This window comes from Sphingopyxis sp. 2PD, assembly GCF_005503695.1.
Taxonomy (GTDB): Bacteria; Pseudomonadota; Alphaproteobacteria; order Sphingomonadales; family Sphingomonadaceae; genus Sphingopyxis.
Genome location: NZ_SCMU01000002.1, coordinates 222625 through 277659, shown reverse-complemented (window position 1 = coordinate 277659; position 55035 = coordinate 222625). Strand labels below are relative to the sequence as shown.

Genomic DNA, 55035 nt, shown 5'->3' with positions numbered 1-55035 from the left:
CAGGTCGCGTTCAACTCGCCGTTCCAGGCGGGGACGACGGCAGCACCGTTCGTCGACCCGCAATATCCGGGCGGCCGCCAGATCTTCTCGCAGTTCCTGGCCGAACCGCGGACCTATGGCGTGACGCTGCGCGGCAAGTTCTGACCGCACATCGTCCTTGACGACAGCGAGGGCGGGACCATCGGTCCCGCCCTCTTTTTTTGCCCCGAAACGCCGCCGCGCCCGTCAAGCTGTTACCTCTGACAGCTGTGACCGAAAAGCCGCGCTCGGCGCGCAATGACGTTACGGCGCGGGCTGGTACTGGCCAGCCACCGCGATGTCATGATAGGCTCCGCCACAAACAAGAAATCGTGCCGCTCTCCCGCAAAATTTGACCGATTGAGGAGGGCCAGATCCATGACCAATATTTCCAGCCGTACCGCCGGTTTGCTGCGCGCCAGCGCGGTCGGCGTGTCGCTGTCGTTTGCCCTGCTGGCGACGCCCGCCACGGCGCAGGACGCCGGGGCCGAAACGAGCGACGAGACGATCATCGTCACCGCCACCCGGCGCAGCGAGGCGCTGTCCGACGTGCCGATCGCCGTGTCCGCAGTCACCGGCGAGACGCTGGAAAAGACCGGCGCAACCGACGTGCGCGCGCTGGGTCAAGTGGCGCCGTCGCTGCTGGTGTCGGGGGCGACCAGCGAGGTCAATTTCTCGGCGCGCATCCGCGGCATCGGCACGGTGGGTGAAAACCCCGGCCTCGAAAGCTCGGTCGGGCTGTTCATCGACGGCGTCTATCGCAGCCGCACCGGGGTCGGCCTGTCCGAACTCGGCGACATCGAACGCGTCGAAGTGCTGCGCGGTCCGCAGGGGACCTTGTTCGGCCGCAACTCGACCGCCGGGCTGATCAACATTGTCACCAAGGGTCCGGACCTTGGGGCGTTCGGCGCCAAGGGGTCGGTCAGTTTCGGCAATTACGACTATTGGCGCGTCGACGGCATGGTCAATGCGCCGCTGGGCGAAAAGGCCGCGGTGCGCGTCGACGGGGTGTGGCAACGTCGCGACGGCTTTATCGAAAATGCGACCGCGGGCGAGCCCGACATCAACGACCGCGACCGCTGGCTGGCGCGCGGCCAGTTGCTGCTCGAACCGAGCGAAACGGTGAAGCTGCGCCTGATTGCCGATTACAGCGAGCGCAGCGAGAATTGCTGCGGCGGCGTGCTGCTCAATCCGGTGCGCAACCTGACGCGCGGCGCCGACGGTTTCCCCATCGCATCGGCGAACACGTTGCTGCCGGTGCTGCAAGCGCTCGGCGCCAACCATCAGGTGCCGCCCACCGGCACCAGCTTCATCCGGACCCAGGCGACGACCCCCGGCGTGACCTATCGTTCGGATACGAAGGATTGGGGGCTGTCGGGCGAGCTCAGCTGGGATCTGGGCGGCGCATCGCTGACCTCGATCACCGCCTATCGCGATTACAAGAATGCGCAGGGCCAGGACGCCGATTTCAGCGCCCTCGACATCTTGCGCCGCACCGACCTCGACCGCCGTTTCCGCCTGTTCACGCAGGAATTGCGGTTGCAGGGCGAGGCGTTCGACGGGCGGCTCGACTGGCTGGTCGGCGGCTATTACGCCAATGAGAAACTCGATGTCGATGACGACATTGTTTATGGCAATAATTACGAACAGTTCGCCAACTGCCTGCTGTTCGCCAGTGCGCTGCCGACCGCGGTGCTGCCGACCAACCCGCAATGCGTGAATGTGCCGGTGGTGCAGGGGACGATCACCGCGCTGTCGGCGCTGCCGGTCGGCGACCCACGCCGCGCGTCGATCCCGCTGCTGTCGGCGCTGATCGCGAACCCGGCGCGCCCCGGTTTCGGCTCGCTCGCCGCGGCGCTCGGCCAGCCGACGTTGGCGATCAACGGCACTGGCGACCAGGGATCGACCTTTGCCCAGAAAAGCCGCAACTTCGCGGTCTTCACCCACAACAGCTTCGACATCGTCGAAGATATGCTGACGCTGACGATCGGCGCGCGCTATACCAGCGAGCGCAAGACGCTGGATGCCGACGCCAATTTCAACAACGGCATCTGTCCGCTGGTGGTCAATTCGCCGTTCCAGTCGCTCGCGACCCTGCCCTGCGTGATCAACGGCACCGCGCCCGATCTGCCGCGCGGCACCGCCGGAACGAAGTTCAAGGACAATGAATGGACCGGCACCGCGGTGCTCAGCTGGAAACCGACCCCCGAGCTGCTTGTCTATGGCTCGGTGTCCAAGGGGTATAAGGCGGGCGGGTTCAACCTCGACTTTTCGGCGCTCGACCGCACCTGCAACGTCACGTTTGACACCGCCTGCGCGGCGCGGCTGGCGCTGCCCGCCAACACCAGCGGCAACGGACGCCCCGAAGCGAGCGACCTGCAGTTCGCCAGCGAAAAGGTCGATGCCTATGAAATCGGGGTCAAATTTGACGGGCCGGGCTTTGACCTCAACGTCGCGGCCTTCTTTCAGGAATATAGCAATTACCAGCTCAACACCTTCAACGGGGTGAATTTCGAGGTCACCAATATCCAGGCGTGCAAGGATGATCTGGGCGGCGCCGACGCCGACGGATCGGCGACCACCGGCGGCTGCGCCGCCAACCGGCTGAAACCCGGGGTACGGTCGAAAGGGGTCGAGATCGAGGCGTTCATTCGCCCCGCGCGTTATCTGTCGGTGAACATGGGGCTGACCTATGTCGACACCCTCTATCGCCGCAACCTGGTGGGCACGGGCGGGCGGCCACTGTCGCCAGTGCTGTTCCAGCTGCCCGGCCGCGGGGTGTCGAACGCGCCGCGCTATGTCGCGACCGCGGGGATCAGCTGGACACCGCCGATCGGCAGTTCGGGGATGAGCGGCCTCGTCTATTTCGACACCCGCCTGCAAAGCGACACCAACACCGGTTCCGACCTCGACGTCGAAAAGGTGCAGGACGGCTTTGCGATCTTCAACGGGCGGATCGGCCTTTATGGCTCCGATCGGCGTTGGGGGGTCGAGCTGTGGGGGCAGAATCTGTTCAACAAGCGTTATTATCAGATCGGCGCCGATATGCCGCTGCAGGGCGGCGGCACTTTCCGTGCCGTCGCGGCGCCCGCATCGAGCGGGCTCAGCGGTACCGCCAACCAGCTGTTCGTCGGTTTCCCCGGCGAACCGCGCACCTATGGCGTGACGCTGCGCGGCCAGTTCTGATCCGGCCTCTCCCCCTCCCCGGTCGGGGAGGGCGTAGGGAGGGTCTGTCGCAGCCGGGCACTGTTGCGTCAGACCCTTTCCTTTGGGCGCCGGCCACTATCACCGTAGCCATGAGCCTGTCGAAGGGCGCTTATGCCGATAAGCGCCCTTCGACAGGCTCATGGCTAGGGTTCGAATTTTGCAGGACCGGTTGAGTTATTACCGCGCGCGCGCCGCCTGGTGCGTGATGTCGGTCATCAGCTTGCGGAACAGTACTCCGCCGGGCGTTCCCGATGATTTGAGCGCGCGTTCGCATTCGATCAGGCGGCTCATCAACCGGGCGACGCGCACCGAATCCCAGATGCGCAGCTGCGCCGTAACCGCGTCGCGTTCCTTCCAGAAAATACCACTGGTGCGCGCCGCGACGACGGTGGCGGGATGCGCCCCGGCATCAACCTCGGCGCGCAGTCGCGCCAGCGCCAGCGCGCGGATCGCCAGCGCGCGGATGATGCGGATTTCGGCGACGCCCACCGCCGCGGCCTTCGCCAGCATGTCGGGCAGGTCGCGCACCTTGCCGCCCAGCGCGACATTGATGCATTCGCTGACGTCTTCCTCATGCGTCGCGGCGCCGAGCGCGGCGATGTCGGCGGGAGTGACCTGGCGCTGGCGATCGGCGGCGGCGTCGAGATACAGCGCCATCTTCTCGATCTCGCGCCGCATCAGCGCCTGATCGCCCGACACCAGATCGACCAGCAATTGCGCTTCGGCGTTGGCGAGCCGCAATCCCTGCTCCTCGGCGGCGCTAATCGCGATGCCGACCAGCGCGCGGCGGTCGGGCTGATAACAGATCGCGGCGACGGCGTGATCGGACGTTTCGACCAGCTTGACCAGTTTCGACTTGGCGGTGACCGATGCGCCGGTCGCGATCACCGGGTTGATGACGGTGTCAGCAGCCAGCAGCGCCTCGACTGCGGGGACGCTGTCGTCGCCGCTGCCGGTGAGTTCGAGGCGGATGATCCGCGCCGACGAAAACAGCGACATCGACGCGGCTTCGGCGGCGAGCAGCGAAGGATCCTGCGCCAGCTGCGATCCCGACAGGTCGACCCGTTCGGCGTCCTTGCCCGCCAGTCCGACTAGGTGGCTGGCGACCGCGGCCATCGTCGCTTCGTCGGGACCGGTCAGCAGGGTGAAACGGAGCGCGGGGTCGAGGCGCGACTGGCGTTCGAGATCGGCGGGCTTGACCGTCTTCATCGCCGGCTACGGGGTCGGCGCGGAGGTCGCCGTCCGGCCGCCGCCACGATTGGCATAGACCGCGAGCCGCGTGACGATCTGATCCGAAATCCCCGAAGCGAGCCGTTCGAGCGCCGACGATTCGGCGGCGATCGTCGCATATTCGCTGCCCACGACGTCGATCCCGGCATCTTGGGCGGCGGTCGCGTCGAGCAGCACTTCACCGCTCGCGGCATCGACGAGCTGGTAACGGGCGCGCAGCGTGCGACGCTCGCGCGTCACCGCATCGTCGGCGCGGACGCCAAAGCCGGTGATCGAATCCTCGAGCCGCACGTCGAGCCGCAGCCGCTTGCCCGCGCCCTGTCCGCCCTGCGTCGCCTGCAACCGGTCGCGCAGCGCGTTGCGGACGAGCCAGCCCGAGTGCCCCTCAATCGGCGCGACATCGACATCGGCGAGCACCGTCGCCACCGCGCCGCGGCTGCCGTTCGCGTAGAGCGGCCGCAGACCGCAGCCGCCAAGGGTCAGCGAGGCGGCGATGAGCGACGAGATGAGAAGGTTACGCATGGTCGGACGATGCCCCCAAATCCCGTTCGTGTCGAGCGAAGTCGAGACACGCTGATGCTGTGCCAGACGCATCTCGACTTCGCTCGATGCGAACGGAAGTGGGGGCGATAGATTCCAAGACCCGCGTGTCAAACAACAATGTTCACGAGCCGGTCGGGGACCACGATCACCTTCTTCGGCGCCGCACCGCCGAGCAGTTCGACGATGCGGGCGCGCGCGAGCGCGGCCGTTTCGGTGGCATCCTTGTCGAGCCCCTTGGCCACCGTCATCGTATCGCGCAGCTTGCCCGCGATCTGGATCGCGATGGTGACCTCATCGTCGACCAGCAGCGCCGGATCGGCGGTCGGCCAGGCGGCATCGGCGATCAGCGTCGTGGTGCGCCGACCTTCGGGCAGCGCCGCCCAGGCTTCCTCGGCTAGGTGCGGCAGCATCGGCGCGACGAGGCGGATCAGCGTCAGGCACGCCTCCGCGCGCGTCGCCGAAGGTTTCGCCTTTTCGATGTCGTTCGCCAGCGCGTGGATTTTGGCGACCGCCTTGTTGAAGCCCAGCGCCTCGATGTCGGCGGCGACCCCGGCGATCGCCTGGTGCAGCTTGCGCGCGAGGCCCGAGTCCTCACCGCCATCACCGACATTTTCGGTCTCGCCGAACAGGCGCCACAGACGCTGAACGAAGCGCCACGCCCCCTCGATCCCCGCCTCGCTCCACGGCAGGTCGCGTTCGGGCGGGCTGTCGGACAGCATGAACCAGCGCGTGGCGTCGGCGCCATATTGGTCGAGGATCGCGTCGGGATCGACGACATTCTTCTTCGACTTCGACATCTTGATAACGCGGCCGACGTCGACCGGCGCGCCATCAGCTTCGAGCGTTGCGCCATCGGCGCTGCGGCGAACCTCGTCGGGCGTGAAAAAGATCGGCGGCAGGCCTTCGCCCTGCGACCGGCTGTACGTCTCGTGCGTCACCATCCCCTGCGTGAACAGGCTGGCGAAGGGTTCGACGATGTCGATCATCCCCATCTTGTGTAGCGCGCGCGTCCAGAAGCGTGCGTACAGCAGGTGAAGGATCGCATGTTCGACGCCGCCGATATATTGGTCGATCGGCAGCCAGCGGCGGATCACCGCCGGGTCGAAGGGCCGGTCGCTCGGCGAGCTCGCAAAGCGCAGGAAATACCAGGACGAATCGACAAAGGTGTCGAGCGTATCGGTCTCGCGCACCGCCGCACCGCCGCAGGTCGGGCAAGCGACATATTTCCACGTCGGATGGCGGTCGAGCGGGTTGCCGGGGACCGAAAAATCGACATCCTCGGGCAGCACGACGGGCAATTGGCCCTTGGGGACCGGCACCGTCCCGCACGCGTCGCAATGGATGAACGGGATCGGCGTCCCCCAATAACGCTGGCGCGACACGCCCCAGTCGCGCAGGCGCCACACAGTCGTGCCCTTGCCCCAGCCTTCATGCTCGGCGCGCGCGATGACCGCCGCCTTGGCTTCGTCGATGCTCATGCCGTCGAGGAAGTGGCTGTTCACGAGGCGGCCCGGGCCGGTATAGGCCTCATCGCTGGTGAAATGCTGGGCGGTTTCGTCGCCATCGGCGATCACGCGGTGAACGGGCAGGCCATATTTGCGCGAGAAATCGAGGTCGCGCTGGTCGTGGGCCGGACAGCCAAAGATCGCGCCGGTACCATAGTCCATCAGCACATAGTTCACGACCCAGACCGGCAGATGCCAATTGGGATCGAGCGGATGTTCGACCGCAATGCCGGTGTCGAAGCCCATTTTCTCGGCGGTATCGAGCTGCTCGGCGGCGGTGCCCTGACGGCGGCATTCGGCGATGAACGCCGCCAGCTCGGGCGAATCCTTCGCGAGTTTCTCGGCAAGCGGATGGTCAGGCGAGATCGCCGCGAAGCTGGCACCAAACAACGTGTCGGGGCGCGTCGTGAAGACGTCGAAACCCGGCGCGCCGCCCGCCAGTTTAAAGCTGAATTCCAGCCCCTGCGACTTGCCGATCCAGTTTTCCTGCATCAGCCGCACCTTGTCGGGCCATTTGTCGAGGCTGCCGAGCCCTTCGAGCAGATCGTCGGCAAAGTCGGTGATCTTCAGGAACCACTGCGACAGCTTTTTCTTTTCGACCAGCGCGCCGGAGCGCCAGCCGCGACCATCGATGACCTGCTCGTTGGCGAGCACGGTCATGTCGACCGGATCCCAGTTGACGTAGCTTTCCTTGCGCGTCACCAGCCCCGCCGCGAACAGGTCGAGGAACAGCGCCTGTTCCTGGCCGTAATAATCGGGCTCGCACGTCGCGAGCTCGCGGCTCCAGTCGATCGCGAGGCCGAGGCGTTTCAGCTGCGCGCGCATCGCAGCAATATTGTCGCGCGTCCAGCCGCCCGGATGGACGCCCTTTTCCATCGCGGCATTTTCGGCCGGCATCCCGAACGCGTCCCAGCCCATCGGGTGGAGCACGTCATGCCCGGTCATTTTCTTGAACCGCGCCAGCACGTCGCCCATCGTGTAATTGCGGACATGGCCCACGTGGATGCGTCCCGAGGGGTAAGGGAACATCTCGAGGATATAGGCCTTGGGCCTGTCGCTGCTGTCGGTGGTGGCAAAGCTGTTCGCCGCCTCCCACGCCTTTTGCCAGCGGGCGTCGGCGGCGAGGGCGCCAAAGCGCGGTTCGCGGGTCATTTGTCGGTTACCCCGTTTGTCTGGTGGTCGGCGCGAAGCCGCGCCGCCCGATTAGTCCTTGAAGGCGCTGCGGCGCAGGTCGCGGGCGCGGGTGAGGATGATTTCCTCAAGCTTCTGAACGGTCGCTGCCTGGACCGGCGCGTCGACCCATGCGGTGCCCTGCGCCACCTGGCGCGAGGCGGCAACGCGCAGCGCATCGGCGCGCAGGTCGCGGTCGAGGATCGACACCGTCACCTTCATCCGCTCGCCGGGATTGCCCGGGTTCGCGTACCAGTCGGTTATGATGACGCCGCCCGACGAATCGGCCTGGAGCAGCGGCATGAACGACAGCGCGTCGAGCGATGCGCGCCACAAATAGCTGTTGACGCCAATCGTCGTGACCTGGCTGGCGGCGAGGTCGGCGCGCGGCCGATCCTTGTTGGCGCATGCCGAAAGCCCAAGCGCGGCAAGCCCGAGCAGCGCGAACGCGATCGGACGGCGACCACGCGAAGCAAGGACGGAAAGCTGGGACATGCCGGTAACACCTTATCTATTTGGGCGCGGCCGGATCGCATGAACCGCGCCGCGCAGAACGATATTGCCAGCGTCTCTATCGCCCTTGCCGCCGCCCCGCAAGCGCGGCAATTTCGGCGCTGGCGCGGTTCAGATTCTGGTCAGATTCGCCGAGCGACTGTGGTGATCGCGCAACAATTTCATCGAAAAGCGGTTTGGCCATAATAATTAGCCGGGAATCACTGGCAAAATGGTCGCAGGCAGCCTATCTCGTGAATCACTTGGGGTTGGAGTCGCAGGGTCATGACGCGGAAACCGCGGCATTTTTGGAAGGGCAGTCTCACCGCTTTGGCGGTGATTTCGCTTGCCTTGCCGCCTGCGCTCGCTGCCATGTCGCGCTCGGAACGCATCCGTGACACCGCCTTGTCCGAAACTTTGCTGGGTCAATTCACGCCGGCTTCGGGCGACCCCCGCCTGATCGCGCGCTATGCCAAGATGTCGGCCGAACAGCGCCGCAGCTTCAGCTTCACGCCCGCGCTCACCGATAACAGCCGCAAGAACCGCGCGATCACTGTTGTGATTCGGGCGCGCGACGACGCATCGAGCGCCGCACGCACCTCGGCCATTGCCGCGGGTCGCACAGCGCCGATCGCGATCACCCCCGTCGCCTATAATCTGGGCGCGTCGGTCGGGTTCGAAAAATTCGTCACCCCGACGCTGCCGCGCGGGACCGACCTCAGGAACCTGCCGGTCGCCAAGGCGCCCGAACAGGCCGAAAAGAAATCGCGTTTTGCGACGCGGATGATCAGCCGCCCCGCCGACCCGAGCGGCGCGACCGATCGCATCACCGCACCGGGTGATGCCGCGGCGGTCGATGTGGTCAGCAGCTATCGCCTGACCAAGAATATCGATGTCACGGCCGGCGTCCGTTACCGCGCCGACGACCGCGTCGAACCGCTGACCGACTCGCGTCGCGACAGCCAGGCGGTCTATGTCGGAACCGCCTTCCGCTTCTAGGCTGCATCGCTGTTCGGGCCATAGCGGCCTGCAAATAGCAACCTTCCGCGCTTACGGTGCTCACGCACATTAAGTGCGCTGCGCTCCGGGTCACGGAACGTCACGATTTTCGACTCGCTCTGACCCAAATAACGACGCAGCCTTTACCCCGCGCCGCGCCGCCTTTTTCTCCCACGCATCGATCGCTGCCCAGCCGGGTTTCAGTCCGCTCGTCCGACGGTTCAGCATTTGGGCACGGGTGCGCGTCATCCCGCCGAGCGCGATCGGCTGACCGCCCGCGAGCCGCGCCAGCCGCGACCACTCCACTGTGCCAAGCGCCTTGGCGCCAGGGTGCGAGCGTGTCGGGTGCAGCGGTGAGATGAAGACCGCGTCGGCCTTTGCGCGGCGCGCGGCGCGCGCCTCGCGCGCGTCATGCACCGGCATCGTGACAAGCAGACCGAGCCGACGCGCCTGCACCGCGCGGCGCGCATCATGCTGGCGGAGGTGAACCCCGTCGGCGCCCCAGCGCCGCGCCATGGCGGGCGACCCGGCAAGCAAAATCACTAGCCCCCGCGCCCGCGCCATTCGCATCAACCGCCGCAACAGGCGCCAGCGCGCGCCAGCGCTCAACCTGTCGTGGCGCAGCACGATCCCGCTGCCCGGCGGCAGCAATGCGGCCAATCGCACGACACCGGCCGCCAACCGCTCGTCGCTGAACAGCCATTGCGGCGGCAGGGGGTGGCGTCGGACCATCGCCCTTCCTATAGGCGCGTCGCAGGCGCACGCAACGCGCCGGGACGGGATGATCGATGAGCGACACAGCGGACAGACTGCGCGAAGTACAGGCCCGAATCGCCGATGCGGCGGCGCGCGCGCACCGCAAGGCCGATGACATCTGCCTGATCGCGGTGTCGAAAACGCACGACGCCGCTGCAATCCGCCCGCTGATCGCGGCGGGCCAGCGCCATTTCGGCGAGAACCGCGTGCAGGAAGCCGCGGCGAAATGGCCCGAATTGCGCGCCGAAACCCCCGGCATCATGCTCCACCTGATCGGCCAGCTGCAATCGAACAAGGCCGACGAAGCGGTCGCGCTGTTCGATGCCATCCATTCGGTCGACCGCTCGTCGCTGGTACAGGCACTCGCGAAAGCCTGCGACAAGGCGGGCAGGCAGCCGCAGATGTTCGTACAGGTCAATATCGGCGACGAGGAGCAAAAGGGCGGCTGCAAGGTCGCCGACCTGCCCGCTTTACTCGCCGAAGCCGAGACGGCGGGGCTGACGATCGACGGCCTGATGGCCATCCCCCCTGCAGACATCGAGCCCGCGCCCTTCTTTGCCCTGCTAGACGAGCTAGCCGAACGCCACGGCCTGCCGGGGCGCTCGATGGGAATGAGCAGCGATTATGAAACCGCGGTGATGCTGGGCGCGACGCACGTCCGCGTCGGGACCGCGCTGTTTGGGGCGCGGGGGAACTAGGTCATTTTGGCCGGTCACTCGCCGTAAAAGCCGGACTATGCCTCGAGCCGATGATTTGCGTTTGGAGATGCGGTTATGACGCTGATGGCGGGTCTGTTGCTTTTGGTGGCGTCCGATCCGGGACAAGTGAGCGCAAGCCCGATCGCGCCGGTGCCGCAAGCGGAGGGGTGCCGCGAACCCGACGGATGGGACGAAGCGGAACGGCGAAACCCGCGCTATATCGTCTTTGGCGAGCTGCACGGCACCCAGCAAGCACCAGCCTTCGTCGGTAGTCTGGCCTGCGCACTGGCCACCAAGGGCGAGCGAATTCTGTTGGCCGTTGAGAAGGATGCGACCGACGACGCCGCGTTGCAAGCCGCGTGGAAATTGCCGAGCGATCAGTTCGGCAAGGCGCTGGCAAAGATCGGCTGGGTGGGGCGTCAGGATGGCGTCGCCAGTCAGGCGATGTTCGCGATGCTGGTGGATCTGCACGAATTGAAAGAAAAAGGCCTGCCCATTGGCGTCGTCGCGTTCAATGGCGATCGCGATGAAGCGCAAGCAAAGCGCTATGCCAATTTGGCGGGGCAAGGACCCCACGAAGCGGCGCAGGCCGAGAATATCGCGCACGCAGCCGAACAGGGAAATTACGATCGCGTCCTAGTGCTCGTGGGAAATTTTCATGCTGGAAAACAGCGCGTTAATTGGGATGGCGTCCAGTTCGATCCGATGGCCGCGCGTCTGAACGGATTCGGCAATACCCTGACCTTGAATATGCAGTACGCCGCTGGCACCAGCTGGGCCTGCATCCGAAAAGCGACGGCAGCTGCGCGTGACGAGACGTCTCTCACCGAAGATACGCCGACGTGCGGGCTGCATCCGATGCGGGGAAATGCGGACTTGAACCGCAGCCCCTTTATCTCCGTTACCTCACCGACCGACGGCGATCCGCTACCGAATTATGATGGACTCTTTTGGGTAGGAACAATCACTGGCTCTCCGCCACTCGCGGCAGAATGAACGACCGCGTTCTGACATTGCATCCGCCCTATTGATACTCCACCGTCACCGGAATCCGCCCGCGATAGTCGCCGTCGTCGGCGCCCGCGATCTGTAGTCGCCCGCCGAAGCGGAATTGCAGGCGGCCGTCGGGGCCGAGCCGCGGGGCCGCTGACAGGTCGGTAGCGAGGTCGGTGACGCGCGCGGTGCGGCCATGGCCGCCTTCCAGATCGACGCTCGCTGGCAGGATGACGCGCACTTCGGCGCCGGGCGCGCCGCGTACCGTGACGATACCGGTCAGTGCGAAACCGCCGAGATCGACGACGTCGCCGCTGAGGCGGCGGGCGCCCGAGACTGGATCGACCGTCACCGCGCCGCCCATCGCGCCGACCGCAACGCGGCCCAAGTCGAGGCGGGTTTCGACCTCAACGCGCAGCGGCACCTCGGCCTCGCGCGCCGCCGCGCCGGATGCCTTGTCGGGCGCGCAGAGCAGGCACTGCGCCGCCGCCGCGGGTGCGCTGAGGCTGGTCAGCACAAAGGCAAGGAAAAGGCGCAGTTTCACAGCGGACGGCTTAGCATCATCATGGTTAATCCCGCGTAAAATGGCCGCACCGCTAATCGCTGGCTAGTTTCCGGCTTTTCGGCCACATGTGCGCGATGACCACATCCCCGCCGTCCCCCCGGCTGAACGCGCTCGCCACCGCGGTGCCGGGCCACGACATCCACCAGGCCTTTATCGACTGGGCGACCCCGCGGCTCGCCGACGAGCGCGTGCGCGCGGTCTTTTCGCGAATGACCGCGCGGTCGGGGATCGAGCATCGCTGGTCGGTGCTGCCCCCCACCTCCGACGGCGGATCGCCGGTCGCGTCGGGCGGCTTCTACGACGTCGCCGGGCTGCCGCCGACGTCGGCGCGGATGCGCGCCTATGCCGACCATGCCCCCGAGCTCGCGATGGAGGCGATTGCCGCGCTGGGTGACGCGTTCGATGCGGCGCGGATCACCCACATCGTCGTCGCGAGCTGCACCGGCTTTGTCGCGCCGGGGATCGACCAGATCCTCGCGCGGCGGCTCGGCCTCGCGCCGACGGTTGAGCGCGTGCTGATCGGCTTCATGGGCTGCTACGCCGGGGTCACCGCGCTGCGCACCGCGCGGCATATCGTGCGGTCGGAGCCGCAATCGGTCGTGCTGGTGGTCAGCGTCGAATTGTCGACCTTGCACCTACAACTCGAAGACACGCCCGAACCGCTGCTCGCGATGCTCCAGTTCAGCGACGGCGCCGCGGCGGCAATCGTGTCCGCCGATCCCGTCGGTTTGGCATTGGGCGAGGGCGCCAGCCTGGCATTGGAGGACAGCGCCGATCTGATCCGCTGGGACATCGGCGACACCGGCTTTGCCATGCAATTGTCGGGCGAAGTTCCGGGGCGGCTGCGCGATGCGCTGTCGGCGCCCGATGTTCGCAGCCGGCTGTTCGGCGCCGGGGGCCCGCCGCCGCTGCTCGCGGTCCATGCGGGCGGGCGTTCGGTGCTCGACGCGGTCGAGGCGGCGCTTGGCGTCCCGGCGGCGGCGCTCGCCGACAGCCGCGCAGTGCTCGCGCGCTTTGGCAATATGTCGTCGGCGACGATATTGTTCGTGCTCGCCGACATGATGGCGCGCGGGGCGACGGGCGAGGGGCTGGCGATCGCTTTTGGCCCGGGCCTTGCCGCCGAAGCGATCCGCTTCACGGCATGAACCCCTTCACCAGTCTTCACGCGCCGATCGACGCGGAGGAGGAGATGGACGCGGCCGAGCTCGCCCCCGCGCGCTACGCCCGGGTGCTCGCCGACCTGTCGCGGATCAACGCGCTGACGCTGGCGGCGCGCCCGACGTTGGGCTTTCTGGATCGCGTTGCAGCGCGTGGGGTCGGGACAAGACCATGGCGGATTCTCGATGTCGGTTTCGGCAGCGGCGACATGCTGGCGCGGATCGCCCGCTGGGGGAGCAAGCGCGGGGTCGCGCTCGATCTGGTCGGGGTCGATCTCAACCCCAATAGCGCCCCGGTCGCCAAAACACGGGTCGGCGGGCGCGCCCAGCTGATCACCGGCGATTACCGCGATCTGGCCGGGCAGGGGTGGGACATCATCCTCTCCAGCCTCGTCACCCACCATATGCGTGCCGCCGAGCGCACCGAATTCCTGCGTTTCATGGACACCGAGAGTGCGCGCGGCTGGCTGGTCAACGACCTCCACCGCCAACGCCTGCCCTTTGCCGGTTATCCGCTGCTCGCGGCGCTCGCGTGGGTCGATCCGATCGTGCGCCGCGATGGCCAGCTGTCTGTCGGTCGCAGCTTTCGCCGCGCCGAATGGCGGGCGATGCTGGCGGACGCCCTACCGGACAGTGCCGCCGAAGCGCGTATCTTTCGCAGCTTTCCCTATCGCCTTTGCGTCGAGCGGATCAGGTGACCGACGCGATCGTCATCGGCGCTGGACCCGCGGGTGCCGCCGCGGCAATCGGGCTGGCGCGCGCTGGCGCCGCCGTGCAGTTACTCGAGAGGACACGCGAAACCGACGACGCGCTGTGCGGGGGTTTCCTGAGTTGGCATTCGCTGGCACGGCTCGATGCGCTGGGGATCGATCGCGCCGCGCTCGGCGGGCAGCCGGTCACGCGGGTGCGGCTGTTTGCTGGGTCGCGGCGCAGCGAGACGGACCTTCCACAAGCCGCATTGGGGGTATCGCGTCGCCGCCTCGACACCGTCCTGCAGGCGGCGGCGGTCGCGGCGGGGGCCGATATGTGGCGCGGTGTCCATGCGACAATGATCGACGGCCAGACCGTGCAGACGCGCGACGGCGCGACCCTTTCGGCGCCGTCGCTATTCCTGGCGTCGGGCAAGCATGGCTTTCGCGGCCAGGCGCGCAAACCCGCGGCATGGCAGCAACATGACCCCGTCATGGGCTTGCGGCTGCGGGTGCCGCCGCACCCTACGCTCGATCGCCTGATCGGCGATGCGGTCGAGCTGCACCTGTTCGACCGCGGCTATGCCGGGCTGGTGCGGCAAGAGGATGGCAGCGCCAATCTATGCCTCGCCACGCACAAATCGCGGCTCGACGCGGCGGGCGGCGATCCCGCGGCGCTGCTTCGGGCTCTCGGCGCCGCACATCCGCACCTTGGCGAGCGGTGCGCCTTCGCCGACTGGTCGCGGTCGATCGATGCGATCGGCCACGTCCCCTATGGCTGGCGCAGCGCCGATACCGCGCCCGGACTGTTCCGCCTTGGTGATCAGGCGGGGGTGATCCCCAGCCTCGCGGGCGAGGGCATGGGGCTGGCGCTTGCCAGCGGCGACGCGGCGGTGGCGGCGTGGCGGCGCGGCGGCAGCGATGCCGCCCCCGCGTTCCAACAAGCGCTGGCGGCGCGCCTGCGGCGGCCCTTCGCCATCGCGAGCACCGTCTGGCGGCTCGGCGAAAACCCCCGGACCGCGGGCAGTTTGACATCGCTCGCGAACGCCTTTCCTTCACTGGTGCGCGCGGCCTCGCGCGCGACGCGCATCGGCGACGGCTGAGCAGCTCCCCCTTGCGGGATCGCGGGTTCGACACGATATTGCGGGCGAACCGCGATGCCGCCCAAGACTGGCTCGCACCAAGGAGAAATCCGCCATGACCGATCAAAGACCCCTCGACCCGATGGCGCACCATGTGCTGCGCGAGGGCGGCACCGAACGCGCCTTCACCGGCAAATATACCGACCACAAGGGCGACGGCCTGTATCGCTGCGCCGGATGCGGCGAACCTTTGTTCGACAGCCGCACCAAATATGACAGCGGTTCGGGCTGGCCGAGCTATACTGCACCCGCCGAAAACGACGCGGTGACCGAACTGACCGACACCAGCCACGGCATGGTCCGCACCGAAGTGCGCTGCGCCAAATGCGACGGCCATCTCGGCCATGTCTTTCCCGATGGCCCCGGCCCGACGGGGCTGCGCTATTGCATCAACAGCGCGGCGCTTGACTTCGCCGAGCGCGGGCCGGATGAGGCTGAGACCGGCGAAGGCTGAAACGCTGCCACCGGACTGAGAGATCAGGGGCGAAGCGAGGGAAGGAATACGGGCTTTGCGCCGCGAAAGAGAGCAGGCTTCGTCGAAACAATCGCCATCGTCCACTAGCCGGAGCGGCACGTCCGACGCCGCGCCGTCGCGCTTTCGCGTCTGGGTGCGCCGCATTTTCCGCTGGGGGCTTGCGCTCGCGGTCGTTGCGCTCGTCGCGCTGGCGGTCGCCGTCAGTATCGCCGTGCAGCGCATGCCGAGTTTCGAGGAGCTCAAGAAATCGCCTGCCGGACAGACGATCCGCGTCCGCGCCGCCGATGGCACCGTGTTCCTGTCGCTCGGCCCCAATTACGGGCGCTGGCTGACGCTGCGCGAAACGCCGCAAGTGATGCAGGATGCGATGGTCGCGGTCGAGGACCGGCGCTTTCGCTATCACCCCGGGCTCGACCCGGTCGGCATGGCGCGCGCCGCGGTGGTTGCGGTCCAGAATCGCGGCAGCGGACGACGCCTGCAGGGCGCCTCGACGATCACCCAGCAGCTGGCGCGCAACATCTTTCTGTCGAACAGCTATGATTTCAAGCGCAAGGCGCGCGAAATGATCCTCGCGCTCGCGCTCGAATGGAAATTTTCGAAGGACGAGATCCTCGAACTCTATCTCAACAAGGTCTATTTCGGCGGCGGCAGCTACGGCATCGATGCCGCGTCGCGCCGTTTCTTTGGCCATAGCGCGACCGAAATGTCGCTGTCCGAGGCCGCAGTCGTCGCGGGGCTGGTGAAGGCGCCGTCGCGTTATTCGCCGACCGCCGACGCGTCCGCTGCGCTCGGCCGCGCGGGGGTCGTGCTGAGCGTGATGGTCGACGCCGGGGTGATCACCCAGAGCCAGGCCGACAGTGCCAAACCCGCCGACGTCCAGCTGGCACAGGAAACCGGGCAGAACAGCGCGCGCTATTTCAGCGACTGGGCACTGCCGCAGCTCGACATGCTGATCGACGAAGGCAGCGAGGCGCTCGACGTTTACACCACGATCGACCTCAATATGCAGCGCGCGGCGACCGCGGCGATCCAGGCCAATACGCCGCGCGGGGTGCAGGGGGCGCTGGTTTCGCTCGACCGCGACGGCGCGGTGCGCGCGATGGTCGGCGGCACCGATTATGTGACGTCGAACTATAATCGCGCGACGCAGGCGCTGCGCCAGCCGGGATCGGCGTGGAAGCTGTTCGTCTATATGGCGGCGCTGGAGGCCGGGTATAAGGTCGACGATCCGGTGGTCGACGAGCCGGTGACGATCAACGGCTGGTCGCCGCGCAACTCGTCGGGACGCTTCGCCGGCCCGATGGATCTGCGCAGCGCCTTTGCCTATTCGGTGAACACCGTCGCGGCGAAGCTCGGCGACGAAATCGGTTTTTCCGCGGTCGCCAACATGGCGCGCCGGTTCGGCATCACCACCCCGGTCAACACCCATCCGTCGATGGTTCTGGGCAGCGCCGAAGTGCGGGTGATCGACATGGCCGCCGCCTTTGCCGCGGTATCGCGCGGCGGCATTTCGGTCGAACCCTATGCGATCACCAAGGTCACGACCGCCGACGGACGCCTGCTCTATCAGCGTCCCGCGGAACGCGGGCAGGTGCTGGTCGATAATTGGGTCGCCGCGGGGATCACCGACCTGCTGCAGACCGCGGTCAACACCGGCACCGGCCGCGCCGCGCAGATCGGCCGCCCCGTCGCGGGCAAGACCGGCACGACATCGAGCAACAAGGACGGCTGGTTCCTGGGCTTTTCGAGCGGGTTGACCACCGGCGTGTGGATGGGCCGCGACGATGCGAAGGCGGTCGGCGGATTGCAGGGCGGGCGCGCGCCCGCGCAGGCCTTTGCCGATTATATGCGCGTCGCGGTGGCGCGGCGCCCGGCCGAGGCGTTCGACACCGAAGTCGTGCTGCCCGAATGGCAGCTCGAGGACGAGGACGAGGCCTATATGGGCGAACCCGGCGAAGGCGCGCTGGTCGACGAAAATGGCATGCCGATCGAGCTGCCCTATGACATGCGACCGCCCGAAAGCGCCGCACCCGCGCCCGCGCCCGAAAACGGCCCGGTGCTCGATCAGCAGTGGATCGAGGAGCAGACCGGGCGGCGCGGCCCCGGCGAGCCCGGCGCGGCGCCCAAAAATGGGGCGGTGCCCAAGGGGCAACCGCCCGCGACAAAGGCGCCCGCGCAGCGACCGCCACCCGCAGAGTTCAACTAAGGTCTAGGCCACGAAGCGGTAGCGGTGCAGGCTGCGCCCTTCGCGGCGCAGCCAGCCGCGGGCGGCGGCAACATCACCGTCGTGCAGCTCGTCGACCAGCGCATGGAAGGCGGGGCCATGGTCCATATGTTCGAGATGCGCGACCTCGTGCGCGACGGTTGCGCGGCGGACATGGTCGGGCGCCATGACCAGCCGCCAGCTATAGCGCAGATCACCACCCGAGGTGCAGCTCCCCCAGCGGCTCTGCGGATCGCCGACCCCGACACGGCCAACCGCCAGCCCCGCCCCAGCGGCAATCTCGCGGCTTTCGCGGTCGAGCAGGTCGAGCGCCTGCGCTTTCAACCAGCGTTCGACGCGGCGACCGACGGTTTCGGCGGGACCGCCGACGTGGAGGGCATCGGGCGTCATTGCGATTGCACGCGGCGCCGTGGGCAGCCATTCGATCCGGCGATCGATACCCCGGAACGGCACCGAAGCGCCCGGACCGACGATCACCGGCAGCGCCGCCTTGCCGACCTGTTCGGCCAGCCACCCCTGCTGCTCGCTCGCCCATTTCAGCGCCGCGCGGATATTTGTCCGCCGCGGCACGGTCAGCCGCAACTGGCCGCGCGCGGCGTCGAATATCAGGCGGTAGCGCCGCGATTGCGCGTGCTGGACGACACGCACCGGCCAGGCGTCGTCGCCGACCTGGATGTAGGGCGCCTCGGCGCGCGAATTAAACCACGCGTTCGACAAGATGATTTTCCAGCGGTCCCGCGACATTCTCGCTGACCGTCCAGCCGGCGATCGACTGCCCGGCGCGGTGCACCGCGTCGCGGTCGCCGCACACCAGATAATGCCAGGCCGGGAGCGGCTCGCCTTCGGCGCGCAGGCGATAGGCGCAGCTTTGCGGCAACCATTCGATATCGGCCACCTTGGCCTTGGTCAGCGTCAGGCAATCGGGGACATGGCGGCGGCGATGCTTGTAATCGCCGCAACGCGCGGTGGTCAGGTCGAGCAGGCGGCACGCGACATTGGTCGGATAGATGCGCCCCGTATCTTCATCCTCGATCTTGTGCAGGCAGCATTTGCCGCACCCGTCGCACAGCGCTTCCCACTGCCCCGCGTCGAGACTGGCGAGCGGCGCTTCCCAAAAGGGGGGCGGCGCCGCATCCGCGGTCATTTGACCCACTTCGCCAGATCGGCGGCAACCGCTGCGGGCGCGCCTTCATCGGCATCGGTCGACGGATCGTCGAGCGGCAGCAGCGCCAGCGGCTTGCCCGCGGGGTCCATCAGGAAGGCGAGCTGGCTGTGCGCCATCAAATAGCGGTCGGGGGCCGAACCATCGACCTTGTTATAGGTGACGACAAAGGCCTTCGCGACCGCCGCGATCTGTTCGGGGGTGCCGGTGAGGCCAAGCAGGCGCGGATGATAGCGCGCCACGAACGGCTTCAGCGCTTCGGGGGTATCGCGCGCCGGATCGACGGTGATGAACAGCGGCGCGACCTTGGCCCCGCGCGCGGCGTCGGCCTTTTCGAAAGCGGCCAGCCCGCGCATCAGCTTTTGCAGGTCGACCGGGCAGATGTCGGGGCAAAAGCTGTAGCCGAAATAGACGAGGCGGTATTTGCCCGCAAAATCACTGTCGCGGACCGTTTTGCCATTCTGGTCGGTCAGCGTGAAGGGCCCGCCGATCCGCGCCCCTTCGAGCGGCGGGGTCGCGGGCGGCGCATCGACGGGACCGCCGCATCCAGCCAGCATCGCGCCGAAAGCGACGATCAGGCTTGCACGGACAAGCTTTTGTCCCATATTCGCAATATTCATCATGCGGCCAGCCTTGGTCGGCTAAGCCGCGAAAATCAACTATTGTCGTCGCGATGTCGCGCCGATGCTTGCCAAGGGTCACCCCGATCATGTTCCGACGCGCGGAGTTCCGCATCGCCGCCCTGTCTCTCGCGCTCGTCGCCACGACCGGCTTGCTCCATGGCCCGGCGCAAGCGCAGTTCCGCGGCGGCTACGCCTTTTTGCAGGCGGTCGAAAACCGCGACGGGACCAAGGCGACCGAAGCGCTGAAAGACGATGCGACGCTGATCAACACGCGCAATGCCGACACCGGCGAGACCGCGCTGGCAATCGTCGCCAAGCGCCGCGACGCGACCTGGCTGCGTTTTCTGCTCGCCAAGGATGCCGATCCGGCGATCGCCGATCGCCAGGGCATGACCCCGCTGATGCACGCCGCGCTGCTCAACTTCACCGACGGCGCGCAGGATCTGCTGAACGCCAAGGCGCCCGTCGATCAGACCAATCGGCGCGGCGAAACAGCACTGATTCTGGCGGTGCAGACCAAGAATGTCGCCATGGTTCGCCTGCTCGTGCGCAACCGCGCCAACCCCGACAAGGCCGATCATGTCACCGGCATGTCGGCGCGCGACTACGCCAAGCGCGACGACCGCACCGGGCAATTGACGGCGATTCTCGACGCCAAGCCCGATGGTCCGGTTCGCGATCTGGGGCCGAGCTTCGGCCCGAACTGACGGGATCAATGTGATTCCCTGATTGACAATCACATTACAGTGTGAGACATCCCGATCATGTCCACACAGCTAATCGAGCGCATCCGCGCCATCGTCGATGACGGCAGCATGTCGCGGTCGGGCCTTGCCCGCGCGGCGGGGCTGCATGCCAACAGCCTGCGCGACCTCGAATCGCCCGGCTGGAATCCCACCGCCGAAACATTGCGCAAGCTGGAAAACTGGCTGGCGCACGGCAGCGACCTGTCGCCGATGGCGACGCCCGAAGAGATTATCGCCGAAGCGCGCAACGGCCGCATGTTCATCCTGGTCGATGACGAGGACCGCGAGAATGAGGGCGATCTTGTCATTCCGGCGCAGATGGCGACCCCCGACGCGGTCAATTTCATGGCGACGCATGGTCGCGGGCTGATCTGCCTGACGCTGACGAAGGCGCGCGTCGACCAGCTCGGCCTTGAACTGATGAGCCGCGCCAACGGCACCCGCCACGAAACCGCCTTCACCACTTCGATCGAAGCCCGCGAGGGGGTCACCACCGGTATCTCCGCCGCCGATCGCGCGCGCACCGTGTCGGTCGCGATCGACGCATCGAAGGGCCGCGACGATATCGTCACCCCCGGCCACGTCTTTCCGCTGATCGCGCGCGATGGCGGCGTGCTGGTGCGCGCCGGTCACACCGAGGCGTCGGTCGACATCGCACGGCTCGCCGGGCTCAACCCGTCGGGGGTGATCTGCGAGATCATGAACAACGACGGCTCGATGGCGCGGCTCGACGACCTCATTCCTTTCGCGCGGCGCCACGGGCTGAAGATCGGCACGATCGCCGACCTCATCGCCTATCGCCACCGTAACGACCGGCTGGTCGAATGCGTCGCCGACGAGCCTTTCGAATCGGATTATGGCGGCGACTGGCGGCTGAAATCCTATCGCAACAAGATCGACGGCAGCGTCAATCTGGTGCTGCAAAAGGGCGCGGTCGAACCCGCCGGGGTGACCCTAGTCCGTATGCACCCGGTGTCGATCTTTGACGACATCATGGGGCGTCCGGGGCCGAAAAAGCGCCGCCTGCAACGCTCGATGGAGGCAATCGGCGAAGCCGGATCGGGCCTGATCGTCATGCTGATGCGCCCACTGCCCGGATCGGCCGAGGCCGAAGCGACCCCGCCGCCGACCGGCGGCATGGACCTTCGCACCTATGGCATCGGCGCGCAGATCCTCGCCGACCTCGGCGTCCACGCGATGGAATTGCTGACCCCGTCGCACAATAATCTCGTCGGGCTGGAGGGCTATGGTCTGTCGGTCGTCGGCGAACGCTCGATCCCCGGAGAAGCATGACATGGCGCACGTCCTGATCGTCGAAGCCCGTTTCTATTCGCACCTCAACGACATGCTGCTGGACGGCGTGCGCAGCGCGCTCGAAGCCGAAGGGCATAGCCATGAGACGGTGACGGTGCCTGGCGCGCTCGAAGTGCCCGCGGCGATCTCGCTCGCCGCCGACAGCGGGCGCTTTGACGCCTATGTCGCGCTCGGCGTCGTGATCCGCGGCGAGACCTATCATTTCGAGGTCGTGTCGAACGAAAGCGCGCGCGGCATCATGGCGCTGACCCTCGACGGGCTGGCGATCGGCAACGGCATATTGACCGTCGAGAATGAGGAACAGGCGCTTGCGCGCGCCGACAAGACGCGCAAGGATAAGGGCGGCGAAGCGGCGAAGGCCGCGATCGCCATGCTGGCCCTGAAGGAACAATTCGGCATTGGTTGATCGCCCGCCCCCCAGCCGTTTTTCCGTCGTCGAGCGCGGCGGGCGGCTGGTGGTGATCGACAGGGAAACCGGCCAGACGCCGCTGAGCGCCGCCGAGCGCATGGAAATTCATGATCGCCAGCTGGGCGTCGAACCGATCCGCCCCGAACGGCCCAGCCAGACACCCGACCTGTCAGCCGCAGCGCGTGCCGAATCGGGGCTGAGCGCGCGGCCCGCGCCGAACCAGCCGCCCACGCCTGCCCCCACCAGACAACGCAGCAGCGGCGCGGCCACCGACCCGAGCAAACGGCCGTGGGCAAACGGGCCAAAGGACCCGCCGGCGCCGACACCGAACACCGCACCAACCCCGGCGCGCGTCCCCAGCCGTCCGGCGCCGCAGCGCGGCGGTCGCAAGACGATCGTCACCGGCAAATGGTGGGATGCAAAGGGGCCGCGCACGATCGAGCTTGGCCCAAAGGGTCAGCAGACGCTGAGCGGCGGATTTGTGACGCTGTTTTTCGTGCTGCTGACCGCCGCGATCTTCGCGCTGATCATCCAGCCGATCCTGCTGTTCGTCGGCGCCTTCCTGCTGTTCCGTTTCGGCAGCAACATCCTCGGTCCGCTGGGCGCCGGGATTGTCGACAAGGCGATTGCGGAGAAGGGTTAGCTGATCCTCCCTGTCGCGAAGCGATGGGGAGGAGGACCGCCGCCGCAGGCGGTGGTGGAGGAGCGCCGACCGCGCGCCAATGCCCCTCTGTCAGCCTCTCTGAGGCTACCACCTCCCCATGGCTGCGCCACGGGGAGGATCGACACAGCTTACGCGTCCACCAACGCCGGATAGTCGGTGTAACCTTCGGGGCCCGGCGAGTACCAGGTCTGCGGATTATCCGCGGCCCATGCGGCGCCGCTCTTGATCCGTTCGACGAGGTCCGGATTGCCGATGAACGGACGACCAAAGGAAATCGCGTCGGCAACCCCCTCGGCGAGCACCGCTTCGGCCTTCGCCACGTCATAGTCGCTGTTGAGGATCAGCGGGCCTTTGAACGCCTGACGGATGGCAGGCGACTGCTTGGGTACATCGGTATTGCCGAACGTCCCGTCGGGACCGGGTTCGCGCAGTTCGAGGAAAGCGATGCCGAGCGCATCGAGCGCGGCGGCGGCGGCGGGGAACAGCTTTTCGGGCGCGCTGTCGTCGACGCCCTGCGTTTCGCCGTTCGGCGACAGGCGCACCGACACGCGGTCGGCACCCCAGACGCCGGTCAGCGCTTCGGTCACTTCGCGCAGCAGGCGGATGCGGTTTTCGACCGGGCCGCCATAATCATCGTCGCGCAGGTTCGAATTGTCGCGCAAAAACTGATCGATCAGATAGCCATTGGCGCCGTGCAGCTGCACCCCATCGAACCCCGCTTTCTTGGCATTTTCGGCGGCGTGGACATAATCGGCGATCACGCGGGGGATCTCGTTCAATTCCAGCGGACGCGCAACTTCCAGGTCGCGGCGACCGACAGGGGTATGCGCGCGCCCGGCGCCGACGGTGGCCGAAGCCGACACCGGCGGCTTGCCGTCGTTGAACACCGAATGGACGAGGCGGCCCATGTGCCACAGCTGCGCGACAATACGGCCACCCGCCTTATGCACGGCGTCGGTGACCGGCTTCCAGCCTTCGACCTGCGCGTCGGTCCACAAGCCAGGCGCCGACGGCCAGCCGAGCCCTTCCTGCGAAATGCCGGTCGCTTCGGAAATGATCAGCCCCGCCGAGGCGCGCTGGCGATAATATTCGACCGCCAGTTCGTTGGGGACAAAGCCCGGCCCGGCGCGGCCGCGGGTCAGCGGCGCCATGATGATGCGGTTCGGCGCCTCGATGGCGCCCAGCTTGATCGGGTCGAAAAGCGATACGGCCATAAATCCTCCACGTTCCAAATTTCCGGCGACGACCGATCGGGGCGCCGCTATGGCCCGCAAAGCTATGGACGCTGCGGTGCCTGCACAATGGTCAGTATCAAAAGAAAATCTAAATGACAGCCAAGATCGAAAGCCTCGACCCAGACGAACGCCCGATCCCGGTCGTCGGACGCTGGGCGTTTCTGGCGCTGCTCGCGGGCAATATCTCGCTGTCGGTCGGCGCGCTGCTCGTCCGCTTCGCCGACACCGGGCCGACCGCGTCGGCTTTCTGGCGCATGGCGATCGCCCTGCCCTTCCTGCTCGCGCTGGCGTGGCGCGAGAGCGGCGGGCGCATGCCGCCCCGAAATGCCATCGTCGTTGCGAGCGCCGCGGGCATTTTTTTCGCGCTCGACCTCGTCGCCTGGCACATCGGCATCCTCCAGACCAAGGTCGCCAATGCGACGCTGTTCGGCAATTGTGCTAGCTTGCTGCTCGTGATCTGGGGCATCTTCCTTGCGCGCAGCTGGCCGCGCGGGTGGCAGGCGCTGGCGATCCTGCTCGCCTTTGCCGGATCGGCGCTGCTCATGGGGCAGAGCTACGAATTGTCGCCCGCCTATCTGGTCGGCGACCTGCTCAGTCTGCTCGCGGGGGTGCTCTACACGGTTTATGTCATCCTGATGCAGCGCGTGCGCGGCACGCTCGAACCCTGGACCGCGCTCGCGATTTCGTCGGTGGTGTGCGTGCCGATCCTATTCGGCACGGCCTTCGGTCTGGGCGAGGCGATCATGCCGCAGAACTGGACCCCGCTGATCCTGCTCGCGCTGACCAGCCAGATCATCGGGCAGGGGCTGATGACCTGGTCGCTGCCGCGCTTCTCACCGCTGGTGATCGGACTGACCCTGCTCGTCCAGCCCGCAGTGGCCGCGCTCGCGGGCTGGCTGGCATTCGGCGAGCTGCTCGGCCCCATCGACATTTTCGGCGGCATGATGGTCGGCGCGGCGCTGGTGCTGATCCGGTTGCCGAACCGCCGCGCGGCGCCTATCTAAATCCGATGGCTTCGATCCTTCCCGCCGATCCGACCCTCGACGAGATTCGCGCCGCGCTGGCGCCGCTGATCGCGTCGTCGGCGGCGTTCGATGGCTTCAGCGCTGCGGCGCTCGCCGACGCCGCGCGCCGCGCCGCGGTCGATCCCGACGTCGCCAGCCTCGCCTTTCCCGGCGGCGGGCGCGACATGGTCGACGCGTGGTTCGCCGACATCGACGATCGCATGGCAGCGAAATGGCCCGCCGACAGGCTGGCCACGCTGAAGATTCGCGAGCGCATCACGACGTTGGTCGAAACGCGCCTCGACCTGCTCGCCCCCGACCGCGAATCGCTGCGCCGCGCACTCGCGCTGCTGGCGCTCCCCACCAACGTGCCGTTCGCGGCCAAGCTCGGCTGGCGCAGCGCCGACGCGATGTGGCGGCTCGCGGGCGACACCGCGACCGACTATAATCACTACAGCAAGCGCGCGATCCTCGGCGCGGTCTATGCCTCGACGATGGCGGTGTTCCTGAACGACGAGAGCGATGGTTACGCCGACACCCGCGCCTTCCTCGCGCGCCGGATCGACCAGGTGATGCGCTTCGAAAGCTGGAAATACCGCCGTGCATCGCGCATCACCGAACGCCCCAGCCTTGCGCGCTTTGTCGGGCGGCTGCGCTATCCGGGGCGATAGCGACACGATAAAGCACTGGCGCTCCCCCGGTGTTATTGATAATCGCTCGCAAATGAACTCGAAGCTCGACTCCGCGCCATTGGGCGTCGCCGTCCGTATATCCCGTATCGATTGGGACGCCATGTCGCATGACGAAGGGCGACGGCTGCGCGAATTCGGGTTGATGGAAGGGATCGAAGTCACCCCGCTCCACCGCGGCAGCCTGTTTTCGCGCGATCCGCTGGCGCTGGCGATCGGGCGGATGCAGGTCATCATCCGCGCGCGCCAGGCGGCGATGATCGAAGTGGCGTCCACCGCATCATGACCGGCGCCATCCCGACGATCGCACTGGTCGGCAATCCCAACGCCGGCAAATCGAGCCTGTTCAACGCGCTGACCGGCGCGCGGCAAAAGATCGCCAATTATCCCGGCGTGACCGTCGAGCGCAAGGCGGGGCACGCCAGCTTTGCCGACGGGCGGCCGCTGGCGCTGGTCGACCTGCCCGGCAGTTACAGCCTGACCCCCGCCAGCCCCGACGAGGCGGTGACGCGCGACGTCGTGCTGGGCCAGCAGGCGGGCGAACGGCGTCCCGATGCGCTGGTCGTCGTCGTCGATGCCGCCAACCTCGACAACCATCTCTGCTTCGCGCTCGAACTGATCGCGCTCGGGCTGCCGACGGTGGTCGCGCTCAACATGCTCGACCTCGCCGAGCGCGACGGGCTGGTGCTGGACCCGCAGCGCTTGTCGCAAGAGCTCGGCGTGCCGGTGGTCCCGACCGTCGCGGTGCGCAAGCGCGGGCTGACCGATCTGCTCGCCGCGGTCGACGGCGCGATCCTGTCGCACCAGACGCAAGCGACTGCGCAGCCCGCCCCGCCCGCCTCGGATGCTGCGCTGCACCAGCGCGCCCGCGCGATCGCGCGCGCCGCGACACTGTCCGAAACCCCGGTGCGCCGCTGGACGCAGCGCGTCGATGCCGTGTTGCTCCACCCCGCCCTCGGCTTCCTGATCCTGCTCGCGCTGATGTTCGTGATGTTCCAGGGCGTCTATGCCTGGTCCGAAGCGCCGATCGGCTGGATCGAGGGCGGCATCGGCGCCCTGCAGGGCGCGGTCGATGCCGCGCTGCCCGACGGTTTCCTGCGCGGGCTGATCATCGAAGGCATCCTCGGCGGGGTCGGATCGGTGATCGTCTTCCTGCCGCAAATCCTGATCCTGTTCCTCTTCATCCTGCTGCTCGAGGCGTCGGGGTACATGACCCGCGCCGCCTTTCTGATGGACGGCATCATGGCGAAGGTCGGGCTGTCGGGCCGCGGCTTCATCCCTTTGCTCTCCAGCTTCGCCTGCGCGGTCCCCGGGATCATGGCGACGCGCGCGATCCCCGACCCCAAGGACCGGCTGACGACGATTTTGATCGCGCCGCTGATGACCTGCTCGGCGCGGCTTCCCGTTTACACGCTGATCATCGGCGCCTTCATTCCGAACAGCAATGTCGGCGGATCGCCCGTCGGCCTGCAAGGCCTCGTGCTGTTCGGCCTGTATCTGTCGGGCATCGTTGGCGCGCTGGTCGTCGCGCTGGTGCTGCGCCGCACCGTCGCCAAGGGCAATGCTGCGGGCTTCATGATGGAAATGCCGCGCTACCAATGGCCGCGGCTGCGCGACGTCGCAATCGCGCTGTGGCAGCGCGCGTGGATTTTCCTGCGCCGCGCCGGAACGATCATCTTTGCCACCACCATCGCGCTGTGGCTGCTGCTGAGCTACCCCAAGGTGCCGACGGACAGCACGGAAAGCCAGGTCGATTACAGCGTCGCCGGCCGCATCGCGAGCGGGCTGGAAGTCGTCGTCGCGCCGATCGGATTCAACCATGACATCGCGCTCGCGCTGATCCCCGCGATGGCGGCGCGCGAGGTCGCGGTGTCGGCGCTTGCCACCGCCAATGCGATCGAGGCGGGCGATGATGAAGAGGCGATGGCGCAATCGCTCAGCGAGCGTTTGCAGGGCCGCTGGAGCATCGCCACGGCGCTCGCGTTCCTTGCCTGGTTCGTGTTCGCGCCGCAGTGCATATCGACGATCGCGATCACCCGGCGCGAGACCAATGGGTGGAAATGGCCGCTGTTCATGGTTGGCTATTTGTTCGCGCTCGCCTATGCCGCTGCTGGCATCACATACTGGACAGCCGTTGCCTTTGGACTAGGCTGATCCTTCCAACATTCAAGCGGAGCGGAGCGGCATGGCTGGCAGCGTCAACAAGGTAATTTTGATCGGCAACCTCGGCGCCGATCCCGAAATCAAGTCGTTCCAGAATGGCGGCAAGATCGCCAACATCCGCATCGCGACCTCCGAACAGTGGAAGGACCGGATGACCGGCGAGCGCAAGGAGCGCACCGAATGGCATAATGTCGTGATCAACGGCGAAGGGCTGGTCGGGGTCGTCGAACGCTTCCTCAAAAAAGGCTCGAAAGTCTATATCGAGGGCAGCCTGCGCACCCGCAAATGGCAGGACCGCGACGGCAACGACAAATATACCACCGAAGTGGTGATCGCGGGGATGGGCGGCACGCTGACCATGCTCGACGGCGCGCCGGGTGGCGGCGGCGGATCGCGCGGCGGTGGCGGCGAGGATAGCTGGGGCAGCGGTGGCGGTTCGGGCGGTGGCTCGGGTGGCGGCTGGAACCAGGGCGGCGGCTCGGGCGGATCGTCCGGCGGCGGCTTTGGCGGCGGTTCGAGCGGAGGCGGCGGACGTCCGCCCTTCGACGACGATCTGGACGACGACGTTCCGTTCTGATCGTCTGCCGACGACTGGATTGAAACCGTAGCCCTGAGCCTGTCGAAGGGCGCTTATCGGATAGGCGCCCTTCGACAGGCTCAGGGCTACGGCTTTTGGATCGCGTCCAGCATCATGCAGATGTCCGGCCATGTCGATTGATGTCCTTACCGCCGCCGATGTCGCGCGCGGCGTGTGCCGCCTGTTCGCGCAGCAGGGGCTGGTCGCCATCCCCGAAGTGCCGCTGCCCAACGGGCGGCGCACCGACCTGACCGCGATCGACGCCAAGGGCAACATCACAATCGTCGAGATCAAGGTCAGCCGCGCCGACCTGCACGGCGACGGCAAATGGCCCGACTATTGCGACTGGTGCGATCGTTTCTATTGGGCGCTGGCGGCGGGGCTCAACCCCGCGATCCTCGACACCCCCGATTATCGCCCCGAAACCTCCGGCCTGATCATCGCCGACCGCTATGGCGCCGCGGTGGCGCGCGAAGCGGCGAGCTGCAACCTCGCCCCGGCGCGTCGCAAGGCCGAACTGCTGCGGATCGGACGGATCGCAATGCGGCGGTCGATGATCGCGATGGACCCGGAAATTGCGGGGCCGTGGGGGGAAGGCTGAGGCCGCCAGCGTCGTGCAGGAAAATTTTCCTACGCAATGGCGCGAAGGCGCAAAGAAAAAGGAATCTCACACAAAGACACAAAGATGGCGCGCTTTTGCGCAGCCGTCGCTTGTCGCCGCAGGCGAGCATCAAAAAGGCGCCTCGCGCGGCTCTCGCACTGCGGTGTTTGGGAAGGCGGCCATCTTTGTGCCTTTGTGTGAGATTATCGAAAGGCCCGCCGCGCTGGTTTTCCTCTTCGCGCCTTTGCGCCTTTGCGTGAGATACTCGCGTAACCGGCCTTGCAGGCCAACTATCCCCGCGCCTGCATTCGCGCCAGATAGCGCGCGAGGATGTCGATCTCGAGGTTGACCGGACGCCCCGCCGCGGCTTCGTCAAGCGTCGTCATTTCCTGCGTGTGCGGAATGATGTTGAGCGTGAAATGCGCGCTGCCATCGGGCTGGTCGGTCACGTCGTTGACCGTCAGCGATACGCCATCGACGGTGATCGATCCTTTCGGCGCGATATGCGGCGCCAGCGCGGCGGGTGCCGCGACGGTGACCGTCACGCTGTCGCCGACGGGCACGACCGACACGATCGATCCCACCGCATCGACATGCCCGGTGACGATATGCCCGCCCAGCTCGTCGCCGACCTTCAGCGCGCGTTCGAGGTTCAGGCGGCGACCCGCGTCCCACATTCCGGGCGCGGTACAGGCGAGCGTTTCGGCGCACGCATCGATCGCGAACCAATGCCCGTCCGCATCGGCGCCCTTGTCGACGACGGTCAGGCACGCCCCCGAACAGGCGATCGATGCCCCCAGATCAATGGTGCCCGTGTCGTAGCGGGTGGCGATGACCAGCCGCGTGTCGCCGCGATCCTCGCGCGAACGAACGGTGCCGATGTCGGTGATGATGCCGGTGAACATGGGGCTCGTTATCCTTCTCTGACCCGCTCGTAAACGTCGAGTCGGTCGCTGCCAAGCAGGCGGCTGTCGGTCAGTCGCCAGCAGCGATGGGCGTCGGCCAGATCGGTCAGCCCGATGTCGCCCAGCGCGGGCTTGCCGCCGCCGATCAGGATCGGGGCGCGGTAGAGCAGCAGGCGGTCGACGCGATCGGCGGCGAGAAAGGCTGACGCGGCCCCGGCGCCGCCCTCGACCAGCACCGAATTGACATCGTTGATCGCATCGGGCGAGGCAACGGCGGTCCAGCCTGCGGGCGCGTTGCCCGAGGTCAGCAGCAGCTTCTGCGGGCTGCGGTCCGCCAATCCGGCCAGCCGCACATCGAGCCGCGGAGCATCGGCGTCGAGCGTCCCGCGCCCGACAAGGATCGCCTGATGCTGCGCGCGTTCGAGATGACCATGCGCGCGCGCGCGGTCCCCTGTGATCCAGCGGCTCGACCCGTCACCCATCGCGATGCAGCCGTCGAGCGAGGTCGCAAGCTTGAGGGTGACGAACGGACGTCCGGCAAGCTGCCGCGTCCACCAGGGCACCATCGCGGCGCGCGCTTCGGCGGCCAGGACGCCCTCGACGACCGCAATCCCCGCATCGCGCAACCGCGCCATGCCTTTGCCATTCGTACGCGGGTCGGGATCCTGCGCCGCAACGACCACGCGCGCGACCCCCGCGGCGATCAGCGCATCGGTGCAGCACGGTCCGCGCGGACTGGCGTGGGCGCACGGCTCGAGGGTGACATAAGCGGTGGCGCCGCGCGCCGCGTCTCCCGCCGCGGCGATCGCCATCGCCTCGGCATGCGGGCGCCCGCCCGCTTGCGTCCAGCCGCGTGCGATGACCTTCTCGTCCTTGACGATCAGACAGCCGACATTGGGATTGGGCGCCGCCGCCGGGCGGCCCCGCCGCGACAGCGCGATGGCGACCGCCATCCAGTCGGCATCGGCGGGCCGTCGTTGCATGCGCTCAGTCGGCTGCCTGCGCTTGCGGCCCGCGCGCGGCGCGTTCGGCGAGCGTCGAACGCACCGCAGCGACGGGCTTTTTCTGCTTCGCCGCCGCCGCTTCCGCTTCGCCCAGCGTTTCGCGGGTCACCTTGTCGGCCTCGGCCGAATCATATTCGACCCCCATCATATCGGCGAGTCGCTGATATTCGGCGCGCTTTTCGGCATTGGCGCGCGTCGTTTCTTTCGCGCGCGCGACCCAATCGGCGCGGATTTCGGCGGCGCTGCGGTCGGCCGACCAGTTTTCGAAATAGATGATCTGCACCTTCGGCTCCTCGGTGCGGATCAGATGCTCGGAAAAACCATAGAAAACGACGATCGGCAGCACGATCGCAACGCCCCAGCTGGCCCAGCGGTGCGGACGCGGTTCGCGGACATAGGCCCAGAAATCGGACAGGCCGCCGCCGATATCGACGTTGTTGAACATTCCCATGGCGGCAATTTAGGCGATCTCGCGGCGATTGGCGAGAGGGCGGCGATTGCACCGAACGATTGCAGCGCCGGCCATAGATTGCAAAAAATGCAATTGCAGATGCTCATTTCGCAGTTGCACAATTTTTTGTGCGCTGCAATATGAGCATGCCTTTTAGGCATCCTCTCCCAAAACTTTCATGGGCCGCCCCTCGGGCGGCCCTTTTTTTCGACCTTTTTGGTTGAGAGATGCCGCTAGTCGGCTTTCCTGATGATTCGCGAATCACGCCTGCAACGGCATCCGCTTTTCGAATCGGCGCACTTCGGCGATAAAACTGCCGGGTAAGGGCGTTGCGCCGCCGCTGTCGAGATCGACATGCGCATAGCTGATCGCGATATCGGTCAACCGCTCGGCGCCGCGAAAAATCGCGCAATGGACGGTGAAACTCGTCCGCTCGAACCGGCTGACTCGCGCCGCAATGGTAATCTGCTCGTCGAGCCGGGCGGGGGCGTGATATTCGATTTCGCACCGTGTCTCGCGAATATCTGTACCATATTGGTGAAAATAGGGGCCGGGCTGCCCCTCTCCCAAGGCGCGGAAATATTCGGTCACGCCGATATCGGCATAGACCAGATAATTGCCGTTGAAGACGATGTTCTGACCGTCGATCTCGTTGAAGCGCACGCGCACTGTTTCGTGGACCCGAAAATCCTCGCGCGGCACCTCGCCGTTGCTGCTGTCCATCGCCGCCTCAGGCCGCGAGTGCGGCGGGGGTGCGGTCGAGCGGCGCGCAGGCCGCTTCGAGCCAGGCGCGATCGTCCGCGCTCAGTCCCGGCGCCAGCTTGGCGAACACCTCGGCATGATAGGCATCGAGCCAGTCGGCCTCGGCGGGCGACAGCAGCGCGGTTTCGACCAGATCTCTCGCGATCGGGGCAAAGGTGATCGTCTCGAACCCCAGCATATCCTCCTCGGCGCCATCGATGCGGACCGGAACCACCACCACCAGATTTTCGATGCGAATGCCGAAATGGCCCGCCTTGTAATAGCCGGGCTCGTTCGACAGGATCATGCCCGCATGCAGCGGCTCCTCGGTCCCCGCCTGTCCGCCCGCGGGCTTGGCGATGCGCTGCGGCCCTTCGTGCACCGCCAGATAGCTGCCGACGCCGTGCCCGGTACCATGCGCATAATCGACCCCGTCGGCCCAAAGATATTGCCGCGCGAGGATGTCGAGCTGGCTGCCGCGCGTGCCCTTGGGAAAGCGCGCTGTCGCGAGCGCGATATGGCCTTTCAGGACCTGGGTGAAGCGGCGGCGCATTTCGGCGCTCGGCGCGCCGATCGCGATCGTGCGCGTGATGTCGGTGGTACCGTCGTCATACTGACCGCCCGAATCGACGAGATAGAGCGTGCCGGTCTCGATCGCGCGGTTGGTCGTCTCATCGACCTTATAGTGCGGCAGCGCGCCGTTGGGACCGGCCGCCGAGATGGTGTCGAACGACAGGTCGCGCAGCGCGCCATTGGCGTCGCGAAATTCGCGGAGCTTCGCCGCGGCGCCGAGTTCGTCGAGCCCTCCCTGCGGCGCCACCTCCTCCATCCATTTAAGGAAGCGCGACACCGCGACGCCGTCGCGGACATGCGCCGCGCGCGTGCCGCTGAGTTCGGCGTCATTCTTGATCGCCTTGGGCAGCACCGCCGGATCGCGATGGCGCGCGATCTTCGCCCCCGCACCCTCGAGCGCGGTAAAGATCGCCGCGACCGCGCGGTCGGGATCGACCGCTACCCGTCTGTCCTTAAGGTCGGCGAGCGCCGCCTCGAACGCGTCGCGATCGTGGATGCGGACGCTGTTGCCAAGGTGCGCGCGCACCGCGTCGGTCATTTTTTCGGGCGCGATGAACAGGTCGGCCGTGGCGTCGGCATGGAGCAGCGCGAAGGCCAGCCCGACCGGCGTGTGGCTAACGTCGGTACCGCGGATGTTGAACGTCCACGCGATCGAATCGAGCGCGGTCATCACCGTCGTGTCGAGGCCGTTCGCCTTCAGCCAGTCGGCGATGATTTCGCGCTTTTGGGTCGCGGCCTGCCCGGCGAGCGCCGCGTCGTGGACGGTGACCACCGCCGCGCTCGGCACCGGCTGGTCGTCCCACGCCGCGTCGAGCGGGTTCGCGTCGACCGCAACGAGGCTCGCCCCCTTCGCCGCCAGCGCCTTTTCGAGGCCGCGCGCCCAGTCGATGCTGTGGAGCCACGGATCATAGCCGACCTTCTGCCCCGCGCTGATATTGGCACCCAGCCATTCGGCGACGCTCGACTGCGGCACGCCGACATAGTCGAACAGCGCGCCGTCGACCTGATCGCGCACCTGCACCGTATAGCGTCCGTCGACGAAGACCGCGGCCTTTTCGGGCAACACCGCCGCCGTTCCCGCCGATCCACCGAAGCCCGTCAGCCACGCCATGCGCTGCGCATAATCACCGACATATTCGCTCATATGCTCGTCGCTGATTGGCACGACAAAGCCATCCAGACCCTGCGCTTTCAGTTCGGCGCGGACGCGGGCAAGACGATTGGCGTGGATGGTGCTGGACATCAGACGTTCCTTATTCCTACATCGCGGGCGATCCCGCCCGATCCGGGCGACACCGCGGGGGATTTTTCGATGCGCGCTATTTGGATGTTTCTGGCGGCAATTGCCACCCCGCTTCTCGCATCATCGCCCCTGCTTGCCCAACAGAAAGACGCCGCCTTGACCAGCCCCGCCCCTGCCCTGCCCGCCGCCCCCGTCGCGGAAAAGCGCTCGCATGAAATGAAGCTGCACGGCAAGAAGCTCTCCGATCCGTATCACTGGCTGAAGGACGAGAGCTATCCGGTGATCGATGACAAGGATGTGCTCGACTATGTGAAAGCCGAGAACGCCTATTTCGACGCGGCGATGAAGCCGCACGCCGCATTGGTCGAGACGCTGTTCCAGGAAATGAAGGGCCGGATCAAGGAAGCGGATTCGAGCGTGCCGCAAAAGGACGGCGACTGGGTCTATTGGGTCGAATTTGAGGAAGGCGCCGAATATAAGAAATGGTACCGGCGGCCCGCGGCGGGCGGTGATGCCGCGCTGATCCTCGACGAGGTCGCGATGGCGAAGGACAAGGAATATTTCCGCCTGTCCGACGTCGCGATCAGCCCCAATGGCAAGCTGATGGCCTATGCCGTCGATGACAATGGCTCGGAACGCTTCGAGGTACGCTTCACCGACCTGACGACCGGAAAGGCGCTGCCCGACGTCATCCCCGGCACCCTGTCGTCGCTGGTGTGGACCGAGAACAGCGACGCGCTGCTCTATGGCCTCGCCAATGAAAACTGGCGCACCGACAATGTCCATGTCCATTATCTGGGCACCCCGGTCAGCGAAGATGTCCGCATCTACAAGGAAGCCGACATTGGTTTCGGGGTCGGCATCGGCAAGACCGCCGACGACGCCTATATCGTGATCGCGACCGGCGACAATGAAACGAGCGAAGTCTATCTGCTTCCTGCCGACGATCCGGGCGCCCAGCCGATGCTGGTATCGGCGCGCAAGAAGGGCCGCGAATACAGCGTCGATGTCCGCGAAAAGACGCTCTACATCCACACCAACGACGATCATGCCAATTTCCGCGTCGCGACCGCCAGCCTCGACAACCCGGGCGAATGGCAAACGCTGATCCCCGGTTCTGACGATAATTACATCACCGGCCTGTCGATCTTCCGAGACTATTTCGTCCTCGAATCGCGCGAAAAGGGCGTCGATCAGGTCGATGTCCGCCGCTACGACGCGCCGCTGACCCCGGGCCGCATCAAATTTCCCGAGACGACCTATGTCGCGGGATTGGGCGACAATCCCGAATATCATCAGGACAAGCTGCGGCTCGACTATGAATCGATGGTCACCCCCGACACCGTTTATGATTACGACATCGCCAGCGGCAAACTCGAAACGCTCAAGGTGCAGGAGATTCCGTCTGGTTACAATCGTGATGAATATGTAACCGAATTGGTGAACATGCCCGCGCGCGACGGCACCCCGGTGCCGGTGTCGCTGGTGTATAAGAAGGGCACGCCGCGGGACGGCAGCGCGCCGCTGCACCTCTATGTCTATGGCTCCTACGGCTACCGCGTGCCGCCGGGCTTTTCGACCACGCGCCTCAGCCTCGTCGATCGCGGCATGATCTATGCGATCGCGCATGTCCGTGGCGGCGACGACCTCGGCCGCGCCTGGTATCTCGCGGGCAAGACCACCGCGCGCAAGAACACGTTCAACGACTTCATCGACGTCGCCAAAGGGCTGATCGCCGCCAAATATACAAGCGCGGGCAAGATTTCGATCGAAGGCCGCTCGGCGGGCGGGCAGGTGATGGGGGTCGTCTATAACGAGGCGCCGGAACTGTGGGGCGCGGTGCTCGCGGGCGTGCCCTTCGTCGATGTGATCAACACGATGGTCGACGAGACGCTGCCACTGACCCCCGGCGAATGGCCCGAATGGGGCAATCCGATCACCGACAAGGCCGCGTTCGACTATATGCTGAGCTACAGCCCCTATGACAATGTGACCGCCAAGGCCTATCCGCCCATGCTCGTATCGGCAGGGCTCAACGATCCGCGCGTCACCTATTGGGAGCCCGCCAAATGGGTCGCCAAACTCCGCGCGACGCGCACCAACGACGCGACCCTGCTGCTACGCACCAACATGGGCGCGGGCCATGCAGGCAAGTCGGGCCGCTGGGGCGCGCTGCGCGAGGACGCCGAGGAGTTCGCCTTCGTGCTGACGCAGCTGGGGGTCGAGAAATAAGGTACCGGTACCAATAGCCCCAAGGCGTGCGACAGGCGCGCGACATTTCGGCACATCGGCGCGACAGATCGGACTCATTCCGCCCTTCCACCAAAGGGAGGGGATCCGATGATGTTACGACCGATCGCATATATTCTGGGCGCCACCGCCTTGCTCGCGAGCGCAGCGCCCGCGTGCGCGCAAACCGGCGCTAACGCCGACCGGGCTGCCGTCGCGCAGCGCCTGCTCGACACGCTCCGCGAAACCAACGGCGTCCCCGGCATGGCCGCCGCGGTGTGGCAGGACGGCCGCATCGTCTGGGACGGCGCGAGCGGGCAGCGCGATCGCACTAGCGGGGCGCCAGTCACGCGCGACACACTGTTCCGGCTCGCGAGCGTCTCAAAGCTGCTCACCGTCGCCGCCGTCATGCAGCTTGCCGAACAAGGCCGGATCGATCCCGACGCGCCGGTACAGCGCCAATTGCCATGGCTGGATACGCGCTGGCCGGCGATCACCCCACGCCAGATCGCGGCGCATGTCTCGGGCCTGCCGCATTATCAGGCGATCGATGCGGATCGCGGATCGCGTCACTACGCCACGGGGCGCGATGCCGTCGCGATTTTCGCGGGGCGCGACCTGCTGAGCCCGCCGGGAACCACCTACAGCTATTCGTCATGGGGCTATAGCCTGCTCGGCGCGCTGGTCGAGGACAAGGCCGGACGCCCCTTCACCGACTATGTCGCAAAAAAGGTCGCACCGGGGCTCGCGATTCGCGCCGACGCGACCGACAGCGGCGACCCCAACGCCTCGCGCGCCTATGGCTTCGACCAGCGGCGCGTGGTCGATCTGCCGCGCCACGATTTCAGCTACACCTGGGGCGGCGGCGGGCTCAGTGGCACCGCGAGTGCGGTCGCAAGTTTCGGCGGACGGATGATCGACGGCCGCGTCGTGCGCTCCGATACCTTTGATGCGATGCTCGTGCCGGTGAAGCTCGCCGATGGCAAAGCGGCAGGAGCGGAGGATTATGAGGTCGGTTTCGGCTGGCGCATCGGGAGCGACGCCGACGGCGCGCCCATCGTCCATCACAATGGCGTAGCGCTTGGCGCGCGCAGCACGCTCGGTCTGTGGCGCGGCGAACGCACGGCCGTCAGCCTGCTGTCCAATGCGTCGTGGGTGTCGCGCATGGAACCCACCGCGCAGATGATCGCCGCGCCCTTCCGTGCCGCACCCGCCGGGCTGGTCGCCGCCGAATGCCCGCTCGCGGCGCAGCGCTATCGCGGCACCTTTGGCGACGTCGCGGTCGAAGGCGCGGTGCGCTTCCGGATCGAGGCGGGGCTGTGCGTCGGCACCGCCGACCAGCACCCCGCGATGCTGGCCTATTTCGGCACCGCGATGCAGCGAAGCGACGCGCCGCTGACGATCGTCGGGCTCGACCCCAAAGGCGGACTGAGCCGCGCGGGGATCGTCAATCCGTTCGGCATCGCCGATTTGCGCGCGCAGGCCGACGGCAGCTTTGCCGCGCCAATCACCACGACGCGCCGCCTGGTGCTGCGTTTCGATTAGCCTGGCAGATAGCCGCGCGCGACCAGATCGCGTTCGAGCATCGCCGCGCCGCCGAACAGATGGCCGGCGATGCCGACCGATTCGGCCCCAGCGATATTCGCCGCGACATCGTCGATGAACAGCGCGCCCGCGGGATCGATGCCGAAGCGCTCGATCGCGAGGCGGTAGATCGCGGGATCGGGCTTCATCAATTTCTCGGTGCCCGACACGATGATACCCTGAAAACGGTCGAACACCGGCTGGGTCGGACGGAAGCCTTCCCAGAATTCATGGCCGAAATTGGTGATCGCGAACAGCGGCACCCCCGCGGCGTCCAATCGCGCCACGAGCTCTAGACTGCCCGGCATCGGCCCGGGAATCGTTTCGTTGAAGCGCGCCGCATAAGCGTCGATCAGATCGTCATGTCCCGGAAATTCGCCCTTGAGCTCGGGCAGCATCTCGGCGAGCGGGCGCCCGGCATCATGCTGGAAATGCCATTGGGGCGTAACGACGTTGGTCACGAACCATTCGAGCTCGTCCCGGTCGTCGATCAATTTCGCGAACAGGTGGCGGAGGTCCCAGTCGAACAGGACGCGGCCGACATCAAAAATCACCGATTGGCGAATCATGGGCACTCCGGACACGCGAAAGCGCCGCCGGAAGCATCCGACGGCGTCACGCTGACTTCGTTATACGCGCGGGGCGGAAAACGCCCCGACAGGACAATCAGCCCTGGCGCGCCTTGAAGCGGCGGTTGGTCTTGTTGATCACATAGGTGCGGCCACGGCGGCGGATAACGCGGTTATCCCGGTGGCGGTCCTTCAGCGACTTCAGGCTGTTGCGAATCTTCATCGTTCTGTTCCGTAAATCTTGGCGTGTTGACGCGAAGCGGCGCAACTATGGGGATGCAGGCGAAAAGTCAACCGGTTCACGCCCCTAATTTCGTCAGGCCGGACTTGATCCGGCATCCATAGCTGCGGCGAGGTCATAGACCCCGGATCAAGTCCGGGGTGACGAGGTTCTTAACCCGCCAAAGCTTTCTGCCGCCGCCGCTGCACCGACGAGCCATAGCCCATCGCCTCGCGATATTTCACCACGGTGCGCCGCGCGATGTCGTGCCCCTCGGCCGAGAGTTTCTGCGCGATCGTCTCGTCGGACAGGATTGCCTTGGCATCTTCGGCCTCGATCATCGCCTTGATCCGGCTCTTCACCGCCTCGGCCGACACCGCGCCGTCACCCTCGGTCGCCGAAATGCCGCTCGAGAAGAAATATTTGAGCTCGAACAGCCCCCGCGGGCAGCTGAGATATTTGTTGCTGGTGACGCGGCTGACGGTCGATTCGTGCATGCCGATTTCTTCGGCGACCTGGCGCAAGGTCAGTGGGCGCATATGCGCGACGCCGTGCAGGAAAAACCCCTCCTGCTGTTTGACGATCGCGCTTGCCACCTTGATGATCGTGCGCTGCCGCTGGTCGAGCGCGCGGACCAGCCAGTTCGCGCTCGCCAGCTGTTCGGACAGCCACGCCTTGCTCTTGGCGGCGGCGCCGGTGGCCAGTTCGCTATAATAGCGGCGATTGACGAGCAGGCGCGGCAGGGTGCCACTGTTGATCTCGACCGCCCAGCCCTTCGCGGTTTGGCGGATGAACAGGTCGGGGACGACTGCCTGCGCCGCGTCACCACCAAATTTCAGCCCGGGCTTGGGATCATAACCCCGCAATTCGCGAATCATGTCGGCCAGATCTTCGTCGTCGACGCCGCAGATGCGCTTCAATTGCGGGAACGCGCCCTTGGCGACGAGGTCGAGGTGGGCGATCATGCAGGCCATCGCCGGGTCGTACCGATCGGCCTCGCGCGCCTGGATCGCGATACATTCAGCAAGATCGCGCCCGCCGACCCCCGAGGGATCGAAACATTGCACGCCGGCCAGCACATTCTCGACCAGCGCCAGCGGCACGCCCAGTCGCTGCGCCACCTCGGCGAGATCGGCGCGCAGATAGCCGGTCTCGTCAATCAGCGCGACCAGCTGCTCGGCGATCATTGCCTCCAGCCCGCTAAAGCGCTCGCCGACCTGCGCAAGCAGATGACCGTGCAGCGTTTCGTCCTCGCCCGCAAAACTGTCGAAATCGATGCCTTCGCTGTCGCTGCCCGACAAGCCGACATTGTCGCTGACGCTGTCGTGGTGAAAGCTTTCGGCGGTCATATCGACATCAAGGTCGTTCGCGGTGCCGCTATCCGACGACAAGGCATGGTCGGCATCGAGCGATGCTGCCTCGGTTATCGGCGCATCGTCACCGGGATTGTCATTCGCATCGCCCGCGCTACCGTCGCTATCGCCCGAGGTCGCATCGAGCAGCGGGTTACCCTCGAGCGCCTCGGCGAGATAGGTTTCGAGTTCGAGGTTCGACAGCGCCAGCAGCTTGATCGCTTGCTGCAGCTGCGGCGTCATCACCAGCGATTGCGACTGGCGGAGATCGAGGCGCGGACCCAACGCCATGGCGGGCTAAATTATTCCCCGCCGTGCTCCCGCGGAGGCGGGAGCCCATCGCCGGTCGGTGCCATTTCGAACCCACCGGAGATGGGTCCCCGCCTTCGCGGGGACACATGGAAATTTTTCTGGCGGCGGCCCGCTAACATCACAACGAGAAACCCTCGCCCAGATACAGCCGCCGCACCTCAGGGTCGGCGACCAGCTCTTCGGGCGAACCCGCGAGCAGCACCTTGCCGTCATAGATGATGCACGCGCGGTCGACGAGGTCGAGCGTTTCGCGGACATTATGGTCGGTGATCAGCACCCCGATACCGCGCGTCTTGAGGTCGGCAACCAGATCTCGGATATCGCTGATCGACAGCGGGTCGATCCCGGCGAAGGGTTCGTCGAGCAGCATGATCGACGGGTTGGCTGCGAGCGCGCGGGCGATTTCGGCGCGGCGCCGTTCGCCGCCCGACAGCGCCATCGCCGCCGAATCGCGCAGCCGGGTCAGCCCGAATTCGTCGAGCAATTCCTCCAGCCGTCTCTCGCGCGACACCTTGTCGGGTTCGGCGAGTTCGAGCACCGCGCCGATATTCTGCGCCACCGTCATGCCGCGAAAGATCGAGGTTTCCTGCGGCAGATAACCGAGACCCAGGATCGCGCGGCGGTACATCGGCAACGCGGTGATGTCGGCGCCGTCGAGCATGATGCGGCCGGCGTCGGGCTTCACCAGCCCCATGATCGAATAGAAGCAGGTCGTCTTGCCGGCGCCGTTCGGGCCGAGCAGGCCGACAACTTCGCCCTTGCCGACCGACAGCGACACATCGGACAGCACGGTACGCTTGTCATAGCTTTTGGCGATCGAAATGACCGCAAGGCCGTTGCCCGCTGCCGCGTCATCGCGAACATGCGCCTTATGCTCTGCAACGCCGTGATCGGCGTCGGCGGTCAGCGAGGCCGGGGTCGCTTCGTCGTGGGTCATGCTGGATCGCTTCCTGAAGACATATGCACGGGCGTTACCCGAGGAGCGCGGCCAAGGTCAATCTGGCAAGATTATTGCAAGGCGGCGCGAAGGGGGCCTAGTGCCCGGTCTGTGGGCCGCGTACCACCCCCGACTGCGCAAGCTGTTCGTCGATCGCGGCGAGCAACCGTGCCAAGGCGACCTCATCCTTCGCTTCGGCGCGCGCGACCAGCACATCCTGCGTGTTCGAGGCGCGGAGCAGCCACCAGCCGTCGTCGGTCAGCACCCGCGCGCCGTCGGTGCGATCGACCTTTGCCCCCGATGCGGCCAGCCGCGCCAATACTTCATCCACAATGGCGAATTTGCGCACCTCGTCGACCTGGAAGCGGAGTTCAGGCGTGTTGACCATCGGCGCCATATTGCCGCGCAATTCGGTAACGCTTTGCCCGAGCTTCGTCGCCGCCTCGATCAGCCGCACCGCGGCGTAAGGCGCGTCGTCATAGCCATAATAGCGGTCGGCGAAGAAGACATGCCCGCTCATCTCGCCCGCCAGCGGGCTGCCGGTTTCCTTCATCTTTGCCTTGATCAGGCTGTGGCCGGTCTTCCACATCAAGGGCGTTCCGCCGAGCTCCGCAACGCGGTCGAATAGCGCCTGACTCGCCTTAACATCGGCAATGATCGTCGCGCCGGGCATGTCCTGCAGCAACGCCGCGGCGTAGATTTGCAGCAACTGGTCGCCCCAGATCACCCGTCCCTCGCCGTCGATCGCGCCGATCCTGTCGCCATCTCCATCGAAAGCGACGCCGAAATCGAGATTCCTCTCGGCGACGAGCTTGCGCAAATCGGCCAGATTCTTCTCTTCGGTGGGATCGGGATGGTGGTTCGGGAAATGGCCGTCGATGTCGGTGAACAACAGGAAATGCTCGCCCGGCAACTTCGCGGTGAGTTTTTCGATCACCGTCCCCGCCGCGCCATTGCCCGCATCCCAGCCGATGCGGAAGGCGCTACCGGCGAAACCCTCGACCAGCCGGTCGACATAGGCGTCGATGATGTCGATGCTCTGCGTGGCACCTTCGCCAGTTTCCCAATCGCCCGCGGCGGCCATTTCCCCGATCCGCTGAATGTCGGCGCCATAGAAAGGACGCCCCTGCATCACAAATTTGAAGCCGTTATAGTCGGGGGGATTGTGGCTGCCGGTTATCTGGATGCCGCCATCCACCTCTTCGGTTGACGCCGCATAATAGAGCATCGGCGTCGGCCCGAGCCCGACGTTCAGCGCGTCGATACCCGCCGCGTTGATCCCGGCGATCAGCGCGTCGGCGAGCATCGGCGACGACAGCCGTCCGTCATAACCGACCGCGATCCGCTTGCCCCCTCCGCGCGCGACGAGCGTCGCGAAACTGCGCCCGATGGCATAGGCGTCCTTGTCCGACAGCGTGTCGCCGACCACGCCGCGGATGTCATATTCGCGCAGCATCGTGGGATGGAAATTGTGCGTCATAATGCTCTCAGTCTTGTGCGGTGGGGGAGGTGTCAGGCGGCGGCGAACAGATCGCCGTCGGGGTGCAGCCGCTCGCGCGCGGGCAGGTTCAGCCCGCCCATCGCTTCGCGCAATTCCTGCCGCGCGACGACATGGCCGATCCCCATGCCGCCGAGATGCGGCTTGTCGAGCAGGGTCAGACCCGCAGGAAACAGCTCGCGATAGATCACACGTTCGCCAAGCCCGGGGATGACACGGAAGCCGACGCGGCGCGATAGCTGGTTCAGCGCCTCGCCGACGCGGCGCATATTATGCGCGTCGACATGCTGGAGGCGGTTGCGCAGGATGATCCAGTCGATCGTCCGCCCGTCGCTCTTGGCGCGCGCCTTGCGCGTGTCCCAGATCAGTTCCGAATAAAAGCTGGGGCGAGTGACCTGAAAACTCTCGGGATCGACCTGACCGATCAGGTCGAAATCGATGAAACTGTCGTTGATCGGGGTGACCAGCGTGTCGGCGGACGTCGCCAGATGGCGCGCAAACACATCGTCGCGGCCGGGCGTGTCGGCGATGAAATAATCGACATCGTGCGACAGCCGCGCGACCTGCGCGTCGAGTTCCTCGATCGTCGAACCATCGAACACTTCGAAATGCGGCGTCGGCAAAACGATATCGCGGCGTTTGGCGGTGTTGGTCCGATTCTCGAGATAGCGGTGAAAGGTACGCTGGCGCGGGTCGAGATCGAGCCCCGCGACCTTCCACCCCTGACTCGCCAGCGCGACCGCGAAATGGACGGCGCAGGTAGATTTTCCGGTCCCGCCCTTTTCATTGGCAAAGATGATGCGGTGCGGGGCGGGGTTCGTCATGAGCGTTGCGATTTTCCTGTTGGCGGCGCATGGGAGCCGCTCGGGTGGCCGTTGCGTCGCCATTATCGGAGGGCGGGCAAGCGTGCAAATCATCCGTGACATCGCGACGCTGCACCGCGGCATCGCGGCGCTGAAGCAGGGCGGCAAAAGTGTCGCGCTGGTGCCGACGATGGGGGCGCTGCACGACGGCCACCTCTCGCTCGTCCACATGGGGCGGCGCGTCGCTGACCATGTCGTCGTCTCGATCTTCGTCAACCCGACCCAATTCGGCCCCAACGAGGATTTCGCCGCCTATCCGCGCGACGAAGCGCGCGATGCGGCCTTGCTGGTCGAGCAAGGCGTCGCGCTGCTCTGGGCGCCCGACGTCGCGGTCATGTATCCCGGCGGCCATAGCACGCATATCGAGGTTGCCGAACTTGGCGCCGATTATTGCGGCGCCGCCCGCCCCGGTCATTTCGACGGCGTCGCCACCGTCGTCGCCAAATTGTTCAACCAGGTCCGTCCCGACATCGCGATCTTCGGCGAAAAGGATTGGCAGCAGCTCGCGATCATCCGCCGCATGGCGCGCGACCTCGATTTCCACCTCGACATTTTGGGTGCCCCGATCGCGCGCGATCCCGACGGCCTCGCGCTGTCGTCGCGCAACGCTTATCTGTCGGCCGAGCAGCGCGCTGCAGCAACCGCCTTTCCCGATGCCTTGAAAGCCGCTGCAAGAGCGATTGCCCAGGGCGGCGATGTCGATGCGGCGTTGACCGAAGCGGCGGCGGCGATCGTCGCAGGCGGCTTTGACAGCGTCGATTATGTCGCGCTCGCCGATGCCGACAGCCTTGAAAGATTGACCGTTTTTCGGAACCCGGCGCGCCTGCTCGCCGCCGCGCGGATGGGCAAAACGCGGCTGATCGACAATTATCCGGTGAGTTGATTACGACGAAAATCGGCAGAATTGCGCCACTTTGGCGCACTATCCACAAGAAATCGCGCCCCGCGTTAACGCTTTGTTGACCATAAGTCGCAAGGTTAGACCCCGAAGCCTCCTGTGGGGGGAGGCGACAGGGGGTTTTTATGGCCAACAGTCTGAAGTCCGCGCAATTTCTGATCGAAAGCCGCCTGCTCGACGCGGCGCGCGGCGACGCCAATGCCTATTTCGATCTGGGGATCGCATTTTCCACCGGGACCGGCGGGGTCGATGTCGATCTGATCCAGGCGCATAAATGGTTCAATCTCGCGGCGCTGGGCGGCAACAAGGAAGGCCAGCAATGCCGCGCCGACCTGTCCGACGAAATGAGCCGCGACGAAATCGCCGAAGCGCAGCGCCAAGCGCGCGCTTGGCTCGACGAGACGGCGCGTCGTCCGGCTGCGCGGCGGTTTGCTGCCTGAATTTTTCGCACAAAGACACAAAGACACGAAGAGGTTGGCTCGGGCCAGCAGGCCTCCCACTTTTTCCCGGTTAGGTTATATGACAGAGCCACTTCGCGGTCCACGCGACATCTTCGCGTCTTTGTGTCTTCGTGCGAACCAAATATCCCGGCGGTCGCCCTAATCCGCCCGCCGAAAGGGCATATGCCCTTCCAACCATTGCATTTCGGCTTCTTCGGCGCGGCGCTCCTGCTCCAGAAAATCGGCGACCGCACGGCGGAATCCCGGATCGGCGATGAAATGCGCCGACCATGTCGCGACCGGGCCATAGCCACGCGCGAGCTTATGCCCGCCTTGCGCGCCCGCCTCGACCCGGCGCAGCCCGCGCGCGATCGCGATGTCGATCGCGCGGTAATAGCATAGCTCGAAATGCAGATAGGGGATGTCGGTCAGGCACCCCCAATAGCGGCCGTAGAGCGTGTCGGCGCCAAGAAAGTGCAGCGCGCCCGCCACCGGCCGGTCATCATCATAAGCGATGAGCAGGATGACCTGCTCCGCCATCCGCGTCCCAATCAGGTCGAACGCCGCGCGCGTCAGATAGGGACGCCCCCATTTGCGCGCGCCAGTGTCCTGATAGAAGAGCCACATGGCATCCCAATGTTCGGGGCGGATCGCCGCGCCGGTCAACTCCTCGATCCGCAACCCTTCGACCGCCCGCGCGCGCTCCTTGCGCAGCTGCTTGCCCTTTGCCGAGGTCAGCGTCGCGAGGAATTCGTCGAAGCGGGCGTAGTTCGCATTGGCAAAGTGGAACTGGATGTCGCGGCGCACCAGCCAGCCCGCGTTTTCGAACAGCGGCATCTGGTCGGGCGCGACAAAGGTCGCATGCGCCGACGACAGACCATTCTGGCGCACCAACGCTTCTGCGGCGCGGATCAGCAGCGCCGCATCCTCCTCGCTTTGCACCAGCAGCCGCGGCCCCGGCACGGGGGTGAAAGGCGCTGCGATCTGAAGCTTGGGATAATAACTCCCGCCGGCACGCGCCCAGGCGTCGGCCCAGCCCTGGTCGAACACATATTCGCCCTGGCTGTGCGATTTGAGGTAAGCAGGCGCGGCGGCAAGCAGCACGCCCGCCGCATCCTCAATTAGCAGCGGCGCGGCCTGCCAGCCGGTGCCCGGCCCAACGCTGCCCGATTCCTCAAGCAACGACAGGAACGCATGGCTGACAAACGGATTACCGCCGTCATGCAACGCGTCCCATGCCGCGGCATCGATTGCAGCGACACCGGTGCCGAGCGAGATCGTCCGTGCGGGCGGGTCGGCTTCGGCCATCGCCAGCCTTAGGCGGGCTTCACCGCGACGATTGCATCGGCCTCGACCGCAGCCCCGAGCGGCAGCACCGCAACGCCCACGGCGGCGCGCGCATGGCGGCCCGCTTCGCCGAACAGCGTCTCGAACAGTTCCGACGCACCATTGGCGACTTTCGCCTGATCGGTGAAGCTCGGCGCGCTGTTGACGAAGACGCCGAGCTTGACGACGCGCTCGATACGCGACCAGTCGCCGCCGATCGCCTGTCCGATCTGCGCGACGAGCATCAGCGCGACGCGCTGCGCCGCGTCCTGACCGCCCGCCACATCCATGTCGTCGCCGAGGCGCCCGGTGACAACCTGCCCATCGCGAAAGGGCAGCTGGCCGCTGACATAGAGCAGACCATTCTGCTCGACGACGGGGACATAGGCGGCAACCGGGGCCGCAGCCTTGGGAAGTTCGAGGCCGAGTTCGGCGAGTTTGGCGGCGATGTCCATGATGCGTCCTTTATGCGAGTTCGGGGGTGGGGGCGGGGATGTTTTCGGTCAGCCGCGCCAATATCCAGTCGCGCGCGACATTCCAATCGTCGATGCGCGCATGGGCATGCCGGGCCGGGACGATCTTGTCGGCGATCGCGGGTTCGCCAACCAGATGAAGCCGCCACACTTCGGGCGCTTCGTGCGCCACCGAGCTGTGGTGGTTCGCGAGGTCGTCGATGAAGATTGCCACCGAGGGTCGATATTGTTCGAGCAGGCGGCGCACCGGTTCGCCCTTGCCGCCGCGGCTGCCGATCACCGGCGCGTGGAAATCATGACTCGCCAGCTGGTCGATCCGCGCCTGCTGATGGTCGGGGCCGACATTGGTCAGGACGACGATATCGGCCTGTTCGGCGATCGTCGCCATCGCGGCGAGCGCGCCGGGAATCGGATATTGCCGCGGCATTTCGGTGCGGAAAAAGCTGTCGAGCAGCGGCCAGACTTCGGCCGCCTCCAGCGGTGTGCCGCATTCCTTCCGCTTCAGCGCCCCGGCGAAACTCGCATCCTCGATGCGAAATAGCACGCCATGTTCGGCATCGACCCATTCGGCAAATGGAACGACCATGTGCATCAGCACCTCGTCGCAATCGGTGATGACGAGCGGGCGGTTCATCGGTGCAATCCTTCCAGGCGCAGCGACGCCGCCGCGATGGCGGCGGGCGGCACCTGCAGCGCATCGGCGCAGGCGACAAGGTCGTTTTCATGGCTCGTCAGAAACGACAGGATCGCCGCGAGTGTCGCCTGCTCGCCCAGTGAGGATCGGAGGTCGCTCGGCGCCAGGCCGGTGAGCCCGAGCAGCCGCTCGGCGCGCGGTTCGTCGGTCAATATCCAGCCGAGCGCCTGAAGCGCCAGAGCCGCGTCATCGTCGTGCAAGGCATTTTTCCCTTCAACGGGAGGCAATTGTGTCGTGCGGCCGATTCGCCTAAACGGGCCGCGAACGCAAGGTGGGGAAGCGGAGTATCATGGGCAAGACCATATTGGTCGTCGAGGATAATGAGCTGAACCTGCGCCTCTTCTGCGACCTGCTCAACGCCCATGGCTATACCGCGCACCCGGTCCGCGACGGGCGCGATGCGCTTAACAAAGCGCGCGAGATTGCCCCCGACCTGATCATCATGGACATCCAGCTGCCGCATGTCAGCGGGCTCGAGCTGATCGGGCAGATGAAGGCCGACCTGACGCTGCGCGCGGTGCCGATCATGGCGGTAACCGCCTATGCCGGGAAGGGCGACGAGGAACAGATCCGCGCCGCCGGCGCCGAAGCCTATGTGTCGAAACCGATTTCGGTGATCAAGTTCATCGAAAGCGTCGGGGCGTTTGCCTGAGCGGGCAGGCGTGGGCGCGCGGCCGAAGCAACAGGTCGCCCCCGCGCAGGCGGGGGCCGCTGTCGATTTACACGGCAGCGCAGAAATAGGCGGCTAGCGGCCCGCGCCTTCGCGGGGGCGACGTTGTTAGCATGTCCGCTGCCTACCCCAACCCTAACGCCTGCACGCACGCCAAAGCGAGGCCCGGCCAGTCCGCGACGTCAGCCGTTATAACGTCGTACCTTCTCCGTCCCACGCGAAGGGCTGCGTTCGCTCCACGGGGCAGCATAATGGATCGCCACCATGGCTGAGGATGCTTCGATCACCGCACTCCACACGCGATGGAACCGGTTCGAATCGGGGATTATCGTCATTGTTCATCTCCTGCGTCGGGCGCCGCAGCAAGGGAGAGAGGGCGGGCCCGACGGGCGATTTTTAGGCCCAGGGGAATGGCGATTGGCGCCAAAATTGACCGTGTGGGCGACCAATTTTTGTGCTATTTGATCAATCATGCGAAAAATCGCCGACATTGACCGGTTCGACCGGCAGCTCTTGGCGCTGGTCCGCCAGAACAACCTCGAGCCCGCGCGCGTGCTCGCCGACAAGGTCGGCCTGTCGCTATCGGCGGTGCTGCGCCGCCTGCGGCGCCTGCGCGATGAAAAGGTGATTGTTGCGGACATAGCGGTGGTCAATCCGGCGCTCACCGGTTCGGCGCTGACCATGCATGTGCTGGTCCAGATGCAGCAGGCGGGGCCGCAGACGATGGACAATTTTGCCCGCGCGATCGTGCATCATCCCGAAATTACCGGGGCGTGGGACATCACTGGCGAGGATGATTTCCTGCTCAAGGTGCAGGTCGGCTCGATGGAGGAATATGATGCCTTCACCCGCCGCGCGCTGGGCGAGGACAAGGGCGTTCATTCGTTCACGACCTTGATCGCGATCCGCAACATCATCGAAAACGACGTCGCGCGGCGCCCGCTGCGCGACGGGTGAGAACGGCGGGTCGAACGGATAGCGCGGGATTTTTGTAAGGGGCCGAAACTGGCCGTCGCCCTCGCGCAGGCGGGGCCCGCCGCCGGCTTACGCGACGATGCAGGAATAGGCCGCTTGCGCCCCCGCCTGCGCGGGGGCGACGCTCAGAGGTAACGTCGCCCGACAGCCCCGAAGCCTGCATACGCACACGGAAAAGGGCGGCGCAAAAGGCCGCCCCTTGATCCCGGCCTTCGCCGGGATGATGCATCGTCAGCCCGTCCAGCACTGCCGAACGGGTCGATGCATCACTTGATCTTCGATTCCTTGAACTCGACATGCTTGCGCACGCGCGGGTCGTACTTCCGCACCGACATCTTTTCGGTCATCGTGCGCGGGTTCTTTTTCGTGACATAGAAAAAGCCCGTGTCGGCGGTGCTAACCAGCTTGATCTTGACGGTCGTCGGCTTGGCCATGGCCCTGTTCCTCGAAATAACTGCACATCCGCCGGAGCTCCGGAGGACGCGGCGGGACTAAGGGCCCCGGCGTTGGTGTGAAAAAACTCAGGGGCTGCGCGACGCCGCGCCGCCCCCAAAACTTCGCGCGCCTCTGACCGGATTCGACGCTTCTGTCAAGCAAAAGAGCGGGCGGACGGCAGCGAGCCGTCCGCCCAGGAGGGGTCTTGCCGAGCGATCAGGCCACCTTGATCTCGAAACGAACCGTCATCACCTTCCAGCTTTCTTCGGCCACACCGCCGCGCGTCGCCGGCTTGAAGCGCCATTTTGCCAGCGCGCGCCGCCTGGTTTCGACAAAGAAGCCGGGGCTGTCGGTGCTGATGAGCTCGACGGCCTTTACCCGCCCGTCGGTGCCGATGAGGACGCGGACCTTTGCCACGCCCGTGATCTCGCGCCGCTGTTCGCTCGCTGGATAGTCGGGCTGGAAGGCGCCCGCGTAACGGGGGTCGAGCTCGGCGAGAACCAGCTTCGGAAGCGGCGGCGGATCGGCGGGCCGGGCCGGAGGTCCGGGATCGATCGGGCCCGAGTCAATGACGACCGGCCCCTCGGTGACCCGATTGTCGGTGGTCGGATCGGCATCGATCGGCGAATTTACGGTATCGATTGCGGAGGACGATCGTTCGATCGGCTCCACCTTTTTGGCCGGTTGCGGCGGCAGCGGTTCGATCGGCTTGGCAAGGTCGATGAGCGTGCCCAGCAGCGGTTCGGTCTTCGGCGGTGCCACCATGACCATCGGTGACAGTGCGACCGCGACGACGAGCGCGGCGGGCAGGCCGATGGCAAAGAGCGCCGCCACCGGATGGCGGCCATGGTCGCTGCCATAGCTGTTGCGCGGCAGCAAGGTCGGTCCCGCCGCTGGCGCCGTCGTCGCCTCGGGCGCGGTCATGATGGTCGAAATCAAGGGTATCAGGGTCATGGCATCTCTCCTTGCCTGTCAGACCCGGCCCCGCCGTGCTTTGACCACTGCTATCGGCCAAGTCCGGTACTAGTGATAGTATATCATAACTATCTATGTCAAGCTTAAGGGTAGGGAAGCAGGTCGCGGGCTTGCCGTTGTTGCTTGGCTAGCTCGCGGCCAGCCGCGCGATCGCCTGATCTTTCGCGATCAACGGCAGCAGTTCCGCCATGTCAGGACCATGGTCGCGCGCGGTCAGGGCACGGCGGAGCGGCAGGAACAGGCGGCGGCCCTTTGCCCCGGTCGCTTCCTTCACCGCCGCGGTCAGCACATGCCAGGGGTCGGCGCTCCAGTCGATCGTGGGCGCAGCGGCAGCGGCGGCAGTCAGCACCGCGCGATCGGCCGGGTCGGCGAGCGGCGGCGAAAGCGGTCCGTCGAACACCCCCACCCAATCGGCGGCCTCTGCCACGGTCATCAGATTGGGGCGGATTGCATGCCAGCGTGCCGCGGTGATCGCGGCGGGCAAACGGTCGGCGACCGTTTCATAGTCGGTCTGGTGCAGGATCTTCTGGTTGAGCAGCGCCAGTTCGGCCTCGTCGAAGCGCGCCGGGGCGCGGCCAAAGCGCGCAAAGTCGATATGCTCGATCAGCGGCGTCAGGCTGGTCACCGGCTCGACCGGATCGCTGGTACCCAGCCGCGCGAGCAGCGCCGCGAGCGCGATCGGCTCGATCCCTTCGTCGCGCAAACTGGCCATGCCGAGCGAACCGAGCCGTTTTGACAATTTGCCCTCGGTACCCACCAGCAGCGCCTCGTGCGCGAAATGCGGTGGCGCGGCGCCCAGCGCGGCAAACATCTGGATCTGGGTCGCGGTGTTCGACACATGATCCTCGCCGCGCACGACATGGGTAATGCCCATTTCAATATCGTCGATCACGCTGGGCAGCAGGTACAGCCAGCTGCCGTCGGCGCGGCGCACCACGGGATCGGACATGGTTTTTGGCTCGAAATGCTGTTCTCCACGAACCAGATCGGCCCACTCGATCGGCGCGTCATGGTCGAGGCGGAAACGCCAATGCGGCGCCACGCCGTCGGGTACGGGGGCATCCGCCGCCTTGCGTTCATAGACCGGCGGCAATCCCCGTGAGAGCAGGATCTTGCGCCGGATGTCGAGTTCTTCGGGGGTTTCGTAACAGGCATAGACCCGCCCCGCCGCCTTGAGCTTGTCGAATTCGGCTTCGTACAGCGCAAAACGCGCCGACTGACGCGCCTCTCCGTCGATGTCGAGACCAAGCCACGCCAGGTCGGCGCGAATCGCATCGACATATTCGTCCTTCGACCGTTCAAGGTCGGTATCGTCGATGCGGAGCAGAAAACGCCCGCCATGCCTCCGCGCCCATAGCCAGTTGTGGAGCGCGGTGCGGACGTTGCCGACATGCAGGGTGCCGGTCGGCGAGGGGGCGAAGCGGGTCACGACGGTCATGCCGCGCGCCTATAACCACTTCGCCCGCCGCGCGCGACCCCAACCGTGCCGCGTCAGGCGCCGCGGCGGCGCTCCGGCCAATAAGCCCAGGCGATGGTGAGCAAAGAGACGATCAGGATGACGCTATATTCCATTCCATTGCGCCCCGCGCCGACCACGAACCAGCCAAAGGGCAAATGGACCATGATCATGCCGAGCGTCAGGATCGCCGCATGACCAAGCGCGGCAAAACTCGTCCAGCGCCGAGCGAGCATCAGTACTGGGCCGACGAGTTCGAACAGGGTCACCGCCAGCGCCCAGGCGAATCCCATCGGAAAGCCCTGGCTTTCCAGCCAGACGCCAAATGGCGCCACGCCACCCGCGATCAAGCGGAAAGCGCCATGAATCAGAATCAGTAACGCGACGGTGATCCGCAGCACGTCGAGCGCCCGCTCGGCCTTTTGCGGTGACGCCTTTTCACCAAATAACGCCATATCTTGCTCCCCCATTATTATTTCCCGATCCGCGAGCTTAGCGGCGAGCGGCAAGGGAACGAAGAGGGGAGGCGTACCGGTACCCGCCCGTAATCGGCGATGGGGGGTCAGCCGGTGCGGAAACCGTGGGTGATCGGATAACGCCGGTCGCGCCCGAAATTGCGCGTCGACAGCTTGACCCCCGGCGGCGCCTGACGCCGCTTATATTCGGCGAGCATCAGCAAGCGTTCGATCCGTACCACCGCATCGCGGTCGAACCCATATTTCGCGACGACATCATCGACGCTGGCTTCCTCTTCGACCAGCATGTGCAGCATGCGGTCGAGATCGGGATAGGGCGGCAGGCTGTCTTCGTCCTTCTGGTCGGGACGCAGCTCGGCGCTTGGCGGCTTGGTGATGATCGTTTCCGGCATCACCGGCGCGACCGGATTGCGCGACAGGCGAGGAACATTTTCGTTGCGCCACTTGGCGACCGCAAACACCGTCATCTTATAGGCGTCCTTGAGCGGATTATAGCCGCCCGCCATGTCGCCATAGATCGTCGCATAGCCGACGCTCATCTCGCTCTTGTTGCCCGTGGTCAGCAGCATCGGACCAAATTTGTTCGACAGCGCCATCAGGGTCACGCCGCGGATACGCGACTGGACATTCTCCTCGGTGATGTCGACATCGACATCGGCAAAGCTACCCGCCAGCATCGTGTCGAACGCTTCGACCGCCGGGACGATCGGGATGGTGTCGAGCTTGCACCCGACCAATTCGGCGCAGCCCGCAGCATCGTCGAGGCTCGCCTGGCTGGTAAAGCGGCTCGGCAGCATTACGCACCACACTTTGTCGGGGCCCAGCGCGTCGGCGGCGATCGCGGCGCAGATCGCCGAATCGATCCCGCCCGAAAGCCCGAGCACGACGCCGGGAAAGCGGTTGCGTGTCACATAGTCGCGCAGCGACACGATCATCGCGCTGTAAATGTCGGCGGGGTGCGCCTCCCATTCGGCAATCGCACCGGGGGCGCAGGTCCAACCGGCGCCATCCTTTGTCCAACGCGTTTCCCGTTCTTCCTCTTCCCAATCGGTCAGCCGGTGTGCCGTCGTGCCATCGGCGTTGAGTACGAACGAGCAGCCGTCGAACACAATTTCGTCCTGCCCGCCAATGCGGTTGAGGAAGATCAGCGGCAGCCCGGTTTCGGCCACGCGGCTGGCGAAGACCTGCGTCAGCCGCCGCTCGTCCTTGTCGATTTCGTAAGGGCTGCCATTGACCGAGATCAGCAGTTCGGCGCCCTGGTCGGCCAGATGCCGGCAAACTTTCGGCAGCCACCCGTCCTCGCAGATCGGCAACCCGAGCTTGATCCCGCGCCAATCGACGACATCAGGGAGCGGCCCGGGGACAAAGATGCGCTTTTCGTCGAAAGTACCGTAATTGGGCAATTCGTGCTTGCGCCGCGTGGCGACGATCTTGCCGCCATCGAGCAGCGCGACGATGTTATAAAGGTCCGCCCCATCGCGTTCGACCGACCCGACCAGCATCGCCGGGCCGCCATCCCCGGTTTCCAGCGCCAATTCGGCCAGCATGATCGCGGCGCGTTCCGCCAGCGCAGGTTTCAGCACCAGATCCTCGGGCGGATAACCGATCAACTGGAATTCGGGGTAGAGGATCAGGTCGGCCTCGGGGTGGCGCGCCCGAACGCTGCGCATGGCGTCGGCATTGGCGGCAAGGTCGCCGACCGCCTGCGTCATCTGGGCCATCACGATGGTGAGCGTTTGGACGGCGTCGGTCATGCCGCCGAGCCATACGCCCGGCGGCGGCGATTGCAATGCTCAGCCGAACAGAAGATCGGGAAGAAACCGTCCCGGCATCATGGCAAAGGCGCCCGCAACGATCAGTCCGATATAAACCCCGCGCATCGCGCGCTGGTGGGCAATGATATTGCCGCGCCGCGCATGCCAGATGCCCATGGGGATCGAATAAAGGGTGATCACCGAAAAGATGTGGATCGGCCCGATGCCGCCCGTCAGCCCGCGCAGCCAGAAGCTGTCGATCGCGGTCACCAGCATCAGCAGCGCCCAGACGCGCCCCGCCGCCTTGTGCCCGCGCGTTCCCTTGGGCGCCCACAGCACGAAAGCGCCGAGCGGCACCGCGGGGATCACGGTGCCGAGATGGATCCACAGCGCCCAGGCCGGGGTGCGATATTCGCCCTGTCCGCGCATCAGATAGCCCAGCGCCAGGACCGCGGCGGTGACCGCGGCAGTCTGGGCAACCGCGCGGATAAAGGGGGCGTAACGGCGGATGGGCGAGGCGGCTGCGGCTTGGGTGGTCATCGGATAGTCCTTGCTGGTCGATGCACCGCAGATGCCGCACGGCAATTGGCGGGCAATCGCGACTTCGCCGGTCCGGCCGAAAACTTCGCGAATCCGGCGCAGCTGCCAATTGACGAAGCGCCAAGTGGCAGCCAGACCGGCGTCATGGCGCGGAAAATTGCGATCGAAAGCTTCCTGATGATCGTCGCGGGGATCATCCTCGCGCTGATCGGCCCTTTCGGCAGCTACGAATTGCCGCTGGTGCAGCGGCTGGTCCTGTGGCCGCTGCTGGTCCTCTGCGGTTATCCGATCTTTGGCGGCCTCGGTGCCGTGGCGCGCTGGCTCGCCGAGGCGGTGCGCATCCCTTATGCGGTGACCATCGCGCTGGGCCTGGTCGTCGGTTCGATGCCGAT

At 65.9% G+C, this 55035-nt stretch carries 59 protein-coding genes (2 of these 59 cut by a window edge); 28 read left to right on the top strand and 31 right to left on the bottom strand.

What is annotated here, in order from left to right; translation table 11 throughout:
* On the top strand, positions 1 to 144 hold the 3' end of the coding sequence (locus tag FFS18_RS03165; RefSeq protein WP_137869796.1) for a TonB-dependent receptor domain-containing protein. 2598 nt of this gene lie to the left of the window's left edge; only the last 144 of its 2742 coding nucleotides appear in the window; its start codon lies off the left edge, out of view; the stop codon is at positions 142 to 144.
* Positions 145 to 396: 252 nt separating this feature from the next.
* On the top strand, positions 397 to 3204 hold the full coding sequence (locus FFS18_RS03160; protein WP_137869713.1) for a TonB-dependent receptor: 2808 nt from the start codon (positions 397 to 399) through the stop codon (positions 3202 to 3204).
* Positions 3205 to 3402: 198 nt separating this feature from the next.
* On the opposite strand, the gene holA is transcribed toward FFS18_RS03160, so the two are convergent.
* The 4 genes from holA to FFS18_RS03140 form a co-directional block, all read right to left on the bottom strand.
* Positions 3403 to 4434, bottom strand: a complete 1032-nt coding sequence (gene holA, locus FFS18_RS03155) for a DNA polymerase III subunit delta (protein WP_137869712.1) — start codon at positions 4432 to 4434, stop codon at positions 3403 to 3405.
* Positions 4435 to 4440: 6 nt separating this feature from the next.
* Positions 4441 to 4977, bottom strand: coding sequence for an LPS assembly lipoprotein LptE (lptE, locus tag FFS18_RS03150; RefSeq protein ID WP_137869711.1), 537 nt, complete (start codon positions 4975 to 4977; stop codon positions 4441 to 4443).
* A gap of 128 nt (positions 4978 to 5105) precedes the next feature.
* Complete coding sequence (gene leuS / locus FFS18_RS03145) at positions 5106 to 7655, bottom strand: leucine--tRNA ligase (RefSeq protein WP_137869710.1); 2550 nt, start codon at positions 7653 to 7655, stop codon at positions 5106 to 5108.
* 51 nt (positions 7656 to 7706) lie between these two features.
* The gene (locus tag FFS18_RS03140; RefSeq protein WP_120217767.1) at positions 7707 to 8168 is read right to left on the bottom strand and encodes a DUF3576 domain-containing protein; all 462 of its coding nucleotides are present in this window, start codon (positions 8166 to 8168) and stop codon (positions 7707 to 7709) included.
* 39 nt (positions 8169 to 8207) lie between these two features.
* On the opposite strand from FFS18_RS03140, the gene FFS18_RS17355 reads away from it, so the two are divergent.
* A complete protein-coding gene (locus tag FFS18_RS17355; protein WP_171005205.1) occupies positions 8208 to 8372 on the top strand; it encodes a hypothetical protein in 165 nt (54 codons plus the stop codon).
* 78 nt (positions 8373 to 8450) lie between these two features.
* A complete protein-coding gene (locus FFS18_RS03135; protein ID WP_137869709.1) occupies positions 8451 to 9164 on the top strand; it encodes a hypothetical protein in 714 nt (237 codons plus the stop codon).
* Positions 9165 to 9254: 90 nt separating this feature from the next.
* Here the strand turns inward: FFS18_RS03135 and FFS18_RS03130 are convergent, their stop codons facing one another.
* Positions 9255 to 9896 carry a thiamine phosphate synthase gene (locus FFS18_RS03130; protein ID WP_137869708.1) on the bottom strand — a complete coding sequence of 214 codons (642 nt, stop codon included), beginning with the start codon at positions 9894 to 9896 and terminating at the stop codon, positions 9255 to 9257.
* Between the two features lie 56 nt (positions 9897 to 9952).
* Here FFS18_RS03130 and FFS18_RS03125 point away from each other — a divergent pair, with 56 nt between their 5' ends.
* Entirely contained in the window at positions 9953 to 10618 is a 666-nt protein-coding gene (locus FFS18_RS03125; RefSeq protein ID WP_137869707.1) for a YggS family pyridoxal phosphate-dependent enzyme, read from the top strand.
* A 75-nt stretch (positions 10619 to 10693) separates the two neighbouring features.
* Complete coding sequence (locus FFS18_RS03120) at positions 10694 to 11614, top strand: hypothetical protein (RefSeq protein WP_137869706.1); 921 nt, start codon at positions 10694 to 10696, stop codon at positions 11612 to 11614.
* 28 nt (positions 11615 to 11642) lie between these two features.
* Here the strand turns inward: FFS18_RS03120 and FFS18_RS03115 are convergent, their stop codons facing one another.
* Complete coding sequence (locus FFS18_RS03115; protein ID WP_249340266.1) at positions 11643 to 12155, bottom strand: DUF4402 domain-containing protein; 513 nt, start codon at positions 12153 to 12155, stop codon at positions 11643 to 11645.
* Positions 12156 to 12241: 86 nt separating this feature from the next.
* Here FFS18_RS03115 and FFS18_RS03110 point away from each other — a divergent pair, with 86 nt between their 5' ends.
* From FFS18_RS03110 to FFS18_RS03090, 5 genes are all read left to right on the top strand, one after another.
* The gene (locus FFS18_RS03110; RefSeq protein ID WP_137869705.1) at positions 12242 to 13321 is read left to right on the top strand and encodes a type III polyketide synthase; all 1080 of its coding nucleotides are present in this window, start codon (positions 12242 to 12244) and stop codon (positions 13319 to 13321) included.
* On the top strand, positions 13318 to 14031 hold the full coding sequence (locus FFS18_RS03105) for a methyltransferase domain-containing protein (protein ID WP_232014745.1): 714 nt from the start codon (positions 13318 to 13320) through the stop codon (positions 14029 to 14031). The genes FFS18_RS03110 and FFS18_RS03105 overlap by 4 nt, the downstream gene beginning before the upstream one ends.
* Positions 14028 to 15125, top strand: coding sequence for an NAD(P)/FAD-dependent oxidoreductase (locus FFS18_RS03100; RefSeq protein ID WP_249340265.1), 1098 nt, complete (start codon positions 14028 to 14030; stop codon positions 15123 to 15125). Before FFS18_RS03105 ends, FFS18_RS03100 begins: the two co-directional genes overlap by 4 nt.
* Positions 15126 to 15219: 94 nt before the next feature.
* Entirely contained in the window at positions 15220 to 15618 is a 399-nt protein-coding gene (msrB, locus tag FFS18_RS03095) for a peptide-methionine (R)-S-oxide reductase MsrB (RefSeq protein WP_120217761.1), read from the top strand.
* Between the two features lie 55 nt (positions 15619 to 15673).
* A complete protein-coding gene (locus tag FFS18_RS03090; protein ID WP_171005204.1) occupies positions 15674 to 17845 on the top strand; it encodes a PBP1A family penicillin-binding protein in 2172 nt (723 codons plus the stop codon).
* A 3-nt stretch (positions 17846 to 17848) separates the two neighbouring features.
* On the opposite strand, the gene FFS18_RS03085 is transcribed toward FFS18_RS03090, so the two are convergent.
* The 3 genes from FFS18_RS03085 to FFS18_RS03075 are packed head-to-tail and all read right to left on the bottom strand — an operon-like array spanning position 17849 to position 19648.
* Positions 17849 to 18607 (bottom strand): M48 family metallopeptidase, encoded by a 759-nt coding sequence (locus FFS18_RS03085; protein WP_137869703.1) that lies wholly within the window; start codon positions 18605 to 18607, stop codon positions 17849 to 17851.
* The gene (locus FFS18_RS03080) at positions 18561 to 19007 is read right to left on the bottom strand and encodes a YcgN family cysteine cluster protein (protein ID WP_137869702.1); all 447 of its coding nucleotides are present in this window, start codon (positions 19005 to 19007) and stop codon (positions 18561 to 18563) included. Before FFS18_RS03080 ends, FFS18_RS03085 begins: the two co-directional genes overlap by 47 nt.
* Positions 19004 to 19648 carry an SCO family protein gene (locus FFS18_RS03075; RefSeq protein ID WP_171005203.1) on the bottom strand — a complete coding sequence of 215 codons (645 nt, stop codon included), beginning with the start codon at positions 19646 to 19648 and terminating at the stop codon, positions 19004 to 19006. Before FFS18_RS03075 ends, FFS18_RS03080 begins: the two co-directional genes overlap by 4 nt.
* Positions 19649 to 19734: 86 nt before the next feature.
* On the opposite strand from FFS18_RS03075, the gene FFS18_RS03070 reads away from it, so the two are divergent.
* From FFS18_RS03070 to FFS18_RS03055, 4 genes are read left to right on the top strand one after another with little or no spacing between them, the layout of a single operon-like run.
* Positions 19735 to 20355, top strand: coding sequence for an ankyrin repeat domain-containing protein (locus tag FFS18_RS03070; RefSeq protein ID WP_137869701.1), 621 nt, complete (start codon positions 19735 to 19737; stop codon positions 20353 to 20355).
* A gap of 57 nt (positions 20356 to 20412) precedes the next feature.
* The gene (ribB, locus tag FFS18_RS03065; protein ID WP_137869700.1) at positions 20413 to 21687 is read left to right on the top strand and encodes a 3,4-dihydroxy-2-butanone-4-phosphate synthase; all 1275 of its coding nucleotides are present in this window, start codon (positions 20413 to 20415) and stop codon (positions 21685 to 21687) included.
* Between the two features lies 1 nt (position 21688).
* Positions 21689 to 22114, top strand: a complete 426-nt coding sequence (ribH, locus tag FFS18_RS03060) for a 6,7-dimethyl-8-ribityllumazine synthase (protein WP_120217757.1) — start codon at positions 21689 to 21691, stop codon at positions 22112 to 22114.
* Positions 22107 to 22760 carry a DUF2125 domain-containing protein gene (locus tag FFS18_RS03055; protein WP_137869699.1) on the top strand — a complete coding sequence of 218 codons (654 nt, stop codon included), beginning with the start codon at positions 22107 to 22109 and terminating at the stop codon, positions 22758 to 22760. The genes ribH and FFS18_RS03055 overlap by 8 nt, the downstream gene beginning before the upstream one ends.
* A 149-nt stretch (positions 22761 to 22909) precedes the next feature.
* On the opposite strand, the gene FFS18_RS03050 is transcribed toward FFS18_RS03055, so the two are convergent.
* Positions 22910 to 23995 carry an alkene reductase gene (locus tag FFS18_RS03050; RefSeq protein WP_137869698.1) on the bottom strand — a complete coding sequence of 362 codons (1086 nt, stop codon included), beginning with the start codon at positions 23993 to 23995 and terminating at the stop codon, positions 22910 to 22912.
* Positions 23996 to 24108: 113 nt separating this feature from the next.
* Here FFS18_RS03050 and FFS18_RS03045 point away from each other — a divergent pair, with 113 nt between their 5' ends.
* The 6 genes from FFS18_RS03045 (at position 24109) to FFS18_RS03020 (ending at position 29050) form a co-directional block, all read left to right on the top strand.
* Positions 24109 to 25020, top strand: coding sequence for a DMT family transporter (locus tag FFS18_RS03045; protein ID WP_137869697.1), 912 nt, complete (start codon positions 24109 to 24111; stop codon positions 25018 to 25020).
* Between the two features lie 5 nt (positions 25021 to 25025).
* A complete protein-coding gene (locus FFS18_RS03040) occupies positions 25026 to 25691 on the top strand; it encodes a COQ9 family protein (RefSeq protein WP_137869696.1) in 666 nt (221 codons plus the stop codon).
* A 52-nt stretch (positions 25692 to 25743) separates the two neighbouring features.
* Positions 25744 to 25995 (top strand): FeoA family protein, encoded by a 252-nt coding sequence (locus FFS18_RS03035; RefSeq protein ID WP_120217752.1) that lies wholly within the window; start codon positions 25744 to 25746, stop codon positions 25993 to 25995.
* Complete coding sequence (gene feoB / locus FFS18_RS03030) at positions 25992 to 27863, top strand: ferrous iron transporter B (RefSeq protein ID WP_137869695.1); 1872 nt, start codon at positions 25992 to 25994, stop codon at positions 27861 to 27863. The genes FFS18_RS03035 and feoB overlap by 4 nt, the downstream gene beginning before the upstream one ends.
* A 31-nt stretch (positions 27864 to 27894) precedes the next feature.
* Positions 27895 to 28449 carry a single-stranded DNA-binding protein gene (gene ssb, locus FFS18_RS03025; RefSeq protein ID WP_137869694.1) on the top strand — a complete coding sequence of 185 codons (555 nt, stop codon included), beginning with the start codon at positions 27895 to 27897 and terminating at the stop codon, positions 28447 to 28449.
* A 130-nt stretch (positions 28450 to 28579) separates the two neighbouring features.
* Positions 28580 to 29050, top strand: coding sequence for an MmcB family DNA repair protein (locus tag FFS18_RS03020; RefSeq protein WP_137869693.1), 471 nt, complete (start codon positions 28580 to 28582; stop codon positions 29048 to 29050).
* A 290-nt stretch (positions 29051 to 29340) separates the two neighbouring features.
* Here FFS18_RS03020 and FFS18_RS03015 read toward each other — a convergent pair whose 3' ends face one another.
* The 5 genes from FFS18_RS03015 to FFS18_RS02995 form a co-directional block, all read right to left on the bottom strand.
* A complete protein-coding gene (locus FFS18_RS03015; protein ID WP_137869692.1) occupies positions 29341 to 29955 on the bottom strand; it encodes a riboflavin synthase in 615 nt (204 codons plus the stop codon).
* A gap of 8 nt (positions 29956 to 29963) precedes the next feature.
* Positions 29964 to 30938, bottom strand: coding sequence for a bifunctional diaminohydroxyphosphoribosylaminopyrimidine deaminase/5-amino-6-(5-phosphoribosylamino)uracil reductase RibD (ribD, locus tag FFS18_RS03010; protein ID WP_249340264.1), 975 nt, complete (start codon positions 30936 to 30938; stop codon positions 29964 to 29966).
* A gap of 4 nt (positions 30939 to 30942) precedes the next feature.
* The gene (locus FFS18_RS03005; protein ID WP_249340263.1) at positions 30943 to 31410 is read right to left on the bottom strand and encodes a hypothetical protein; all 468 of its coding nucleotides are present in this window, start codon (positions 31408 to 31410) and stop codon (positions 30943 to 30945) included.
* A gap of 261 nt (positions 31411 to 31671) precedes the next feature.
* Entirely contained in the window at positions 31672 to 32133 is a 462-nt protein-coding gene (locus FFS18_RS03000) for an acyl-CoA thioesterase (protein WP_137869691.1), read from the bottom strand.
* Between the two features lie 7 nt (positions 32134 to 32140).
* Positions 32141 to 33967 (bottom strand): aminopeptidase P family protein, encoded by a 1827-nt coding sequence (locus FFS18_RS02995; protein ID WP_137869690.1) that lies wholly within the window; start codon positions 33965 to 33967, stop codon positions 32141 to 32143.
* Positions 33968 to 34036: 69 nt separating this feature from the next.
* On the opposite strand from FFS18_RS02995, the gene FFS18_RS02990 reads away from it, so the two are divergent.
* Both FFS18_RS02990 and FFS18_RS02985 read left to right on the top strand, forming a co-directional pair.
* Positions 34037 to 36199 carry a S9 family peptidase gene (locus FFS18_RS02990; protein ID WP_502704166.1) on the top strand — a complete coding sequence of 721 codons (2163 nt, stop codon included), beginning with the start codon at positions 34037 to 34039 and terminating at the stop codon, positions 36197 to 36199.
* Between the two features lie 108 nt (positions 36200 to 36307).
* Positions 36308 to 37741, top strand: coding sequence for a serine hydrolase domain-containing protein (locus FFS18_RS02985; RefSeq protein WP_137869689.1), 1434 nt, complete (start codon positions 36308 to 36310; stop codon positions 37739 to 37741).
* On the opposite strand, the gene FFS18_RS02980 is transcribed toward FFS18_RS02985, so the two are convergent.
* The 6 genes from FFS18_RS02980 to FFS18_RS02955 form a co-directional block, all read right to left on the bottom strand.
* Entirely contained in the window at positions 37738 to 38349 is a 612-nt protein-coding gene (locus FFS18_RS02980) for an HAD family hydrolase (RefSeq protein ID WP_137869688.1), read from the bottom strand. The genes FFS18_RS02985 and FFS18_RS02980 overlap by 4 nt on opposite strands.
* 97 nt (positions 38350 to 38446) lie before the next feature.
* A complete protein-coding gene (gene ykgO / locus FFS18_RS02975) occupies positions 38447 to 38572 on the bottom strand; it encodes a type B 50S ribosomal protein L36 (RefSeq protein WP_003046794.1) in 126 nt (41 codons plus the stop codon).
* Positions 38573 to 38742: 170 nt separating this feature from the next.
* On the bottom strand, positions 38743 to 40212 hold the full coding sequence (gene rpoN, locus FFS18_RS02970) for an RNA polymerase factor sigma-54 (RefSeq protein WP_137869687.1): 1470 nt from the start codon (positions 40210 to 40212) through the stop codon (positions 38743 to 38745).
* A gap of 139 nt (positions 40213 to 40351) precedes the next feature.
* Positions 40352 to 41170, bottom strand: a complete 819-nt coding sequence (gene lptB / locus FFS18_RS02965) for an LPS export ABC transporter ATP-binding protein (protein WP_137869686.1) — start codon at positions 41168 to 41170, stop codon at positions 40352 to 40354.
* Between the two features lie 97 nt (positions 41171 to 41267).
* Complete coding sequence (pgmG, locus tag FFS18_RS02960) at positions 41268 to 42650, bottom strand: phosphoglucomutase/phosphomannomutase PgmG (RefSeq protein WP_137869685.1); 1383 nt, start codon at positions 42648 to 42650, stop codon at positions 41268 to 41270.
* Positions 42651 to 42682: 32 nt separating this feature from the next.
* Positions 42683 to 43492 carry a division plane positioning ATPase MipZ gene (locus FFS18_RS02955; RefSeq protein ID WP_137869684.1) on the bottom strand — a complete coding sequence of 270 codons (810 nt, stop codon included), beginning with the start codon at positions 43490 to 43492 and terminating at the stop codon, positions 42683 to 42685.
* 82 nt (positions 43493 to 43574) lie between these two features.
* On the opposite strand from FFS18_RS02955, the gene panC reads away from it, so the two are divergent.
* Both panC and FFS18_RS02945 read left to right on the top strand, forming a co-directional pair.
* A complete protein-coding gene (gene panC, locus FFS18_RS02950) occupies positions 43575 to 44414 on the top strand; it encodes a pantoate--beta-alanine ligase (protein ID WP_137869683.1) in 840 nt (279 codons plus the stop codon).
* A 140-nt stretch (positions 44415 to 44554) separates the two neighbouring features.
* Positions 44555 to 44869, top strand: coding sequence for an SEL1-like repeat protein (locus tag FFS18_RS02945; RefSeq protein ID WP_120217736.1), 315 nt, complete (start codon positions 44555 to 44557; stop codon positions 44867 to 44869).
* A gap of 159 nt (positions 44870 to 45028) precedes the next feature.
* Here FFS18_RS02945 and FFS18_RS02940 read toward each other — a convergent pair whose 3' ends face one another.
* From FFS18_RS02940 to FFS18_RS02925, 4 genes are read right to left on the bottom strand one after another with little or no spacing between them, the layout of a single operon-like run.
* Positions 45029 to 46177: a GNAT family N-acetyltransferase gene (locus FFS18_RS02940; protein ID WP_137869682.1), complete on the bottom strand. Its 1149-nt coding sequence runs from the start codon at positions 46175 to 46177 to the stop codon at positions 45029 to 45031.
* A gap of 8 nt (positions 46178 to 46185) precedes the next feature.
* Positions 46186 to 46650 carry a RidA family protein gene (locus FFS18_RS02935; protein WP_137869681.1) on the bottom strand — a complete coding sequence of 155 codons (465 nt, stop codon included), beginning with the start codon at positions 46648 to 46650 and terminating at the stop codon, positions 46186 to 46188.
* Positions 46651 to 46660: 10 nt separating this feature from the next.
* Positions 46661 to 47302: an HAD family hydrolase gene (locus tag FFS18_RS02930; protein WP_137869680.1), complete on the bottom strand. Its 642-nt coding sequence runs from the start codon at positions 47300 to 47302 to the stop codon at positions 46661 to 46663.
* Positions 47299 to 47562 carry a DUF3572 domain-containing protein gene (locus FFS18_RS02925; RefSeq protein ID WP_137869679.1) on the bottom strand — a complete coding sequence of 88 codons (264 nt, stop codon included), beginning with the start codon at positions 47560 to 47562 and terminating at the stop codon, positions 47299 to 47301. The genes FFS18_RS02930 and FFS18_RS02925 overlap by 4 nt, the downstream gene beginning before the upstream one ends.
* Positions 47563 to 47651: 89 nt before the next feature.
* On the opposite strand from FFS18_RS02925, the gene FFS18_RS02920 reads away from it, so the two are divergent.
* Positions 47652 to 48014, top strand: a complete 363-nt coding sequence (locus FFS18_RS02920) for a response regulator (RefSeq protein WP_120217731.1) — start codon at positions 47652 to 47654, stop codon at positions 48012 to 48014.
* Positions 48015 to 48503: 489 nt separating this feature from the next.
* Positions 48504 to 48989, top strand: a complete 486-nt coding sequence (locus FFS18_RS02915) for an Lrp/AsnC family transcriptional regulator (RefSeq protein WP_137869678.1) — start codon at positions 48504 to 48506, stop codon at positions 48987 to 48989.
* A gap of 284 nt (positions 48990 to 49273) precedes the next feature.
* Here FFS18_RS02915 and rpmG read toward each other — a convergent pair whose 3' ends face one another.
* From rpmG to FFS18_RS17350, 6 genes are all read right to left on the bottom strand, one after another.
* Positions 49274 to 49441 (bottom strand): 50S ribosomal protein L33, encoded by a 168-nt coding sequence (gene rpmG, locus FFS18_RS02910; RefSeq protein WP_058818055.1) that lies wholly within the window; start codon positions 49439 to 49441, stop codon positions 49274 to 49276.
* Positions 49442 to 49658: 217 nt separating this feature from the next.
* Entirely contained in the window at positions 49659 to 50396 is a 738-nt protein-coding gene (locus FFS18_RS02905) for an energy transducer TonB (protein ID WP_137869677.1), read from the bottom strand.
* A gap of 148 nt (positions 50397 to 50544) precedes the next feature.
* Complete coding sequence (gene gltX, locus FFS18_RS02900) at positions 50545 to 51855, bottom strand: glutamate--tRNA ligase (protein ID WP_137869676.1); 1311 nt, start codon at positions 51853 to 51855, stop codon at positions 50545 to 50547.
* A 53-nt stretch (positions 51856 to 51908) separates the two neighbouring features.
* On the bottom strand, positions 51909 to 52328 hold the full coding sequence (locus FFS18_RS02895) for a DoxX family protein (protein WP_171005202.1): 420 nt from the start codon (positions 52326 to 52328) through the stop codon (positions 51909 to 51911).
* Positions 52329 to 52435: 107 nt separating this feature from the next.
* The gene (locus FFS18_RS02890) at positions 52436 to 54103 is read right to left on the bottom strand and encodes an NAD+ synthase (RefSeq protein ID WP_137869674.1); all 1668 of its coding nucleotides are present in this window, start codon (positions 54101 to 54103) and stop codon (positions 52436 to 52438) included.
* 39 nt (positions 54104 to 54142) lie between these two features.
* Positions 54143 to 54643 carry a DUF2306 domain-containing protein gene (locus FFS18_RS17350; protein ID WP_171005201.1) on the bottom strand — a complete coding sequence of 167 codons (501 nt, stop codon included), beginning with the start codon at positions 54641 to 54643 and terminating at the stop codon, positions 54143 to 54145.
* A 144-nt stretch (positions 54644 to 54787) separates the two neighbouring features.
* Between FFS18_RS17350 and FFS18_RS17345 the strand changes: the two genes are divergently transcribed.
* Positions 54788 to 55035, top strand: partial view of a LytTR family DNA-binding domain-containing protein gene (locus tag FFS18_RS17345; protein ID WP_171005200.1) — the start only. The gene runs 535 nt beyond the window's last position; the window shows 248 of its 783 coding nt (coding positions 1-248); its start codon is at positions 54788 to 54790; its stop codon lies beyond the right edge, outside the window.

Bases quoted from the DNA above. Each gene is read 5' to 3' on its own strand.
- FFS18_RS03160 (WP_137869713.1), top strand. From the start codon at position 397: ATGACCAATATTTCCAGCCGTACCGCCGGTTTGCTGCGCGCCAGCGCG.
- holA (WP_137869712.1), bottom strand. From the start codon at position 4,434: ATGAAGACGGTCAAGCCCGCCGATCTCGAACGCCAGTCGCGCCTCGAC.
- lptE (WP_137869711.1), bottom strand. From the start codon at position 4,977: ATGCGTAACCTTCTCATCTCGTCGCTCATCGCCGCCTCGCTGACCCTT.
- leuS (WP_137869710.1), bottom strand. From the start codon at position 7,655: ATGACCCGCGAACCGCGCTTTGGCGCCCTCGCCGCCGACGCCCGCTGG.
- FFS18_RS03140 (WP_120217767.1), bottom strand. From the start codon at position 8,168: ATGTCCCAGCTTTCCGTCCTTGCTTCGCGTGGTCGCCGTCCGATCGCG.
- FFS18_RS17355 (WP_171005205.1), top strand. From the start codon at position 8,208: ATGAACCGCGCCGCGCAGAACGATATTGCCAGCGTCTCTATCGCCCTT.
- FFS18_RS03135 (WP_137869709.1), top strand. From the start codon at position 8,451: ATGACGCGGAAACCGCGGCATTTTTGGAAGGGCAGTCTCACCGCTTTG.
- FFS18_RS03130 (WP_137869708.1), bottom strand. From the start codon at position 9,896: ATGGTCCGACGCCACCCCCTGCCGCCGCAATGGCTGTTCAGCGACGAG.
- FFS18_RS03125 (WP_137869707.1), top strand. From the start codon at position 9,953: ATGAGCGACACAGCGGACAGACTGCGCGAAGTACAGGCCCGAATCGCC.
- FFS18_RS03120 (WP_137869706.1), top strand. From the start codon at position 10,694: ATGACGCTGATGGCGGGTCTGTTGCTTTTGGTGGCGTCCGATCCGGGA.
- FFS18_RS03110 (WP_137869705.1), top strand. From the start codon at position 12,242: ATGTGCGCGATGACCACATCCCCGCCGTCCCCCCGGCTGAACGCGCTC.
- FFS18_RS03105 (WP_232014745.1), top strand. From the start codon at position 13,318: ATGAACCCCTTCACCAGTCTTCACGCGCCGATCGACGCGGAGGAGGAG.
- msrB (WP_120217761.1), top strand. From the start codon at position 15,220: ATGACCGATCAAAGACCCCTCGACCCGATGGCGCACCATGTGCTGCGC.
- FFS18_RS03085 (WP_137869703.1), bottom strand. From the start codon at position 18,607: ATGTCGCGGGACCGCTGGAAAATCATCTTGTCGAACGCGTGGTTTAAT.
- FFS18_RS03080 (WP_137869702.1), bottom strand. From the start codon at position 19,007: ATGACCGCGGATGCGGCGCCGCCCCCCTTTTGGGAAGCGCCGCTCGCC.
- FFS18_RS03075 (WP_171005203.1), bottom strand. From the start codon at position 19,648: ATGATGAATATTGCGAATATGGGACAAAAGCTTGTCCGTGCAAGCCTG.
- FFS18_RS03070 (WP_137869701.1), top strand. From the start codon at position 19,735: ATGTTCCGACGCGCGGAGTTCCGCATCGCCGCCCTGTCTCTCGCGCTC.
- ribB (WP_137869700.1), top strand. From the start codon at position 20,413: ATGTCCACACAGCTAATCGAGCGCATCCGCGCCATCGTCGATGACGGC.
- ribH (WP_120217757.1), top strand. From the start codon at position 21,689: ATGGCGCACGTCCTGATCGTCGAAGCCCGTTTCTATTCGCACCTCAAC.
- FFS18_RS03050 (WP_137869698.1), bottom strand. From the start codon at position 23,995: ATGGCCGTATCGCTTTTCGACCCGATCAAGCTGGGCGCCATCGAGGCG.
- FFS18_RS03045 (WP_137869697.1), top strand. From the start codon at position 24,109: ATGACAGCCAAGATCGAAAGCCTCGACCCAGACGAACGCCCGATCCCG.
- FFS18_RS03040 (WP_137869696.1), top strand. From the start codon at position 25,026: ATGGCTTCGATCCTTCCCGCCGATCCGACCCTCGACGAGATTCGCGCC.
- FFS18_RS03035 (WP_120217752.1), top strand. From the start codon at position 25,744: ATGAACTCGAAGCTCGACTCCGCGCCATTGGGCGTCGCCGTCCGTATA.
- feoB (WP_137869695.1), top strand. From the start codon at position 25,992: ATGACCGGCGCCATCCCGACGATCGCACTGGTCGGCAATCCCAACGCC.
- ssb (WP_137869694.1), top strand. From the start codon at position 27,895: ATGGCTGGCAGCGTCAACAAGGTAATTTTGATCGGCAACCTCGGCGCC.
- FFS18_RS03020 (WP_137869693.1), top strand. From the start codon at position 28,580: ATGTCGATTGATGTCCTTACCGCCGCCGATGTCGCGCGCGGCGTGTGC.
- FFS18_RS03015 (WP_137869692.1), bottom strand. From the start codon at position 29,955: ATGTTCACCGGCATCATCACCGACATCGGCACCGTTCGTTCGCGCGAG.
- ribD (WP_249340264.1), bottom strand. From the start codon at position 30,938: ATGCAACGACGGCCCGCCGATGCCGACTGGATGGCGGTCGCCATCGCG.
- FFS18_RS03005 (WP_249340263.1), bottom strand. From the start codon at position 31,410: ATGGGAATGTTCAACAACGTCGATATCGGCGGCGGCCTGTCCGATTTC.
- FFS18_RS03000 (WP_137869691.1), bottom strand. From the start codon at position 32,133: ATGGACAGCAGCAACGGCGAGGTGCCGCGCGAGGATTTTCGGGTCCAC.
- FFS18_RS02995 (WP_137869690.1), bottom strand. From the start codon at position 33,967: ATGTCCAGCACCATCCACGCCAATCGTCTTGCCCGCGTCCGCGCCGAA.
- FFS18_RS02990 (WP_502704166.1), top strand. From the start codon at position 34,037: ATGCGCGCTATTTGGATGTTTCTGGCGGCAATTGCCACCCCGCTTCTC.
- FFS18_RS02985 (WP_137869689.1), top strand. From the start codon at position 36,308: ATGATGTTACGACCGATCGCATATATTCTGGGCGCCACCGCCTTGCTC.
- FFS18_RS02980 (WP_137869688.1), bottom strand. From the start codon at position 38,349: ATGATTCGCCAATCGGTGATTTTTGATGTCGGCCGCGTCCTGTTCGAC.
- ykgO (WP_003046794.1), bottom strand. From the start codon at position 38,572: ATGAAGATTCGCAACAGCCTGAAGTCGCTGAAGGACCGCCACCGGGAT.
- rpoN (WP_137869687.1), bottom strand. From the start codon at position 40,212: ATGGCGTTGGGTCCGCGCCTCGATCTCCGCCAGTCGCAATCGCTGGTG.
- lptB (WP_137869686.1), bottom strand. From the start codon at position 41,170: ATGACCCACGACGAAGCGACCCCGGCCTCGCTGACCGCCGACGCCGAT.
- pgmG (WP_137869685.1), bottom strand. From the start codon at position 42,650: ATGACGCACAATTTCCATCCCACGATGCTGCGCGAATATGACATCCGC.
- FFS18_RS02955 (WP_137869684.1), bottom strand. From the start codon at position 43,492: ATGACGAACCCCGCCCCGCACCGCATCATCTTTGCCAATGAAAAGGGC.
- FFS18_RS02945 (WP_120217736.1), top strand. From the start codon at position 44,555: ATGGCCAACAGTCTGAAGTCCGCGCAATTTCTGATCGAAAGCCGCCTG.
- FFS18_RS02940 (WP_137869682.1), bottom strand. From the start codon at position 46,177: ATGGCCGAAGCCGACCCGCCCGCACGGACGATCTCGCTCGGCACCGGT.
- FFS18_RS02935 (WP_137869681.1), bottom strand. From the start codon at position 46,650: ATGGACATCGCCGCCAAACTCGCCGAACTCGGCCTCGAACTTCCCAAG.
- FFS18_RS02930 (WP_137869680.1), bottom strand. From the start codon at position 47,302: ATGAACCGCCCGCTCGTCATCACCGATTGCGACGAGGTGCTGATGCAC.
- FFS18_RS02920 (WP_120217731.1), top strand. From the start codon at position 47,652: ATGGGCAAGACCATATTGGTCGTCGAGGATAATGAGCTGAACCTGCGC.
- FFS18_RS02915 (WP_137869678.1), top strand. From the start codon at position 48,504: ATGCGAAAAATCGCCGACATTGACCGGTTCGACCGGCAGCTCTTGGCG.
- rpmG (WP_058818055.1), bottom strand. From the start codon at position 49,441: ATGGCCAAGCCGACGACCGTCAAGATCAAGCTGGTTAGCACCGCCGAC.
- FFS18_RS02905 (WP_137869677.1), bottom strand. From the start codon at position 50,396: ATGACCCTGATACCCTTGATTTCGACCATCATGACCGCGCCCGAGGCG.
- gltX (WP_137869676.1), bottom strand. From the start codon at position 51,855: ATGACCGTCGTGACCCGCTTCGCCCCCTCGCCGACCGGCACCCTGCAT.
- FFS18_RS02895 (WP_171005202.1), bottom strand. From the start codon at position 52,328: ATGGCGTTATTTGGTGAAAAGGCGTCACCGCAAAAGGCCGAGCGGGCG.
- FFS18_RS02890 (WP_137869674.1), bottom strand. From the start codon at position 54,103: ATGACCGACGCCGTCCAAACGCTCACCATCGTGATGGCCCAGATGACG.
- FFS18_RS17350 (WP_171005201.1), bottom strand. From the start codon at position 54,643: ATGACCACCCAAGCCGCAGCCGCCTCGCCCATCCGCCGTTACGCCCCC.